Consider the following 57671-nt stretch of genomic DNA (forward strand, 5'->3'; position numbering starts at 1 on the left):
GCCGAAATTGTCCAACGGATTTCGTCGCTCTTACGGTTTTCAATTTACGAAGTGGGTACGAAAAAGATTCCCCTTTCCAAAGAAATCCAATACCTCGAAGATTACATTTCGCTACAAAAAGCACGTTTCGATCATCATGTTGAAATTAGCTTTAATGTAGAAGGAGGCCCATTAGACGGCCAATATATAGAACCATTTTTAGTGGTTCCTTTTGTAGAGAACAGTTTCAAACACTGCATGCATTCCGACCCCGGCGAAAGCTGGATCACGATGTATATCTCCATTCAACCCGGCTGGCTCACTGCTCAAATTGAAAACAGTGTACCACCGAAAGTTACCAACAACCACGATACACATCATGGTATTGGCCTAGAGAATGTACGTAAGCGGTTAGACTTACTCTATGAAGATAAACACACCTTGAAGATTACACAAACAGCAGAAAGCTTTTTTGTTTATTTAAAAGTAAAATTAGCAGCACATGATGAACAATAGCATTAACTGTATCATCATTGAAGATGAGAAACCGGCAGCCGATATATTAGAACACTACGTATCTAAAATCGAATTACTTCACTTGGTAGGTACGTTCAATAGCGGCACCCAAGCTATGCGTTGTTTAAACACGCACCATATCGATTTAATTTTCACCGATATTAACATGCCCGGTATCTCAGGTATCGATTTCATTAAAAGCATTACCCCCACCCCCAACGTCATTTTTACCACGGCCCATTCAGAATATGCCGTAGAAGGCTTTGAACTCAACGCTGTTGATTACTTATTAAAACCTATCACTTTCGAACGCTTCTTAAAAGCCGTTAACCGTTTCATCAAACTCGACAAACATACCATCGAAACCCTTAAACCTGCTCCTGCTGCAAGTACAGCTGCTCCTTTCGTATTCATTAAATGTGAAAAGAAGATGGTCAAAATCTTCTTAGATGATATTCTATATTTCGAATCACAAAAGAATTATCTTCTGATATATACCACTTCTGGTCAACATAAAACGTATCATTCTATTAGTGAAATGGAGGAGAAGTTACCTGCTAGTAAGTTTTTACGTGTTCATCGTTCTTTTATCGTTGCGATTAGTAAGATAGAACAGTTTAGTACTTCTGATGTTACTTTGCCTGGTGCTACGATTCCTATAGGTAGGCATTATGCTGCTGCGACTTTGCAAATGTTGAAGCAGTATCAGCAAGGATGATATTGTGTTTTACTGCCGTAGGCGGGGAAAGTAATTTTTTATTGCCAGTGGCTTGGGAGTGACCTTATACTGCCGTAGGCGGGGTAAGTAATTTTTTATTAAATGTTGTTGGGGCTTCATCTTTCTTCTATTGCTGTAGTATTTTCATTTCTTCTTTTGATCGATATGTGGCTTTGCCGCTCCAGGGCCGCGGCAGTGGGCCCCGTAATGTATTTCGGAATATGGTTCTGCGGGCTGGCCTTGCATCTATTAAGGGTGGGTGGGTCGTGTTAAGGTGGGTGCGTTGATTAGGTTCCCGGTTGTCGTATTTTCCGCATAACCAAGTTTCCTCAACACATTACTGATAGGGGAAAATGCGGGCTGTTTGTCTGGATTATTGCGGAATTGGTTCGGTTTTTTTTTGTGATTGAGTTTGTGTGGTGACTTGTTTGTTGGGAAAATCCAATTTTCCAACATAACAGGCCCCTCAAAGACCCAATGCCCTTCACTACAGTACTCCAAAAGCCCTATCACAGCCCCGATCCAACGGCCACGCAGTACATTGGCCGTTGGTCCTCCTTTCTTTGGTTACTTTCTTTGGAGAAGCAAAGAAAGTAACAAACAGGATGTATTATAATAGTAAATGAAGGCAATTAGTATGTAATTACAGCCATAGGAAAACGGGGTATTGGGAGAATATTTTTTCTACTGCCTACGGCAATAGTTAAATAATTACTTTACCAAAAGGTGTAAAACACAAACTCATGAGTTTAAAATGTTGTCGGCCAAAGGGAATACCGATAATTGTTAGGCACAATAGGAAACCGAAAAACAAGTGATTGATAGCCATGCAAATACCGCCGGTTAATGCCCATACGATATTGAGTATTGTTGATATGCAGCCGGTGGAGTATTCGGCGTCTCGTATTTGGGAACCGAAAGGCCATAGGGTGAAGAAGCCAATTTTAAACATTTGTAAGCCGAAGGGGATGCCGATGATAGTGAGACACATCATAAAGCCACCTACCATGTAGCCAATAAAAGAGAAAAAGCCGCCGAAAACGAGCCAAATTATATTACCTAAGAAATTCATGTTGTTGTTAATTGGAATCAAAGTAATATTTTTCTGCATGTTGTGTATGCCTTTCATCATTCTATTGGTTTGTATGGGTTATAAGCCTTTGCCAGGGCGCGTTGTATTTTACATTTTGGAGGCCACTCTTGCCAGGTTCATGGCCAGTTATACAAAATTTCACCCCGGTTATACTTCCGCTGGCTGCTAAAATAGAGGACTGTTTATCTTTGTGCTAGCAATCTGTTTATTAACCGTGATATGCTGCATAATCGTACATGTGATTACAGTGAGCATACCAAGAAAGCACTATCAAACCACTGTTGTGCCCCGATTACAACGCTGCATTTCCTTTAATGCAGACGTTTTACCTACTTTGCGCTTAACTTCTTGTGGTATCAATGATTGATACATAAGGTAGTTAAGCGCTTTCTTTTTGTTCCTTTTTTGGTCTAGGAAGGGCTTCTTAGAATTAAAATTTCATTACTTCATTTAGTTTCATACCTTTACGCTGTATTTAAATGTAAATATGTCAACCGCCATTCCTATGCCCAGCCAAAGGATCGTTGAATTTATACGGTCGATCGGCATTGAAGTCATCCTCAGCCCACTAGAAGCTGCGCCCGGTGTTTTGATTCAAAACGGGGCCATGTACATTGATTTTCAACGTGAACCTATTCCCCGCGAAATACTTGAGAAAGCTGCACAAATAGCCGTTGTACCAAAGGCAGAACGCAATACCTTGTCTACGCAAAGCTTGTTGCGAAGGGAATGGTATGCTGCTGAAGAAATGATGGCATCTGCATGGCATTATGCTGCGAATATCCACCTGGGTATGCATTCTTCAGTACATAGTTCACCCGAGAAACAGCATGCTTTCGGGGTGTCTATGTTGCAAAATACAGGTATGACGTACGATTATTGCGTAGCGGCAGAAAAGGGTTCTTCGGCCTATCCATCTATGCTTAAATGGACGAGGGAATAGTTTTTCTTCTAGTGCAAGCACCTAAGGTTTTGCATTTCTTGGAAAAATTGTGTTTGTTGCAATACAATCATAAATCGTTTGTAGATGGTTCAGATTATTCGTACACAGTCGGACAATACCGATTTCTTAGGATTAGTAAAGCTGTTGGATGCAGAATTAGCAGCGCGTGATGGCGACGACCATGCATTTTTTGCTGCTTTGAATAAAGTAGATATGATTAAGCATGTGGTATTACTGTACGAAAACGAGGTGGCGGTAGGTTGTGGAGCCATGAAGCACTATGAGGAAGGGGTTATGGAGGTGAAACGTATGTATGTAGCGGAAAACAAACGCAGCCGTGGCTTGGCATCCCAAGTACTCCAAGCACTCGAGAATTGGGCTATAGAACTGGGCTACAAAAGATTCATCTTAGAAACAGGCATCAAACAACCCGAAGCGATCAGTCTATATACTAAAAATCGATACCAACGCATCCCGAACTTCGGCAAATACATTGGTATCGAAGAAAGTGTATGTTTCGAGAAACTACTCTGATGGCAACTTCGCCAACAGCGCAATATCTTTCCCATCTATTATTTTCTTTGTAAACCCTTGGCGCGTGATATTGATCATAGCTTGTCCCAATTCGCTTAATGTGACAAAACCTTTCGGGTACAAGGCTCTGCCAATAGGGAATATCCAATTCAACACTTTATACAAAGAGTGACTATAGCGCAAACCTGGCGTTGGCTTGATAAAGCCTGGTCTAAACGCATAGCATTGTTTGAATGGCAATTTGAATAAATCATTCTCCGTTTTACCTTTCACCCTAGCCCATGCACTCCGTCCTTTTTCGCTACTATCGGTACCCGCACCGCTTACGTAAATAAAGGTGCAATGTTTACTATGCGTTGCTACCGCTTTGGCAAATTGCATGGTTAACAAGTAGGTAAACTTGTAGTATAATTCTTGACTCATCCCTACAGATGAAACACCCAAGCAGAAATAACAGGCATCGTAGCCTGCCAATTGCGCTGCAATTGGCGATATATCGAAGAAATCGTCGTGTATTAATTCCTTTAACTTAGGATGTTGGTAACCGGTAGATCTACGGGTAACAACAAGTACTTCTGCGATAAACGGACTTTGAAGGCACTCGTGCAATACACCTTCCCCGACCATACCGGTAGCACCTGTAACAATTACCTTCATGGGTTGTTGATATTGTAAAGACATATGTACATTTGAATAGGTGAAATTAATACATCTTGACAAATTAAAAGCCATGGCAACTAATTACCTTGCGCGGCCTTTAGCAAATGGAGAGGCCATTCCATACCATCTTTTGCTATTAGCAGATCCATCTAAAGAGATGATCGACGCTTACTTAGACGACAATAACGTGTTTGTATACGAAGTAGGCGGCGAAGTAGTAGGCGTATACGTGCTATGGCAAGACGGTGCTTACATTGAAATCAAGAACATAGCCGTGCATGAAGCCATGCAAGCACGTGGTATTGGTAGCTTGTTAATTAATGACGCTATTGCAAGAGCACGCGATTTGGGGTTCCCACAAATACATATCGGCACCGGGAATTCCAGTTTGCGTCAACTTGGTTTATACCAGCGTTTGGGGTTTGATATGCAACTGATCAAAAAGCATTTCTTCACCACCCATTACCCCGGTACGATCATTGAAGATGGCATTCAATGCAAACATCTTATCCTCTTGTCGAAAGAATTGTAATTTTACACCATGAAGATTTTCCAAGCATCGCTTCGTTTACGAGCCCGCCCGCGGGGCTTTCACCTTATAACAGACGAAGTATTACAGGCCATTCCGCAACTACGTACGATAAATACCGGCATGTGCCAAGTGTTCATACAACATACCTCCGCGGGGCTAACTATCAACGAGAATTACGACCCTACAGTGCGAAAAGACTTTGAAACGTATTTCAATAAAGCCGTGCGAGAAAACGACCCCGATTATATGCATACAGATGAAGGTGCTGATGATATGCCAGCACATATTAAAGCGAGCCTTTTGGGTGCATCCGTAACCATACCTGTTACAGCTGGCCAGCTAGCTTTAGGTACATGGCAAGGCATTTACCTTTGTGAACATCGGAATTATGGAGGCGCAAGAAATGTGATGATAACAGTGTGGGGGGAATAATTATATAGTGGGTATACCTTTAGAAAATCACTTGTAACGATTCATATTAGATTCATAAAAAATGGATACTTACCAATCGTAGCTGAATAGTAAGTATCCGTATACATGTAACATCCCAACTTTACATGTACAGTAGTTCTTTCGTAAAGAATGTATACAAAGAAATCAATTCTATATTGAAATAGGAATCCCTACTTAGGGGTAGAGCCTCTTGCATATTATCGCTAATTTGAAGGAACACCTGTTTTGAGATGGTGAGTTAGACCTATTTGATTACAACAAACGATGTTCAGCAATATATCGCCAGAGTGGAGCTGCGTGTAAAGCTTGGGGCATCTCATTAGCCTGTAGGATGCTTACTACATCTGCTGGCTGTAATAGATGAACCGATAAATCTTCGGTGGCTTCTAGGGTAGGTGGAGCTACTAATTCTACATCTTCCGCAAGAAAGCAGTGTGTGAAGTTAGTATGCGTACCGGGATTGGCTGAAATTTGCATATAAGGAGTCCAACGACCATTGCCGTAGCCGGTTTCTTCCAGTAATTCCCTTTGTGCAGCGGCAAGAAACGTAGTATCGGTGGCATCTACTACGCCGGCACATAATTCGTAAGCCGTTTTAGCAATCCCATGCCTGTATTGTTTAACCATCACGAATTCTTTCTCTTTCGTAATAGCTATTACATTTACCCATTCTGGGTATTCGAGTATATAGTATTCTTCAATCTCGTTGCCATTGGGTAATTGTACGTGATCGACCCTAGCTGTAAACCAAGGGCGCTGGCTCACATAAGATGAGTTAAGCACTTTCCATACACTATTATCTTGCTTCAAGTCCATTTTTGAACGGTTTAAAATCCCTTGAAAAGTATAAAAAGTATAGGAGAAATTGGGATTATTTTCATCCTAAACCCGTCTTTTACATCTCTTTACCGCTAAAATACAGTTAGGCAAATACAACATTCCCAGCCTTTCGATTGTATAGTTATGCAATAGTTACGTTTCATTTCCCCTTCCAAAATCCTCACATATGAAGATTACAACTGCTCAAAAATTTATGGCCGAATTACTCGGCACCTTTGTGCTTGTACTCATCGGTTGCGGTAGCGCCGTATTAGCTGGCACACACGTTGGTTTTCTAGGTATCGCTTTCGCGTTTGGTATTTCTGTATTAACGATGTGCTATTCTATTGGTCACATCACCGGGTGCCACATTAACCCGGCTATTAGTATTTCCATGTGGGCCATGGGTAAACTATCGGCCAAGGATACGCTCGTGTACATTATTGGGCAAATTATTGGCGGCATTCTCGCCGCTGCGTTATTGTACTCCATTGCACAAGGTCGACCAGAGTATAGTTTGGCCGCTAATGGATTAGGACAGAACGGTGTAGAAGGTGGTTCTCCCGATAAATTCTCGCTTACCAGCGGGTTAATTTTCGAGGTAGTATTCACTTGTATTTTCTTATTCGTGATCCATTTATCTACGAGTAAGAATAATGGCAACGTTGGGTTCGCAGGTTTAGCCATTGGCTTGGCTTTAACCATGATCCATATCGTGGGCATACCGGTTACAGGTGTATCTGTTAACCCTGCCCGGAGTATTGGCCCTGCTTTATTTGTGGGCGGCGATGCTATATCACATTTATGGGTATTTATTGTTGGTCCTATCGTGGGCGGTTTAATCGGTGGTATATTGTGGAAGGTAGTAGACGGACAACCCGAACGTTACTAATCCCTTAGCATACAAAAAAGCCGTTCTCTATGGAATAGAGAGCGGCTTTCTATTTGGACGAATAACGCGGGGGGTGTAAACAATCAAAATTCCTTAATCATTCATCCTTCTTTTCACGTCATCCATTACAGTGCGGCGCGCTTTGGCAGCTTTCACTTGTTGGTTACCGAAACGGTAGCTAAATACTAACCGGAAGATGCGCGTTTCGGGATTTGTACGAACAAATGCATGCGCATTGTAAGAATCAGATGCATATTTTTGTTTCGCCGTGTTGAAAATATCAGACACATTGAAAGAGATGGTTCCTTTTTTATCTAAGATGGTTTTAGACACACCTAGGCTCATGATGAAATAATCTTTGAAATCGAACGCACCGAAACGTAAAGGGGATTGGTAATAAGCATTTACTTCAGATTTCCAATTCTTCGCAAAACTCCAGCTCACGCTTTCCATGACAGATAAAGACACGGTACTATTATTCAATCCACTTGCAGCATCGGCATTGTATTTCGCATAGATACCCCCTAAGGTGGTAGAAGTATATACTTTGTTCTTGAATAAAGATTTGCTGTAGGCTAAGTTCATGGTAACTTGGTTGGCAGATGGCATGTTTTCGTAAGTACTTACCATTACATCTCCATCTTTTGTGAATGTATTGGCCAATACATCGTAATAACGGTTCCAAGCAACACTCGCCATCCATTCGTTATTGTAAGTCCAGCCTAACTCGAAGTTATCGGAGAAAGTAGGACGGATGTTAGGATTACCTTTGTAGTAAGCATATTGACTTTGGTAGATGATAAACGGGTTGACGATACTGAATCCAAAGCGTTCAATTTTCCTACTATAGTTCGCGCTCCACTGTTGTTTTTCACTTTGGTTGTAATAAATACCAAGCGTTGGGAATAGGCTCAAATAATCGTTCTCATTCGTTTGTTGCAAGGTTACAGAATGGCCTTCGCTTTGTGTATATTCGGCACGTAAACCCAGTGAGAAGTCGAACTTTTTAATGCTTTGGTTCATGTTTACATAACCGGCGTAGATGTTTTCTTTATAAATGAAGCGGTTGTTGCGGATCAAATCTTCTTCCCAATTACCATTGATAAAGTTTTCCCAATGTGCGTCGTTATCGGTTTTGGTGAAAATACTTCTTACACCTGTTTCAAATTTTGCTTTCTTGATGTGGAATGTATAATCGGCACTGATAGAGCTAACACGGCTGCTACCGGGAGAATTGTTTGTCATTAAGTTGTTCATCTTCGCTTCTTTAGCAGTACCATCGAAGTAATCGGTACGGAAATGCTCAGACAGTGTTTTTTCGTTCTGGAAGTAATCGGCATTAATATTTAAATCGTTGCCGGCCTTGCCTACTTTGGTTTTGTAGTAGATATTGGCGTTAGGGGCGTTGGTAGTATAATGACCCTTGCTCAATAATACAGAACTAGAATCCTTGTTGGTATTCGCAAATTCCAACATCGAACGGTTTTCCATCTCGCGGTTACGATCGCTATACACACCACGCACCATAGCACCAATAGACGATTTCTTACTGAGCGTATAATCGAAACCAACTTTATAGGTAGCACTTTGGCTTTTATCATTCGCAAATTGACGATCGTCTACTTCGAAACCTTGTCCTAAATAGCGGTGTGTAAACGTACTGTTATCAATATCTGTATTCATATAATCCAAGCTACCGTAAACGTTTACCTTTTTAGAACGGTAATTTAAGCTAAGTCCGCCGTTATAACGAGGGTGGCGCCCCATACCTACACCCGCAGTTACAGTACCATTGGTGCCTAGGTTCTTATCTTTAGCCAATACTATGTTTACGATAGCAGCATCTTGCGCTTCGTACTTAGCGGAAGGGTTCGGGATTACTTCGATGCTTTCGATGGTATTGGCCGGCATAGAAGCTAAGTAGGCTTTCAGTTCTTCGCCGCTCATGCGGGTTGGACGATCGTTAATGTACACGGTAAGCGTTTTGCTCCTAAACTTCAGGCCACTACCATCCGTTACACCAGGTGCACGTAGCAAAGTTTCGTATACATTTTGGCCGGCTGTGATGGGGCTTTGGGCTACATTTACCACGATCTTGTCGTTTTTCATGACAATGAAGGGTTTGCTGCCGGTTACTTCTACACCTTTGAGCGTTTTGGTGACGGCTGCTATAGATATTGTTAGGTTAAAATCGTGTTGGATATTGATATTGTCTTGCAAATATGCTTTGTAACCAATATACTGTACGGCTACTTTGTACATACCGGTGGGCATATTGTTGAAAGTAAAAACGCCGTTTTCGTCGGCAGTCGTTTGAAAGTTTTGCGTATTTGTGGTGATTTGGATAGAAGCAAAGGGTAATACAGTATTTGATGTACTGTCGACTACCTTACCGGCGATTTTCACTTGTGCTTGTACAGCTATAGTAGTCATTAAGAAGAATAGGGAGATAAAGAACGTTTTCATAAAAGATGTTTGTTTGTTGTTTTGAATTCCGATTGTTTACGATAGCAAAACAACAACACGGCGAGCACCCGGAAAAGGTGCATTCCACGAAGTAGCGGCTTTGTTCTACGAAATAAAAATGACTTGATTTCGTCGAAGAAAAGCTGCATTTTGTCGAAGGAAAGCTGCTGAAAACACCTTGCAAGCGTAGTTTTATAGTATGAAGAAATGGTATCATCAATATTTCCGGGGCGTGAAGCCATTAATGACCTACGAGATACTCGTGTGGTTGGTATATGTATGCATTTACAAATGGGCCACCTTTGCCGAGGAAACACATGTACCCCGTTTACGCACCAACTTCCCCATGCCGGAGTTAATCCTCTATGCAATAGGCACCACCTTGTATATAATACCTTACTACCGTTGGATTGGCGCTAAGCTGTTGGAGAAACGGCGGTTTGTATGGTTATTCTTTGTGACCATCCTTTACTTTTGGTTTGTTCCGAAGTATTGCAGTTATGTTGTAGCGAGTGTATTTCAAGCCGTTAGTCATAACCCGCTTACCATTCCATTTTACAACTCGCAGGTACGCATGTTTGAACGCCTCATCTTTGCACCACAATTGCAACTACAGTTCCTATTAACTGATATGATGGCCTTTTTCTCGGTAATGTTTATGCGGTATGCCACCCAAAATGAACGCAAACGTAGTAATTTAGAGAAAGAACATTTGGCTTTGCAACTTGATACCCTCAAGGCGCAATTACACCCACACTTCTTATTCAATACCCTCAATAGTATTTATGGCATGAGTATTACGGGTGCGAAAGATACCCCTGCGTATATCTTAAAACTCTCCGATATGATGCGGTATATACTTTACGATTGCAGGCATCATGCGGTAGACTTAGAAAAAGACATTGCCTTCCTCGACAACTACATGCAAATGGAGCAAAAGCGTTACCCTGCTGCCCATATTGATTTTCAGATGCCGGCTACGCCTATCCCAGCCATTAGTATAGCACCATTAATGCTGATCCCGTTTATGGAGAATGTATTTAAGCACGGTGCGCACCGCGTGGTGGATGATGCATTTATACGGGGCGAGTTGGTGGTGAATGAAGAAGAACTGGTATTTGAACTAGAGAATTCCGTGATGCCGGTAACGCCGATGCAACGGGGGCCATATGGCGGTGTTGGGATTGAAAATGTAAAAAAACGCTTGGCACTCTATTATCCCAACCGCCACCGGTTACAGATAGAACAAACCGATACAATTTATTCAGTACATTTAACCATACAATTAAAAGCATGATCAAATGCCTTGTTGCCGACGATGAAGTAATTGCTCACCAAATATTAGAGCAATACATTTTGCAAACTGAAGGATTAACCCTCGTTGCCAAATGCAAGAATGCCATGGAAGCATTTGCCAAATTGGAACAACACCCTATCGACTTAGTTTTCCTTGATATAGAAATGCCTTTAGTGAACGGCATTACTTTCTTAAAAACCTTGCAAAACCCACCGAAGGTTATTTTTACCACGGCTTACGCCGAGTATGCTTTGCAAGGATACGAGCTGAATGTGGTGGATTATCTACTGAAACCCTTTTCTTTAGAACGCTTCACCGTAGCGGTTAATAAGGTAAAACAACAGTTACAAGCCACTGTGCCTACAACTTCTCCTACTCCTTCGACCGACGACCATTTGCTTGTTAAGGAAAAAGGAGGTTTTATCAAAATTCCCTATGCTGATATCCAATTTATCGAAGCTTCGAAAGATTATGTAAAGATTATGTTGCCGGGGAACAAGCACCACTTGGTGCATTTAACCATGAAGAAGTTAGAGGAAACCTTACCGGCAGCCATGTTTGTACGGACGCATAAATCTTACATCGTAGGCGTACCACATATTAAAATGGTGAAATTGCAAGAGCTCATTATGGCAAACCAAGCCATTATTCCAATTAGTCCTAACTACAAAGAGCAAGTACTTAAAGCCTTTTCTGCGAAATAAATACGTCGGAATAAGGGCGGGTAAATGGCGTATTTGGGGGCGTGTTTTCCTACACAAATCATGTAGCTTTATAGAAATATCTTGTATGATGAAAACAGCTACCTTCGAAACCCCGGAACAATATATAGCCCAGTTTCCAGCAGCGGATCAAGCTGTGCTGAAAAAAATACGTGCAGCCATTCGTAAAGCATTACCTACAGCGGAAGAAGTAATCAGTTACCAGATGCCTACTTTTAAAGTTCATGGCGCGGTAATTTATTATGCTTCCTGTAAAGCGCATTATGCTGTGTATATTCCCCCAACGTACGGGGTATACGAGGCCTTTAAAAAGGAGTTAAAGCCTTATAAATTAACGAAAAGTGCTGCCCAGTTCCCCAAATCGGAAGCCATTCCATACGAGCTTATTCAACAAATGGCGGAATATGCAGGCGCGCAAAATGAGCTGTTAGCGAAGAAGAAAACCGCGAAAGCCCGGTAATAGACATTACCAGGCAATTCTGCACTAAAACAATAATCCATGTTAAAAAGCTGAATTGGCTGGGAAATGCAGAATAGGTTAGCTTGCACCTGTAATAGGCACAATGGATGCACTGCCATGCTTGATAACGTTAAGTTTTGCAGGTTAATACAAGTTCTAACAACTATCGAGCACTTTGGTTGTGTAAGTCGATGGAAATCATACGGAATTAAAACCCGCGGAAGTAAGGTCTACTAATTAAAGGCGATCCGCCCCAAGGAATTGAAGTTAATACAAGGAATAGAGCAATACTAAGGCCAATGGCCATGATCCTAAACTTTTCGTGGTCGGTTGATTTGCGTTTGCTTTTTGTTACGGTGATATTGATGACTGCTACAGCGATGGTCATCATCGTAATATGTTCCATCCCGAAGAAGCGGAACTCCCGCATTTGTTCAGCTTTCACAAAATTGCCCCAGAAATATTTCACGATAGGACTTACAATATACAATACCACGCCAATAGTAAATTGCAAGTTGGCGAAGTTTACAGCTGCCTTCCGGGCACCATCATCTACCGGCAAAAAGGATTTGTGACCTTTCCAACCACGGTAAGCACGGAATAAAGCGAATAATAGGCTGAGTAAAACCAGCCACCTAACATAAGAATGAAAATACAATAAGAAAGCGTACATAGGAGAATGAACTACCTAATATGGTAGGTTGTAAAATTAATCATTATCCTTTCATATAATCGAAAGCACCAGTGCGAAGATTGATGTTATACTCCAAGTAAGCTTTTAAACAAGCTAAAAAATTAGCCCAACCTTCCGTATTACCCCTTAACCATTTAATACCCTCTTCATCATTCGGCATCGTTCCTTCTGTAATGCGTACAACGGTTGCTGCACCTTTATCTTGCAGTTGCATATCTACTTTCAATACATGATCTTTTGCTCCCTCCCATTCGAAAGCAATAGCACTGGGTGCAGATACGGATAATACAGTAATGTTGAATTGATCGGGAAATTCGGGGAATTGCCAAGTAACCGTTTTGCCGGTTTCCATACGGGCAGAACCTTTCGCGATGAAATAATTCGACATCTTTTGCGGGTCTACAATGGCTTCGAATACTTCCTGGATGGGTTTCGCAATTTGAATCGCTGCTTTAATCTCGAGGTGGTTCATAAGATGTATGGTTTTAGATATACAATTTAAACAAAGTTATGCGTACGACCAATTGATTTTTAATTCATTGACATATCAACCAACCTTCACAAAGCGACCTAAATTCCTTATATTGTGCAACAACAACTCCTCTCCTATGCGCTTTGAAACAAAACTCGACACATTTGGCAAGATCACTTCCGGCTGCATCGTATTACTAACCCTCGGTTTATTGTATACTGGCTTTGTTGATCCAGCAAAACCCGTGTATGTAGGTGGCGCTATATTATTAGTGGTGGTATTGATTAGCTTAGGATTAAGTCCTCGATCCTATTCCATAGAAGAAGGACAGTTAATTATTCACCGTTTAGTGGGGCAGAAAAGAATTCCCTTGGCATCGATTACTGCTGCGCGCCATTTGGATCGTAGTGAATTAGGTATTGTGATGCGTACGATGGGGATTGGTGGATTATTTGGATATATAGGGTCGTTTCATTCCAGCAAAATTGGTCATTACAGCAGTTGGACCACCAACCGTGATTCACTTGTGTTGATTGAAACTGCTGATAAAAAGTATATGATTAGTCCTACTGATTACGATGGTTTTCTGCGCGCTTTCCAACAAGCAAAATAAGCGTTATACTTGTTCTTTCGGTGGATTGGGTTCTGTGATAATTTGCCATTTATTTTGCATATCGAAATCGTGTGGTTTATTACGACGTCTTTCTTGTATGAGAAACCAGAAAATAATCGGTGGCATAATACAGCCCATACATCCAGCTGTGCGTGGTGGCAGAATGGGATAATAGATCGTTTGAATATCTTTAAAGGCAATGGTTTTGTATTGAAAGCTATCGATTTGCACATACAGCTGTTTGTACAGGTGTGTTTTCTTATCCATCAAAATAGCACCGGCATATCGCCAATTCTTCCCTCCTTGCAGGCTGTTATATTCTACCGTGTCGCCAATTATTAATGGCGCTTGCAAGGTAATACTATCGGTAGTTATGCTGTAAGTTAACCAACGGTTGACATCCTTTTCATTATAGCGTATGGTATCTTTCGAGGTTACAATACCTATATCGTCATTGGGTAATATGCGTACTTTCTTTCTACCTTTTGTAAGGTACATGGTTGTTTGTGCAGCAACAAATTGTACTTCACCCAATAACACGCAGCATATCATTCCAAACAGCAATAATTTCTTCATCGATAAGTACTTTATTTTTTGGCAACAGGAAGTGAATCTTCTACAACTATTTTCCATTGTTTATCACGAATAGGCATACGGCGATAATGCCAACGTTTACGATTGTAGGCAATTAAATATATCGTTACAGGTGGCACCCAGCAATATTGGCAATCCCGATTATCATGCGGCAATAGCACGTATTCGAAACTAGTGATATCTTTTAAGGCGAATGATTGATATGCAAAGCTATCTACTACGAGATATGTACGCCGGTAGGTGGCTCTTCTTTCACCAACCCATTCCCCGTTTACAAAACGGTATGGTGCCGGTAAACCATTACCATTCATTACAATCGTGTCGTGGTATTTAAGGGGACGCTGTAACGTAATACTATCATGCGATACACTGTGGATAAGTGGGCGAAGTGGATTGTCTTTTCCCATGTAATTCAATGTATCTTTGATGGTCGCTATGCCTATTTCATCTTGCAAATAGACGCGCACTTTTTTCTTTTTCTTCACTAGGTACAACGTTGGCTGTGCGGCTGCGATTGTTATTCCCCCCAAAAGGGTGATAAAGAAAGTGATAAAGAAAATGTATGTTTTCACGGTAAAGGAGTGTGTATATTCAAGATAGCAAAAGATATTGTTTTATCAAATATTCGTATGAAGTTTGATGGCAAATAAACTTATCATGCTTTAATTTAATTACATTCGCCCTCCAATATATTTAACGACCAACTCAACCGATGCATCGATTTTTCTTGAATCCCAGCTTTATTCAACGAGCTAGGAAGCGTTTATGGCAGCAATTATTTTTTTTCTATGGATTGATGCTCATTATTTTAGGTAGTTACTACTATGCTTACAAACCCACAATAAGCGAAGTTTTCCAATCTAAAAATCTCTTCTCCCTTATCCTTATCCCATTACTCATCGTTTTCCTTTGTAGCATGGCCCCTAGGCGTGCTGTTAAACGAATGCGAAGAATTAAAGCGTATGTTTTAACCATTAGTGACAATGAAATTATGCTTTCCCTAGGCAAAGAAGGCGAGATTACGATGCATTACTTCGAAGTATCGGAAATATACAAATTCCCTAATGGGGATATCCTGGTAAAAAACGCGAATAACTCTAAAGGCATCCATGTACCTTATTGTATAGAATTACCCAACGAAGTAGAAAGCTTATTAGCCAGCTTTAAACCACTGATTGTTGTTCCGCCGCCTACTAAATAAAAAAAGCATCCCAGGAGGATGCTTCAATTTTATGATTTGTAGGCTTGTACAGCTGCTATAAAACGATCGACTTGCTCGGCCGGCGTTGCCCACGAGGTAATGAGCCTAACAGCGGTATGGGATTCATCTATTTTCTTCCAACTAAAGAACCCAAATTCTTTCGACAACTCGGTGATAAGCGCATTGGGCAAAATAGGGAATATTTGGTTGGTAACAGATGGTGTGAGGAAACCATAACCCAATTCTCTGAACACCTTCGCCATGCGTTGTGCTAACCCGTTGGCATGCTTGGCCAAATCAAACATCAAATCATCTTTCAACAACGCTGCGAATTGCACACCTAAAAGCCTTCCTTTTGCCATTAAGGCTCCACGCTGCTTCATATGGTATTTAAAATCCTTTTTGAGGCTGTCATTGCTAATGATAATGGCTTCGCCCAGCAATGCCCCCACTTTCGTTCCACCGAGGTAGAAAACATCGGTTAAAGCGGCAATATCTGCCAGTTGCAGGTCGTTTCCTTCCGCCATTAATCCCATGGCCATACGTGCACCATCCATGAAAAGCAATAAGTTATTTGCTTTGCAATAGGCGGATAACTCGGCTACTTCGCTTTTTGTATAATGGGTACCTATTTCTGTTGTGTTGGAAATGTACACGATGCGGGGTTTCACGGTATGATATTCCGGGAATTTCTTCAACAAGTGTGCAAAATCTGCGGGGCGTAGTTTACCATCTGGCGTTTTCACGGTTTCAATCTTATGTCCTGTTGCTTCAATGGCACCGGCTTCGTGGTTGTTAATATGTCCTGTTTCTACGGCAATAATAGACTCGAAAGGTTTTAATGCCGACACTAAAACGAGTAAGTTAGCGAGTGTTCCGCCGGCTACCATATGCACATCTACGGGCGTAGCACCACATTTCTCGCGGATATACTGTACGGCTTGCAAGGTGAACTCGTCGTTACCATAACCAGGTTGTTGGGTGAGATTACTGTCAGCTAAAGCGGCTAGAATATTGGGGTGACATCCTTCGCTATAATCATTCGTAAAATTGTACATACCATCATTTTTTAGTGCTGCACAAAATTACAAAGCCGGTATGTAAAATGCTACAAATCTTTTGCCGCATCAAATACTACGCGGATGGGTCCCCGGATATGTTCGTTAAATAAGTATAGATCTTCCGAAGGAATCCAATATTCATCGTGTAATGCACCTCCTACGTTCTCTACCGTGTATTTCTGTAGGAAAATGGCATCTACATCAAACGCGGTAACGAAACCTTGACCGTATGCAGGCACATTCCACTCCAGCGTAATTTGCTTGGCATACTCGAAGTTAGCAACGGGGTAAAAAATAGGTTGATCCGGCAAACGTGGCGGAAACGCTGTGAAGTTGCTGGCAGCGATAAGGGCTAATTCGTGTTGGTTAACGGGGCGGAACAATGTTACTTTCTGTTGTTTCATCTTATTCAATTATTGTGTAAAGATAACACAAAAAGGGCTGTCTTATTTATTAACAAACTATGCAAACAATTATGTGGATCATGTAGTATAAAAAAAACCTTGCAAACAAGCGTTTACAAGGTTTGTATTTGAATTAGGAACTAGCATTACTAGTTGTCAACCTTACCGAATCTCTTCTCTTGAATTTTATCATAGGATGTAACGTATTGGGGATTCTCTGTTCCCATCATACGATCCCATACACGGAAGTAGAGGCCGTAATTGCCTTTGAACTTTGAGTGGTGAAGGTTGTGATAGGTAGAGGTATTTAAAATCTCGAACAAGAATGATTTTCTAAAGTTTTTAGGCATGATTTCATACCCTAAGTGGCCATATACATTAATCAATAGCGACGATAAACTAAACAGCATCACCGACAATGGGTGCATGGGCATCACGAATACCAGTACTAATACTACCCCGCCTTCTGCGAATGCTTCGAGTACATGGAAAGAGTAGGCTGTCCATGGCGAAGGATTGGTAGATTTATGATGAACGAGGTGTGTGAAGTTAAATAGTTTATCGTGGTGAAGGATGCGGTGCATCCAATAGAAGTACGTATCATGTACTACCAACGCTAAAGCTACACTGATGGGAATCCACCATAATGGGTATGCATCCAATTCCATGTAAATAAACGAGTACGGGCGTACAAAATCCGAGAATGCAAAGATCGCAACCGTAGCCAAGATCAAAGACGACATAGAAGAATGTAAGATCTCGCGTGCGAAATCCTTTTTCTTGGCTTGCTTCTCTTGAATTTTGTTCTTGAAAAGCTTTGCAGCCAATAGTTTGTAAAACACGAAAAATGCGATACCTGCGATGATGTAATAACGCAATAATGTTAATACCGCTTCGCTGAATACGTAGGTGAAGAATGTTTTCATAGCAATCATGTTTTTATGTAAAGCCCCGCGCCGTTTGAGATCACGGGGCTGTTAAAATGGCGAAAGGAAAATATTAGTACCCTTTGTTTTGACCGAGGGCTGGGTTGGCTTGCAAATCCTCCTTTGGAATAGGTAGCAACAAGCGGTAATCGACCCAAGGCTGTTTGTAGGTCAATTTCGATAATACACTACTCGCTAAACCACGACGTTTTAAATCGAACCAACGGTGGCCTTGCTCTCCCATAAATTCCACTTGGCGTTCATGCATAATTGCATTGAGCAAAGCTTCTTTTCCGCTGGCTGTTGTATTTTCTAACCCGGCTCTTTTGCGCACAACATTGAGATCGTTGGCAGCAGTAGCATCTCCCAGCTCTGCTTTTGCTTCGGCAGCGATAAGGTATAATTCGGCGGAACGGAAAATTACGAGCGTTTGTGGTTGAGGATAAAAGGTATTAGCTTCAACACCTCTATACTTTTTCAGAAATAAATCACCCACCCCGTTATATGGTGCATCATCTGGTACAGGGAAAGTATCGCACCAATTTACCCTACGTAGATCACCCACCTCAAAAGTATTTATAATGGTTGGGGTGAAAATATTTTTAGGTCGCACAAAACTAGTAAACCCTTCAAAAAAGGTTGGATCTTTATACAAAAAATCCAAAGTAGGATCATAATCAAAAGTATTACCTATAAGTTCCTGGTCCATTAAAACATTACCCGACGCTGTAAGGTAATTGAGTTTTAGACCAAAAATAGTTTCTTTGCTACCTGGCTCGAAGGTATTTTTCAAATCTGGATCTAATGGGAACAAATTGGTATTGATTAATTCTTCCGCCAATTCCTTCGCTTGTTGGAATTTCTTTTGGTACAAATACACCCTTGCTAACAAAGCTTTAGCAACATATTTATTAGCCCGAATACGTTCGCCACCAGAAACATTATAGTTAGCTGGTAGCTGGTTGATAGCCTCTTGTAAGTCGGACTCTATTTGTTGATATACTTTCCCTGGGGTAGAACGCTCTAAGTATTGTATTTCATTTATATTAGAAGTAGTAACAACTGGGATCGGACCGTAAAAGTTCGTCAAATAGAAATGCATCAAGGCCCGCACAAATTTACATTCACCGTTGATCTGTGCACGTGCACTATCCGTAAATAATGTAGAAGTAGAAGCAGCAGCCCCTTCAATTACCGAATTGGCTGTATAGATGATCTTATAGCCAGTATTCCAAATAGGTCCATCTGCTAAGATAGAATTCTGATGATATTGTGATGTGTAGTATGCATAAGCCTCCACATCAACTTGTGCATTCAAATTTTTCAATTCATCCGATAGTAAGCCACCTATATAAGTAGCTCCACCATTCATGATTGATAAACCATTATTCACCATCAACGAATAAACACCTGACAAAGCAGCATAAGCTTTTGTATTATCTGCAAATGCTCTTTCATTCCCGATACTATTGCTCGGTGGATCTATCTCTATCATCTTCTTACATCCTATGATAGGTAATATGCAAGCAAATATTATTAAAACGTTTTTATTAAGATTCATATGATTGCGATAATAAAAATTAAACATTACAAACCCACCGACAATGTAATAGTATATGTGCGTGTTGGCGGCATTGAGCTAACGGTTGCCATATAGTTTACCTCTGGATCAACACCCTGGTAATTCGTAATCAACAACAAATTATTAACGCCCAAACCAAGACTTGCAGTCCTCAATTTAGCTTTCTGTAAATATTTTGATGGCAACATGTAATTCATGCTTAATTGGTTAATTCTAAAGACATTCACTTTTTCATATTGCCCATCTGATAATCTAAACATTGAGCTTATTTCATCAAAATTAGTGGTTGCACGTGGCGCTGTAGCATTTTGACCAGGATGCGTCCAACGATTTCTATACATCTCGTAGGAAACATTGCCTATGCCTCCCATTTGTTGAGAAACAGCGCTATAGGCATTCATTCTCTTAAAATAAAACGAGATGTCCACGCTGATATTTTTATATGATAAGCCGGTATTACCACCTAAATTCAAACGTGGTGTAGGTGTAACCGCTACCACTCGATCATCATCTTTTGTGCCTGCCGGTACACTGTAATTGGTTTTAATAGACCCATCTTTATTAGCATCTAAATATGTGTATTTACCCGTTTGAGGATCGATACCTGTATATTTCAAGACATACACTTCATCAATAGGTTTTCCGATCACATAGCGAGAGTAATAAGGTGATTTCTCTAAACTAGGATAGCTTAACAATTCATTTCTATTATTAGAAGCAGTAAAAGATGTACGCCAATTCCATTTTTTACCTTGGATAATATGTGCACTTAAAGAGGCATTCACACCTGTATTTAATACAGAAGCTGGACTATTGGCTGTATAGCTTGTAAAACCGGTAAAGCTTCCTGTTGGAAAACTAATAAGCTGGTCGTCACTTATCTTGCGATACCATTCGCCATTGAAAGTAAGGCGATCGTTGAAAAAGCCTAGGTTAATACCCAAGTTTAGCATTTTAGAATTTGACCAATGGAATTTATCATTTGCTTGTAAAGAAATTAATAAGGGCATAATATCCCCTTCATAAGAAGCTAAGCCATTTTGCGTAGCCCATTGAATTAAGTATTGGTAATCACCTATACCTTGCTCACCTGTAATACCATAGCTACCATAGAACTTCAATAGCGACATTTCCTTTGGCAATATACCTTTTAACCATTCTTCTTCAGAAGCCACCCAACCTGCACCAATAGCTCCGAAATTGCCATATTGTTTACCTGGACCAAATTTGCTGCTACCATCTCTTCTACCACTCAGATTTAACATGTACTTCATCTCATAGATATACTCCGCACGGAAGAATGTACCTACATACTTATATTGTGATTTTGCTTCTGTTGCTTTAATCGTTGGCGCAAATGATAACGAACCAAGAAAATCATCCGTTAAATAATTCGAACCAGAAGTCAATAACATATTGGACGAAGTAGATTGATACGTACTACCTAATTGTGCGGTTAATAATCCATTCCCAACATTCTTAGAAAATCGTAGACCAGGCTCAACTGTCATGGTAGTATTCTTATTATCAGCTACCATTCTTTGCCCAGTTCGCTGGTTGGTGGAAGGGTCGAGGGAAGAAATAGGTACTATTTTCACCGTAGAACCTGTATTACGACTATAAGTGACGGCCACATTTCCTGTTAAGTAATCTGTAAATTGGTATTCTGCGTTAAAAGAACCGTTCACTGACATTGATTTCCTATCAATAGGTTGCTTCAGACTCATAAGCGACAGCCCCATTGCTTGCACTGCATTCAGCTCTGCAAAGTTGATTTCTCCATTTTCTTTAAACAAACTCGGCGCATTGGGTACAAAGTTGGTAAGGTCCATCAAATTCGCCTGGTTATCCTTTGTAAAATTCAAAGTAAGACTTCCCATTACGCGAAACTTCTTGTTCTTACTATTGGAATTCACACTCATATTAAAACCTCCCGACTGCTGATCACCAGACAATGATGTAATACTTTTCGTTTTCGTGTAATTCCCCGATAACGAATACGTATTTTGGTCCGTACCACCACTATAGTTTGCATTTACTTTTTGGTAAGATCCTTGACCTCCATACAAGTATTTTTGCCAATTGGTGTAACGCGTTGTATCCCATATCAACAAATCGCCTGCATAGCCAGGTGATCCTTTTTGTAGTGAGGGTGTTAATCCATCATTCGCAAATGCCTCTCTTCTCAGGTTTAAATAATCAGTCGTATTCAGTACATCATAAAACTTTGAAATAGTCGTAATACCTGCAGTATAACCTATTGTTAAATTATTCCGACCGGCTTTCGCACGTTTTGTATTGATAATGATAACACCATTCGCACCCCTACTTCCGTAAATCGCGGTGGCATCTGCATCTTTCAAAACACTAATAGACTCAATATCGCTCACATTCACACCGAATAGAGGACTCATACCATTCGTAAGGCCAGACTGGTCGAACCCACGAGAAACAGCATTTATTTGGCTAAAACTGTTTACTGTACTATTAGCTGGGGTTAATTCTAATACCGTAATTGGAATACCATCAATAATAATCAATGGATCTGCCGGCATGGATGAATTTAGTGATCCTCTACCGCGGATTTCTATCTTAATAGGATCGGAAGGGTTGGCGCTTACCTGTGAAATAGTCATGCCTGGTACTTTACCTTGCAATGCCAACAATGGGTTCATTACTGGAAACTGCTCAATTTCCTTGCCTTGTACCGTGGTAATACTACCTGTGCTATAACGCTGCGATGTTTTGCCATAACCACGTATTTGTACTTGATCGAGTTGGTTCTGGCTGGGTTCGAGCACCATAATAATAACCCCACCGGCTGCTCTTGTTTTTTTAGGTGTATACCCTATATATGAAAACACTACCTCTTCATCTAAAGCCACCCCCTTCATTTCAAACTGCCCCTTTTCATTCGTTAGCGCCATCCGCTTTGTTTTCGTCGACATCACAGATGCACCTGGTAATGGCTCATCTTTTTCTCCTACTACAATACCTTTAAGGATAATAGTGTCTTGCATATCTGCAATACCAGCCGATTTGGAAGTTGCCTTTTTCGTATTCACAGATACTACTTTATCGATTACTTCATATTGGTAAGGCAAGCCCTTAAATATCTTGGTTAAAGCCGATTGAACCGGCTCATTCTTTAAATCAACTGTTACCGGTGTATTCACTTCTTTTAAATCCTTCGCATACACGAAGTAGTAGCCTGTTTGTTTTTCAACTTCTTTACAAACTTTTACGAGCGATGTGTTTTGCACCGATAGGCTCACACGCTGCGCAAACGCGATCGTTTGCGCAAAGCATAAACCAATCAGTAGAGCACAAGGCTTACTAACAAAACGAAATATTTTTTCAAGACGCATTCTATAAGCTGTTTAGATTAGGTTTTAATTACAACGGTTTCACTGTGACCGTTTTTCCTACAATACTAAATTGAACCCATCCCGTGGATTCAAGGATTTTCAAAACATCGGATAATTTCATGCTGCGAGGAATGGTTCCTTCAAACTGTTGCGCAATGTCGCCATCAAACACAACATCAACATCATACACACGCGAAATCTCGCGCATTATTTCTTGGATAGAAGCATCGTGGTATATAAACAAACCGTTTTTCCAAGCAAGTACCGACTCTATATTGGCTACTTGTACTTGCATGGGTTGACGGTTATGTACCATCGCTTGTTGACCCGGCAATAGTATCTCCCGGTCGTTCTTATTTTGTACACTTACTTTACCATTCACAAGCGTGGCCGTACGAAGTGGCTCGTCGCTATATGCTTGGATATTGAATGCTGTACCCAACACGCGTACTTCCAAAGGTTCGCGTTTGGTATCTATTGTTCTAACTGTGAATGGTTGTTGCGCATTCTTTGCAACGTCGAAATAGGCTTCACCACTTAACTCTACAACTCTTTCCTTACCAATAAACGCTGTAGGATATTTCAAGGATGAAGCCGCATTCAACCAAACTTTTGTTCCATCGGGCAGTACTACATCAAACTTCCCGCCGCGTGGTGTTATTATTTTATGGTAGGTTACATCCGCCTCGCTTTGGGCAAGGGTATTCTCATAGGATATGGTTTCATCATCTTGTTTGAAAATATTGGCATCTTGGAACTGGTCGATTTTACCTTTCTTCGTGCTATTTAAATCAATCACGCTACCATCGGCGAGTTCCAACGTGGCTTTATTTCCGGCCGGTAACGCATCACCACCGTAACGCGCTACCGTAGAAACTCCTGGGGTTGTGTTTTGCTTATGATTGAAGAAGATAATCGACGTACTTACAACGAACGCCAGCAACGCAGCTGCTGCCGTCCATCGTAACCACAACCTGCGAACAGGCACGGTACGTGTTTCCAACATGCCAATACGTTTCCATACATCATCCAATGCGGCTGTTTCATCAAACTTGTGCATGGTTTGCAAACCGGCTTCCAATTGCGGCATGGTGCACGCATCGGTATAGAAATCGCGGCTAGCAGGTGGTTGCGTTTGCAACCAAGCTTCTAGTTCGGCTGTTTCTTCTTCGGTTATAACTCCTTGCACCCGGCGTAGTAGCAATTCCGCTATATAGGCCGATGTTTCGAATGAATCCCCGTTATGATTGGATGATGTAGGCATGGTTAGTTTTTGTTTAATGCATCAATTTTTGCTACCAACGATTCTAAGTGCGCTTTTGTAGATGCATCACCTGTACGTGGAATGGCGTTCTTGATTATAGAATAAATACGTTTGCTTTCACCGTAGGAAATGCTCGCTGCTTCAGTTTCAGCAATTTCTGGTTTAATATTTTTGATAGTCGTATACAAAGCACCGATATAAGCTTTCTGTAATGCACGTTGCTCTGATGCCACTTTCACACTGCCGCTATTCAAATCACCCCAAATCACAACACGCAATTTCTCCAAGTACTCGTCAACAGAAATAGCTTTGCTACCATAACGGCTATATAAATTCGCTACTACGTTCAATGAACCTGCATCCAAAGCCGAATTCAATACTTTTACTTGTAATGCACGTACATCGTCTTGTTCGCCAATAACCAATACTTGGTCTTGTACAGCCGGTGCTGCTAACCATGTAGGTGTAGTAAATACTTCCTTATTGATCCAATCCAATGAAGCTAATTGTGTTTCTTTCGAAACAGGGGTCATCACTGGGCGCGTGTCTTCGTTTGTACGTACATCGTATTGTACAGCACCTACATAACGGAATACATGGTTTACATAACGATTGTACTGACCAATTACTTGTTTATACATGCGACGGTATACTTCACGTTGACCATTTTCTTCCATCGTCCATTTAGGCAAGTTCTGTACAACAATTTTTAAATTATTGATACCGTAAGTACTTGCTTTCGCTGCATTATCACTCAAATCTTCTGTTTGACAACGAGGGTCGAATTTCGTCATCTCACCATCACCCCACCATAAGCGGTCGTTCTCGGCCAAACGTTTCGTCACCAATCTGCGCATGATTACCTTATCTTCTTCTTCGTCTTTTGCGAAAGTATTTTTATAACCGAACTCAATCGCCCATTCGTCGTAATCGTTAATACGTGGGAACAATAAAGCTTGCGGGATTTTATCACTAGGCTGCGCTACGTAGTTGAAACGTGCATAGTCCATAATACTAGCGGTATGACCATATTTCGTTAAGTAAGAAATGCTACGTAAGCTATCTACCGGTGTTTTGCTGCTGCTACCGAAGTTGTGCAACAAACCAAGGGTATGCCCAATTTCGTGGCTAGATACAAAACGAATCAATTGGCCCATCAACTCCTCATTAAACACGGCATAACGTGCTTCTGGATCGTTAGGACCCGCTTGCAATTGGTACCAGTCGTGTACTAACGTCATTACGTTGTGGTACCAACCGATATGTGATTGAATAATTTCACCACTGCGAGGATCGTGTACATTCGGACCGTAAGCATTCGGGATTTCGGAAGCGAAGTAGTTGATAAAGCTATAACGTACATCATCCATGTGCATAGATGTATCGTTTTCAGGCCATTCTTTGGCACTAATTGCATTTTTGAAACCTGCTTTTTCGAAAGCTTTCTGCCAATCGTTTACACCCGCGATCAAGTATTTGCGCCATTGTTTCGGCGTAGCTGGATCGATGTAGTATAAAATAGGATTCGCCGGTTCCACTAATTCGCCACGTTTGTATTTTTCTACGTCTTGTGGTTTAGGTTCTAATTTCCAACGTGTGATATAGGATTGTTTTTCTGCTGCTTGTTGTTTATCAGAGAATTTTACAAGATCATCATAGAAGAAACCAACACGTTGATCACGTACCCTACGTTGCATAGGTTTTTCAGGCAACAATACGAAAGAAGAACTGGTTTCAACAGTTAATGGCTTATTACCATTTACCTTAGCATTACCATTTTTAATGGTTCCAATTTCGATGTTATTAGGATATGTACGAATGTACGTAACATCGTTATCCTTCATCATTTTACCGTCAAACGATTTATTGGTAGGTGCCGTAGCATTGATGATACTCTGCGGGTCTTTTAAAAACTTAGTTGCATCTACTACATAGCTATTGGAATCTTTGCCATATGCTTTAATCGGGAAGGTGGCCAAAATGGGGTTACCATTCGATATTTGCACAGCGCGGAAAATGTCATTATCTGGGTTAGCAACGCTAATCACCATATTATAACGCATCACAATATTCTCACCTTTACCTTTCTCGAAGTAAATCATTTGATTATTTACTTCCTCACCGGCATAAGCTTCTAACCCACCACCAATAGAAAGAAGGCGATTCACAACAAGGATGTCGCGGTTCAGTAAGTTCTTACCGATTTCAAAATATACACTATCGAACTCTGGCGTGGTATGCACTGTAATTAAACCTTCTTTGGTTTGCATACTTTTTACCACCACATTGTTATATGGTTTTACACCGGCTTTGCTATAAGGTACAGCAGGTGCTGCCGGTGCTGCAGCTACAGTCGGCGCGGTTGTTTTCTTTGATTTCTTACCACTGAAAACAGCACATGATGCCATCATCGTTACCAGTGGAATATAAGCGTAACGTTTCATTACAGGTGAATGATTTTGGTAATAAATAGCAGGGGAAATTGACGTTGGACTGAAAATGGTTGACTATTGAAAGCAAGAGCGAGTCTTTGCTGCCTCTAAAGTCGGTCGCGATGAGAAGTGCATAGTTGGCATAATAGATATGGCTGTTTCGTCGAGGAATGCTGCTTCTTGCAACTTCTCTTCTAACGTTTTCTCCAATAAAGCACGCATCGCTTGGGCCCTATCGATGGAAGCATCGTCCCAAACAAGTACGAGCGGGATTTGGTTATCTCCGGCTTCGATCTTGAAGGTGGCCTGTTCACTATTCGTTCCCGCGGTTCGGAAATCTAGTACCATACCTGTATGCTCCTTTGCTACCGTGCGCAGGATAATACCTTGTACAGGACTGCATTTCTCGATGTAGTTGTACGCTAGGGAATCGTAAGAATTACCTGGTAATGAAATGAAAGCAAATGGTTGATTGGTTCCATTAGAAGGCAAATCTATAAAATGCACATCAAATGCAAAATCTCCAAGCAATCCTTCCGTTCCATTCATATCCTTATTACCAGGAATATGACTAGGTAGCTTGGCCCTTTTTGGCATTTCTCGTCCACCCGGCGATTCATCACGTTCATGCTCGCCACAGGAGGTTACGATAACCATCAGTACCAATGCCATGGCCATTTTCGTAAGTAGTCGACTCTTTATTTGTAGCATATGGATCGGTTATGAAATAATTGTTTATCGTATGTAGAACACGGTGAGGAAGTATTCGAACTAGTCATTTTAAAAAAATATTTTTTTTGCCACTCAACGGGAAACTATTTGCAGAATTCTCACATATTATTTACTATTGCCACTACTTACATCCAAACGTTTCCCGTAAACCAAGTCTATCCGCTATGTCAATTGATCTCTCAGAAGATCTTATTCCTGCGTTCCAGCAAGGGGAACCAAGTGCGTTTAATGCTTTCTTTGTAGAGCATTACAAGCCCCTGTGTTTCTTTGCTACCCAATTACTCGCCAATACCGGCGAGGCGGAAGACATTGTAAAAGACGCCTTCGTGAAACTCTGGCACAAGAAAGCCGACTTCGACCATCCTAAAAGCATTAAAAGTTTCCTTTATACCACTACCCGTAACGCTTGCCTGAACTACTTACGACATTTAAAAGTGCACGACCATTTCCAAGCGGAAATGCAATATCTCGACGAAAACAAGCGCGACGAATTGGTACTACAACAAATGATTCGTACAGAATTGATGGCCTCGATTTATAAAGCAATAGAAGCACTCCCGGAAAAACGGCAGCAAGTATTTAAGATGGTGTATATGGAAGGATTGAAATTGGACGAAATCGCCGAGAAATTGGGTATTTCAGTATTCACTGTAAAAGAACATAAAGCGAAAGCCTTGGCACAATTGCGTTTGCAATTCACCGATACCCAGTTAGCCCTCTTCTTTATCTTCGGTGCCAGCCTACTAGGTCTTAAGAAATAATGCCCCGGCATTTACCGGCAAAACTGTAATTTACAGCCCATTGAACGACAGATGGAAAATCAATTACCGGTTAACAAACAACAGCTCGATTTAAAATTAATCTTCATTAGTGTTATTGCCTGCTTTGTATATATCATTGGAGCTAGCTACGCATTGGAATATTTCAACATCAATACGGGAGGAAGTGCACCGCCACCCGAAAAGCTACAATTCATTTTATACTTCGTATTATTAAACCCTTTATTGGGTACACTTATCGTACAACGATTCGTATACAGTATTTTACTATTTGCCTACGGGCAAAGCGCTTATTTCAAGCACATTTACATTATCATTTCGGCTGTATTATATGCATTACTGAGTAGTGGGAACACCGTTGCCATTGCGTTATTATACTTACCCGGGATTGTACTCAGTTTCTCTTATTACAAAGCCAAAATGGAAAACCGCCCGGCCTTTTGGACTACCTTTTCTATTCAAGCCCTACTTAACTTAGCCATTGGCTTTTTCGACTATTACATGGCTGCTTAATGTTTGCCATGTAAAGTCAACTCATCATGTACAACATGGAAAACATCCGTTGCAAACTGTGGTAATTGGTCTTTTATACTGTTCAATAATTGAATAGTATCAAATGCCGGGGCCTTATTATCAACTACTACCAAAACAGTGCTGGTGGTATCTTTATCTATATGAAAGTAACAAACATTCACTCTTTTAATAGGTGCTTGGTAGTTACCCGTTAAAGGTTTATACAAACCCTCTTGCAAACGATCTTCACCTTGTTCGTTGGTTAACCATGGCCCATTGGGTACGCCATCAATAAAGCTAACCGCCAATTTAATACCCCCATTCGCTAAGTTCGAAACGGCCATTCCTGTAAAAGGTCGGCCATGGTTCAACTTGTTATAATATAGCTGTTTACGTACCTCGATTTGTTCGAAGTTTGTAGTTTGTTCGTTGCAGCCTAAACATAGTATAGTGGCGACTATTGGCAATATAATTCGATACATGTAGGGGATGATTTGGTTGATCTTATGAAAATAAATATATAAAAACTCCGAATTCTTTTTACCTTTGCCTTGCAAAACAAAATTTTTCCTACCGCTATGTGAGATATAATTTCTTTCCAAAAATGATGTAAACAAACCCATCCCAAGGGTTATTATTTATTTTTCTAAAGGAAGAAGTTATGCTTACGCTCCAAAGCGTTACGTACGCGCATCCCAATAAGGATGTTCTTTTCAGCGATCTTACAATCACGATCAACAAACAAGATAAAATTGCACTTGTCGGCAATAATGGCGCCGGTAAATCTACTTTGCTCAATATTATGGCCGGTAACTTACACCCGCTTAGCGGAACGGTAACAGCGAGCAGTACCCCTTACTATGTGCCGCAAATCTTTGGCCAGTATAACCACCTTAGTATCGCCGAGGCATTAAAAGTGGATAAGAAACTTAGTGCATTACATGCCATCATGGAAGGTGATGTTTCCCCGGGTTTATATGATGATTTGAATGATGATTGGGGGATTGAAGAAAGATGCCAAGCCGCTTTGATGCATTGGGATTTGGCCGGTATCGACCTTCAACAACCTTTACAACAACTAAGTGGTGGCCAGAAAACGAAGGTTTTCTTAGCAGGCATTGATATTCACCAACCGGAGATCGTACTGATGGACGAGCCTAGTAACCATTTGGATGCTAGTAGCCGGGCTATCTTGTACGATTATATCCAATTTGCAAAACAAACATTGGTAGTGGTTAGTCACGACCGGGTATTGCTACAGCTACTTAACACCGTTTGCGAACTTAGCAAAAATGGCATTACCACGTACGGGGGCAACTATACCTTCTACCAATCACAGAAAGCCATCGCTGCAGAAGCCTTGGAAAACGATGTGCGTAGTGCAGAAAAAGCTTTCCGCAAAGCCAAAGAAACTGAGCGCGAAGCCATGGAACGCCAAGCGAAATTGGATGCCCGGGGTAAAAAGAAGCAAGAGAAGGCCGGTTTACCAACTATTTCCATGAATACCTTCCGGAATAGTGCCGAAAAAAGCACGGCCCGTATGAAAGGTGTGCATGCTGACAAAATCGACAATATCAGGCAAGATTTACAGGATTTACGTAAAGAATTACCGGCACTCGATACCATGAAAATGGGCTTCGACCAGTCGCAATTACATAAAGGCAAGATTTTATTCCATGCCACGAACATCAACTTTACCTACAATGCAGGGAAGGTGTGGAAGCAGGATTTGAGTTTCATCTTGAAAAGTGGGCAAAGGGTTGCGATAAAGGGCAACAACGGCTCCGGCAAAACGACCCTCATTAAGGTACTTTTAGGCCAATTGGCTCCTACAAGCGGGCAATTAACCCGTGCCGCGTTCTCGGCCATTTACATTGATCAAGACTATGCCTTAATCAATAATTCGCTCACTGTTTACCAACAAGCCCAACAATTCAATCCCGGCGCGCTACAAGAACATGAAATCAAAACGAAACTAACGCGCTTCTTATTCTTACAGCCCGATTGGGATAAACCTTGCAGTGCATTAAGTGGTGGTGAAAAGATGCGCCTCGTACTTTGTTGCCTAACAATCAACAACAAAGCCTTGGATATGATTATCCTCGATGAACCAACGAATAACTTGGATATCCAAAACATTGAGATCCTGACAGCTGCGATCAATGAATACGAGGGTACGCTCATTGTGGTATCCCACGATCAGCAGTTTCTAGCCGATGTAGGGATCGAAGAGGAGATATTGTTGTAGTAAACACGGCTTGGGCATGGTTCCAATGGCTGTTTGGGGTTTATATAGCTATATTGCATATCATAAACTATTCGTCAACAGGTACTTATTTGCCTATTGGGTACCTGTAGCTTACCTTATACCTCCCTATAGCAATAAAGCAAGTGCCAAGTGATCGACAAGTAATTTCCATGTGATTTCTCTATCGTTCCATGTAACTTCCATGTAATTTCCATGTAATTCCATGTGATTACATCGTGTTTACATGCTTTTAGATATATAATAGCAGCTTTGTAGGAGCTTATTCATATAGAATACCCTTGTAGGATAATATAAGGGTAGCTGAGCGGCTGTTTGTTCGCATAAAGCGCTTGGGAGAAGATTATATTTTAGATAGTAGATACTATAAATGAATAAGTTACATTGAAGCAGCTTCACAACCTCAATGTAACTTATTGAATATGATGAATTTACTCACTAACGGCTTGCATATGCATCTTTAGCTCCCACGCAGCGATAACTTCCTTTACTATTACCGATTGTTCACCTTATTCATTTGGTCTAAATAATCCTTCATGGGCATAAGGCCAACTTTTGCACGGCGGGCATCGAGCAACTCGGGATTTTCGACGGTATAAGGTTCCATAATGATTTTAGAGGTACCATCTGCTTGTTTTTCTTGGCGGTACTTCATTTGGGTGCCATATACTTGTGGGCGATTGGTGTTCTTACGAACGCGGTCGGTTAGATAGGCAAGATCTTTCCCGCTGGCTTCTTTCTTTGCGACAGCTTTTTCCAGTTCTACGAGGTAGGCTTCTTGGAAGGCTACATCGCGGTCGCCATGTTGTACCATTACCCACATATAGTGGGTGGCATCGGTACCTATATCTTTGTTCCATAGGTAGCCATAGCGGGGGAAGAAGTAGTATTTAAAGTAGCTAACTGATGAGTCGAACGTTTCTAATTGGCGTTTTGTGACCTCTTCTTGTGTGAATTCCGGGTAAGCATTATCGTACTGGGCTTTAAATGCTGTAATACGTTGGTAATATTGATCGAGCTCGTACATTTCGAAGATACGCCATACGAGATCGGGATACTTGATGTTGTTCTTAGTAACATATGTATTGTAGTTCTGTGTGAACTTTAGATCGAGACGCACTAGCACTTCGTATGGTAGCGATTTGTAGTTGCTGATTTGTACGGTTTTAAAGAACCCCGTATCCATCATTTGGCTGATCTTTGCACTGGCCAAAGCATATTCCTTGGCATCAATTAAGCTCATAATTTGATTACACCTAGCTTCTTCGCTGGGTGATATTGTTAGGATGGAATCGTAATAACGAACACTTGTTTTGTAATCCTTCGCAAAATGGGCAGCGTCGCCTTTTTGTTGCCAAGTTTGCACTTGGGGATTGTTATCATAGAAAAGTAGACGTTGTGCTTGCGAGGATACTGATAATAGTACGCTCATTATAGTGAGTCCTAGTAGTTTGTAAAGCATCTATAGTTGGTTTTTTCTTTTTTGATTGTCAACATGATCACTTACTTCTTCAGCTTATTTCGCTGTCTTTTTAAGGACTACATATTGTTGACGATAGCAAATAAACGCATAGGCGTAGAAACGATATATGCCATCAAATATAATCTACACCCGCCGTATTTTCTACATACGATCGTGCTATAGATAAGTTAACAAACTAAAAATAAGGGAAGGGAAAGCATGACAAGAAGGATTTGGCAGGAATTTCAAGGTATAGCTTACAACCCTCTATGGCAGAGGGTTGTAATTTGTATTTTTTATTTCTCCAACATCGGCGTGTATTTATGACTGTTTTCAATAATAATCCATAATTCAACCACCAATACACCTAAAGCCATTGCGTAGCCGCCTTGTACATTTACAAAGGCTGTAAGTACTATACCAACAACAATGGGGAATAATACCACGGCACCCAAAGCCCTTGATTTAGGGAAAATAACCAGTAAGCCACCCAATACTTCACCAAAACCTACTAAAGGCATTAACCATTTCATGGCCATCATGCCACCCATTGCCTCCATTAAACCAGGTGGTAAGTCTGTAGGTGTTGGCATGTAATTGAAAAATTTGTTTAAACCGGCATTAATAAATAATAAGCCGAACAAAAGACTAACAATGAACAGAATCGTTTTTTTCATGTGGAAAGTTTTGTGTGATATGGTTTTCATTCCCCGCTATATTCAATACTATTTAAATGTACTGATTATAAATGGGAAAATGCACCCTTAGGAATACGAACATTCTTAACATCTCCTTTCACTTCATTTCCAGTAAATTGCGTGCAATCATTGGTGTTTATTATGCGCAAACAACTATTTACTGTGGGCCTCCTCTTATGCATGTTCGGTAAAGCAACCGCTCAATCTTCTAACATACTTGATACGGTGTACACGCTACGAGATGGGCAAGCCACTGCCACCATGCCCGTACGTGTTATTAAAGGAATCGAACCCGGACCCACTTTTGCCATTGTAGCCGGTATTCATGGTTACGAATACCCACCCATTATGGCTACCCAACAAATCATGCAAAGCATCGATCCGGCGAAACTCCATGGCATATTAATCTTCGTTCCCCTCGCCAATACGGCGGCCTTCTACGGTAGAACACCGTTTCTCAATCCCATCGATCAAAAGAATCTTAACAACGCCTTTCCAGGTAAAAAGAAAGGCACTATTACTGAGCAAATCGCTTATACCCTCAGAACAGAAGTGATGGATATTTCAGATTACTTCCTCGATATCCACGCAGGTGATGCTAACGAAAACCTGCTGCCTTTTGCCTGCTTCTACAATAATACATTGTTCCCGGCGCAAACAAAAGCGGCCGAAGAATTATGTCGTATTGCCGGGTTCGAGTACGTGGTTTCTTACCCTTATACCTTACAACCTACCGACCCCGCTAAGTACGCCTTTAAACAAGCGAGCCAGCAAGGTATTGTTGCCCTTAGCTTGGAAGCCGGCGAATTGGGGAATGTACAAGCTTCAAACGTACAACTACTACAACAGGCGGTAATGAACATGTTGCAGCATGTAAACATGTATCCAAGTAGCCAATCTCTCGCTAGCCCTACGATAAAAATGTTACGGAACCAATCGTATGTACGCGTACCTGTACAAGGTATTTTCACCAGTAGTATCCAAGCAGGCGACGCCGTACAGCAAGGCCAAACACTCGGCCACATACACGATGTATTTGGCAAACTACTGGCTACCATTACAGCGCCGAATAGTGGGATTGTACTGTACAAAATTGGCACTCCCCCGGTGAATGAAGGCGAAACACTTTTTTGTATTGGTACCGAAGAATAATTCCTCATCTAGCAACCGTTTTATAACCCGGTAGACCATTTTTACGTATATAATCTTTGCTATTTCGGTATAGCTATACTGAACTTCAGTAACGGAAAATGACGTTTTGGATAAAAAACTGCCGCATTCGGACCCATATTGGCGATATTTGCACAACCAAAACAACTGTTAGTAAAGATTATTAGTTAAACCTATTCATAAGGAGCTTTCCATGCAAAAAAACAGGGAAACATTTCTGAATAATACGGGGAAACGTGTTGTATTCACTGTTTCCGCGTGTTTTCTCCTTTACCTGGTATCGTTCATTCTCGATCCATTCTCTAAATTTTGGCCGGCATATTTCGACCGTCCTCGTTTAGAAATTATGGGTGAATGGATGGTATCATTAGTACTATGCTATTCCATCTCGGAGTCGAGCATTTTCATCAGTAATAAATTGAATAAGTACATCCCTTGGATGGAACACCCCGCCCGTAGGCTGGCTGTAGAGTCGCTGTTATGCTTAGTATCAACGCTCTTTATCCATTTCATGATCGGCTTATTTTTTACTACCGTATTAGGGGAAGAAGGCGGCCTATTCGGCAGCAACCTCGATGAACGCAAATGGATTATCCAATGGATTGTGATCAGCTTCTTAATTGCTTTAATGATTGCCGCCATTAACTCGGGTAACTACCTAATCAACAACTGGAAAAACGAAGCCCTACGCGCCAACCAATTGAACCAAGTAGTAATGGAGATTGAACTGCAAGCGCTAAAGCTTCAAATCGATCCACATTTCGTATTCAATAACCTCAGCGTATTATCGGAATTGATCTTACGCGATCAACAACTCGGGTACGATTATGCCGAGAACTTCTCGAAGATCTACCGTTACATGCTTATTAATGCGAAGAAGGATTTGATTTACTTGGAAGATGAATTGAAGTTTTTACAATCGTATATATTCTTGATTAAACAACGGGTAGGTGATGGTGTAGAGTTTGCAATAGAGGTAGATAAAGAAGCCAAGCATTTCTTTATGCCGCCGCTTACGTTGCAATTACTCGTAGAGAACGCGTTGAAGCATAATAAAACAACGAAGTCGAACCCACTGCGTATTAAAATTTACAACAATGATAAGGAAGAATTAATTGTTGAAAATGCTTTATTGCCCATTGAGAAGCCTATTCAATCGTCGGGCATCGGGATTAAAAACATTACGAAACGATTTGTACTGTTGGCTGCAAAGCAACCCGTTATTGTAAAGGATGAATCAACATTTAAAGTCATCATACCGTTAATTAGATATGATCAATAAGGTATTAATTTTAGAAGACGAGAAACCCAATGCCGACAGGCTCCAGCGCTTGATCAAAGTCATCAAACCACAGGTAGAAATTGTAGGTGTTCTCGAAAGCATTGCCGATTGTGTTACATGGATGAATACCCATCCCCAACCCGACGTAATAATGATGGACGTTCGCTTGGCAGATGGATTGAGTTTTGAAATATTCGATAAAGTGATCATTCATTGCCCCATTGTGTTCACCACTGCGTATGACGAATACGCCGTTAAAGCTTTTAAATACAATAGCGTCGACTATTTATTGAAACCCGTAGTGCAAGAAGAACTGGCCCAAGCGTTCGATAAATTAGATCATCTTTCCCCCGGCGCTACACCGCCATCCCTTGAAGGCTTACTCAATTATCTTCAACCCAAAGAATACCGTACCCGTTTCCTCCTTCCCTACCGCGACGGTTACAAATCAGTATTGGTCAATGAAGTGGCTTACTTCTTCTCGGAACTGAAAATCTCGCGGGCGAAGTTGGTCAACGGTGAAACGGAAATCATTCCCCAATCGCTCGAAGAACTCGAGCAACAGCTAAATCCCAAGCAATTCTTTCGCGCCAACCGTCAATTCATTATCCATATAGACGCTATTAAACAGATCCACAATTCGTTTAACGGCAAATTAAAGGTGGAGATCAAAAACAGCCCTACAACAGAAATTATTGTCAGCCGCGAAAAAGCGCAGCTACTGAAAGCTTGGATGGATTATTAAGTATATCCATCTTCCATAAAAATAAGCGTGCTACGCACGAACCTTTAATGTGTGTTATTTATACAACCGGCTTGGCTTCTGCTGAGCCGGTTTTTTACTACCCACCAACTTATCTTGCGGGCAGGATTGATAGGTTTTGTTCATATTTCCAAACAGCAAATTGTTAAAATTTTCGGTTGAACCTACCAACATTCCAGGTGCCAAAACTGCCGATTCGGGAACTTTCACTTCTATATAAACCCGGGATTTTCATTGCTTTGCCGCAACTTTAATCAATATAAAATGGCAACACGATTTTTCGAACTGGGTAAAGTGAGCAATGTAGCATTGATACTATCAATTGCATTGTTAATATCATCTTGCGGAGGCAACCACCAAGAGCAACAACAATGGGGTGCCCCGGTAGATGTTGACTTCCTCGAAATTCAACCGACAACAGCTCAAATTGAAAAGAAATACCCCGGTGCTATTGAAGGTACCGTGAACGTAGATATTAAGGCACAAGTAACGGGTTACTTGGAAGAGATCTTCATAAAAGAAGGCGACTACGTTCAAAAAGGACAAAACCTCTTTAAAATCAAAGGCGACGTATTCAACGAACAAGTGAACAACAGCCAGGCAGCTTTAAAAGCGGCGATGGCAGCAGAAGAAACATCCCGCATCGAGCTGGAGAAAATTAAACCACTTGTTGCCGGCAAAGTAGTATCGGAAATGCAGCTGCAAACAGCCGAAGCCAACTACGCTTCAGCCAAAGCAGCAGTAGCACAAGCGAAAGCAGCATTAGGATCATCACAAATCAATGCGGCCTTTAGCTTAATCAAAGCACCTGTAAATGGTTACATCGGTCGAATTCCGAACCGTATTGGAAACTTGGTTACACCAGCCGACGCCACACCGCTTACTACCCTTTCTGAGATCAACAACGTATTCGTATACTTCTCTTTAAGTGAAGCAGATTACATCGCTTTCATGAAAGACAGGGCTACCGATACAGCCATGAGTACGGTAGAAATGATTATGGCAGACGGTACTGTGTACGATCAGAAAGGTACATTGGAAATGGCGAGTGGTAACATCAACGCTACTACAGGCAGCATTCCTTTAAAAGCCGTTTTCCCGAACCCCAACAAGCTATTACGCGCAGGTGGTTCCGCGAAAATCATCTTACGCAAAACAATGCCGGGAAGCTTAACTGTACCAATGACCAGCGTAAAGGATATTCAAGATAAATACTTCGTATTTGCATTGGGCGATAGCAACAAAGTGAAAATGAAGCCAATTGAAATTGCCGGTAAATCGGGTGATCTCTACATCTTGAAATCTGGCTTGCAAGCAAAAGAGAAAATAGCCTTAAACCGCATCGACGTATTGAACGAAGGATCACCTGTGGTGCCATCTGCTCCTAATGCAGCACCTGCACAGGCATCTGCAACAAAATAACCGTTCCATTCAGTCTCAAATAAAGAAACGAAACAATGCTAAGAAAGATAATTGACAGGCCCGTACTGGCAACGGTGATTTCTATTATCATCGTGATCCTGGGTGTAATTGGCCTTTTAAGGCTTCCCATCACTCGGTTCCCAGATATTTCGCCGCCAACTGTAATGGTTAGCGGTAGCTTCCCGGGTGGTAATAGCCAAGCGGTATTACGTTCCGTAGTAACGCCTTTGGAAGAACAGATTAACGGGGTAGAAAACATGCAATACATCAAATCGACCGCCAGTAACGACGGTTCGTTTTCGATCCAAATTGTATTCAAACAAGGCGTAGATCCCGATCAAGCTGCGGTAAACGTGCAAAACCGTGTGCAACAGGCTACCCCTATTTTGCCGCAGGAAGTAATCCAAATGGGTTTAACCACTTCCAAGCAGCAGAATAGTATGATTTTGATCTTCAACGTATTTACCGATGACAACAAGAAATACGATGAACTATTCATACAGAACTATGTAAACATCAACCTCATCCCCTCTATCAAACGTGTACCGGGCGTAGGCCAGGCACAGGTTTTCGGGATGAAAGATTACTCGATGCGTATTTGGCTAAATCCACAAAAAATGGCCAGCTACGGGTTGGTACCGGATGATGTAACAGCCGCCATTGCTAAGCAAAGTGTGGAGGCAGCACCTGGTACACTTGGGCAAGAATCCAGCGCCGCATTAGAATACGTAATCCGCTATAAGGGTAAGAAAAACTTACCGGAAGAATACGAGTCGATTGTAGTGAAAAGAAACGGTACCAACCTCGTGCGCTTGAAAGATATTGCACGCATTGAATTCGGTTCTATCAGCTATAGCGGCGACAATAAAGTAAATGGCAAGAATGCCGTTACCGTAGCCATCTTACAAACCTCTGGTTCGAATGCGAACGAGATCGAGATTGGTGTGAACAATGAATTAGCGAAAGCTTCGAAATCATTCCCTCCGGGTTTGCAGTACGGCAAGGTAATGAGTACGAAAGAGCGTTTGGATGAAGCAACAGGACAAGTTAAATCTACTTTAATAGAGGCCTTCGTGCTCGTATTTATCGTGGTGTTCTTGTTCTTGCAAGATTTCCGTTCTACGATTATCCCGGCCATTGCTGTTCCGGTGGCCATTATTGGTACGTTCTTCTTCTTGTTGATATTTGGTTTCACCATTAATATCTTAACGCTCTTTGCCCTTGTACTGGCGATTGGTATCGTTGTAGATGATGCGATCGTTGTAGTAGAAGCTGTGCATAGTAAAATGGAAGGCACGAACTTATCGGGTCGTCAAGCTACACACCATGCCATGAGCGAGATTACGGGTGCCGTAATTTCCATTACATTGGTTATGTCGGCCGTGTTTATACCCATTGGCTTCATGCAAGGATCTTCGGGTTTATTCTACCGCCAGTTCGCTTATACCTTGGCAATTGCCATCATGATCTCCGCGGTAAACGCCTTAACATTAACACCGGCGCTTTGTGCCTTGTTATTGAAAAACAACCATGCTGGAGATCATCAACAGGGCGATCATCATCACGCACCGAAGAAACCAACAACATTTAGTCAACGCTTCTTCGCGGGTTTCAACGTAGGCTTCAACAACCTCACGAATAAATACGTAAAAGGCGTACGCTTCTTAGCCGGTAGAAAATGGTTAAGTGCAGGCATTGTTGCCGGTATTACAGGTTTAGCGGCGTACTTAATGATGAGTACCCCGAAAAGCTTTGTTCCCATGGAAGATGATGGCTTTATCGTATACAGTTTAACCATGCCGCCGGGTACTGCTTTGCCTAAAACAACAGAAGTAGTAAAGAAAATTGGCGATAGCATTGGTAAAATGGAAGCCGTAGAAAGCAATACCGCTATTACGGGCTTCAACATCTTGAGTAATTCGGCTGGTACGAGCTATGGTTTAGGCTTCGTGAAATTGAAACCTAAGAAAGAGAGAGGCGCCGTTAAAAATATCGAAGACATTCACGGGATGATTTCCGGTGCATTGGCAGGCATTAAAGAAGGCTCTACCATTGCTATTAGGATGCCACCGGTAGATGGTTACGGTGTGGCGAGTGGTGCAGAGATTGTATTGCAAGATAAAATGGGTAAAGATGCAGCTTCATTAAAAGCCATGGCCGATAAAGTTATTGGCCAGATTATGCAACAACCCGGCGTACAATTCGCCTACACAACCTTCCGGGCCGATTACCCACAATTGGAATTAGAAGTAGATGAAGATAAAGCCAACGTATTGGGCGTAGATGTTAACAGCATGCTCAGTACCATTCAAACTTACTTTGCCGGTAACCAATCGGCTAACTTCACCCGCTTCGGTAAGTTCTACCGTGTGAACGTGAAAGCAGACGGCGTATTCAGAATGGATGAAGAAGCGTTCAACGAAATCTTCACCCGTAACGACAAAGGAGAAATGGTACCGGTGAAATCGTTGGTAACATTGAAGAAAGTATATGGTCCTGAATCGGTAAACCGTTACAACTTGTACAATGCCGTGACTATTAACGTAATGGCCTTGCCGGGTGTAAGTAATGGTGCCATCATGGATGGTTTAGAAAAGAACGTGTTAAGCACCTTACCGAGCGACTATAGTTACGAATGGACGGGGTTGAGTTTGGAAGAGAAATCGTCGGGTAATCAAACCATGGTGGTGTTAATGTTGAGCATCTTGTTCGTATACTTCTTGTTAGCAGCGCAGTACGAAAGTTACTTGTTACCATTGGCGGTATTATTATCGATCCCAACAGGTATCGTAGGAGCCTTTTTAGGTATTAAAGCAATTGGTTTAGATAACAACATTTACGTGCAGGTTGGTTTGGTGATGTTGATTGGTTTGCTTGCGAAGAATGCCATCTTGATCGTGGAATTCGCGGTACAGAGAAGGCAAAGTGGTATGTCGATTTTAGCTTCGGCATTAGAAGGTGCGAAAGCGAGGTTACGTCCTATTATCATGACATCCCTCGCGTTTATCGTGGGTATGGTGCCGTTGATGTTAGCACAAGGCGGCCAAGCATCGGGTAATAGATCGATTAGTACGGGCGCGGCCATGGGTATGTTAAGTGGTGTAGTGCTGGGTGTGTTCGTGATACCGATCTTATACATCTTCTTCCAATTCTTACAAGAAAAAGTGGGTAGGAAAAAAACGCACCTCCCTTTATAAACTGAAAACATGAAATTCTTGCATAAACATATCATACTGGCAGCGTGTGGTTTGGCTTTCACAGCAAGTTCTTGCGTAGTAGGTAAAAAATACCAACGCGAGGAACTGCATGTGCCAAACGAATACAGGGAAACAGCTGCCTTAACTGGCGATACGGTATTATTACCTTACCGCCAGTTCTTCCAAGATCCAGCCCTCGTGGCCCTCATTGAAAAAGCATTGTCGAAAAACAATGATGTAGCGGTGGCGATGATGAGCATGGAGCAGTTGGAATTAAGTTATAAACAAGCGAAAAAAGGCTTACTACCTACGGTAGATTTCTCGGCCGGTGCGAATAGAAACTGGTTATCGAAGAACTCGTTAAACGGTTCTTTGAGTGAACAGTTTTTACAATCGAGCTACATGGACGATTACAGTGCTACGATTAAGCTTTCTTGGGAAGCCGATATCTGGGGCAAAGTAGCCATGCAGAAAGAGGATGCGAAAGCGAATTACTTCGCACAGAAAGAGAACCTTTCGGCCTTGAAAACGCGCATTATTGTGCAAGTAGCGCAGGCTTACTACAACCTGCTGGCACTCGACGAGCAACTGAAAGTAGCAGAGCGCAATGTACTCTTGGGCGATAGCACCTTGTCGATGATTCGCTTGCAATATAATTCGGCACAAGTGAATTCACTGGCGGTGGAACAAGCAGAAGCACAAAAGAAAACGGCGGAATTATTGATTCCATTGGCACAGCAGAATATTGCCATCCAAGAGAATGCCTTGAGCATTTTATGTGGTAGCTATCCTGCTGCTGTGGAAAGAGCGAATAGTATAGTAACCGCTGTTCCATCGGAAGTATTCCCTAGCGGGGTACCTACGGTGTTATTAAGTAGAAGGCCCGATGTGAAAGCAGCAGAATACGCTGTAGTATCGGCCAATGCGAAAACAGGATTAGCGAAAGCGAATATGTATCCTACTATTTCATTGTCGCCTTCTATTGGTGCGAATTCCTTTAAACTGAATAGTTGGTTCGATTTACCGGGATCATTGGTAAAGAACGTGGGTGTGAACTTAGCACAACCCGTATTTCAAAAACGCCAATTAAGAACGGCGTATGAAATTGCGCAAATCGAACAACAAAAAGCCGCTGTTCAATTCAAACAATCGGTAATGGTAGCCGTGGGCGAAGTTTCCGATGCCTTAGCGAAATCTAAACATGCAGATGAACGCTTAGTACTGGTAGAGAAAAAAACAGCTTCCCTCCAAAAAGCCACCAACGACGCTATGTTACTATACAGAAGCGGCATGGCCACCTATTTGGAAGTAATTACCGCTCAAAACAATGCCTTACAAAACCAGCTCGAAGCTATTTCCATTAAAGTGGATAAGCTAAACGCTGTAACCGAATTGTACCGCGCATTGGGGGGTGGTGTTGAAGAATAAGGACTTAGTCATCACAGTTATACTTCACAATGAAATAAAAGCTGAACCTTCGCGTTCAGCTTTTTGTATTTCCGCCCCTTCTCCCTCAATCCCCCTATCGATAAAATTTATTTTGTACTAACCAGTACACTTTATACCTTTGGGTCGTCAATAAAACCATTACCATGGCAGGACGCCCTAAAATATACGACGAAGCACTGATCATCGACAAAGCCACGAACGTGTTTTGGGAGAAGTGTTACGACTCGGCCTCGGCCGACGAGTTGTTGGATGCCATGGGTATTGGTAAGGGCAGTTTCTACTTGGCATTTAAAGGTGGAAAGCAAGAACTGTACGAGAAAACGTTGCAAAGATTTTCTGATACTTTTTATGACAAGCTCGCCAGCAAAGTGAACAACGCGGAGAACGGGATCGACGTGATTAAACAATTTTTTTACGCGATGGCGAAAGCTGGGAACGAGGAGAAAAACCGTGGTTGTTATTTAGGCAATGCCTTGGTGCAGTTATCGGAGAAAGATCGCAACATACGATCGTTAGCGGCGAACTTATTAAGCCGGCTACAGGATTTGTTTACGCAGGCGGTGAAGCGGGCACAAGCGAATGGCCAGTTAAAAACCAAGGAAGATCCTGCATTATTGGGTTTACATCTTTCCAACTTATGGAACGGTATCCACGTAACAAGGCGAATGAATAATAGTCCTGCGGCGTTAAAACAACTGGTTGATTTTAACCTGCAATTGATACAATAAAATTTTTTACCTCATTTTGTACTAAATAGTACATTATATATAAACCAATTTACAATGAACACCAACAACAAAACAATCCTTATCACCGGCGGCGGCTCTGGTATTGGATTTGAAATAGCGAAATTATTCAGCGCACAAGGGAATAAAGTAATTATTGCAGGCAGAAGCGAGCAACGCTTACAAGCTGCTGTAACGGCCCTACCTGGTGGCTCGTACATCGTAGCTGATATTACGAACCACGCAGATGTAGACAAACTGGTAGCAGACATTAAAACCCATCATAGCGATCTCAGCATTTTAATCAACAATGCCGGTGCTGCCTTTAAGTACGACTTGAATGCTTCCACTGACGCGTACGGCATGGCATTAGCAGAATTCCAAGCGAACCTGCTGGCACCGATTCATTTAACAGAACAATTATTGCCTTTATTAAAGCAACAACCCGAAGCAGCGATTGTAAATGTTTCTTCGATTGTAGCCTTTGCTCCATCGAAAAACTTACCTACATATGCCGCCTCAAAATCGGCCTTACATTCTTACACGCAAGCGTTACGTTTAGCATTGGCAGACACGAATGTGAAAGTATTTGAACTAATGCCGCCACTTGTAAATACAGACTTCTCGGAAATGATTGGCGGCAAAGAACATGGCATGCCGGCTATCGACGTAGCGAAGGGCTTATTAGAAGGATTGAAAAATGATACGGAAGAAATGCATATTGGTCAAACCGCGGAGTTCAGGAAATTCTTCTTTGCCTCCCCGGAAGAAGCCGTGATTGCGTTTAATAAAGGCCGCTAATTTGTAGTAGTTGATTATTTGGATTGCATCCCCAAGTGTGTTTTTATAGCATGCTTGGGGTTTATTTTGTTGAACGGCTTCGAGATTACCTAGTTTCCCTTCCTCCTATTTGTTCCTTTCTAAGCCTCTCCCCCAAAAGGAACAATAGAGAGTAGACAAACAGTTTCTACAACGGTTAGATGTAACTTCAAAAGCCAAGGTATTCTTTACATTTTACTGCACAAAAGTCAAATTACACTGCAGAAAATCCCAAAAATAAGCGAAGTGTATTTTGCTATTATATTCAATACCAATCCATTACATGGCCAAAACTAGCTAAACCCGCCATGGCAAAGGGTGAGGATAGGCAAAAGATAGGCTTTAGATAGGCTCGAGATAGGCTTTTACTGGTTTTTGATAGGGTAAGGATAGGCTAGGGATAGGGGGAGGATAGGCAAAGGATAGGGTAAGCATAGTTTGAGGATAGGGTGCTATATAAAAACGAGCTTGAGAATACATGTCGAATACATGCATTCACATAGAAATCACATGGAATTACTTTGACATCACACGGAAATTACTTGAAACGAAGCTATTGGGGTGTAAGAATAACACTAAACAACTATGGGGAACTTATGGTAGATTGGTTTTCGAACTGGGGGAAGGTCAACTCTATTCGAGAGTTGACCTGTGACTATATGGTTAAGCGTGTTCTAAACACCTGTATTGAATTGCTTACATCTTGATTCCTACCCTAAAAGGTTTCTGTTCAACGGCATAGGTGAACGCAGCTTGGGCATCATCTAAAGGGAACTCCTTTTCGACCATGTTGCCAAATGGGTAGCGTTGCCAATTACGCTCCATGAAATCCAAGGCAGCTTGCAGGTCCTCGAAATTGTAGTTATGCAAGCCGCGGATAGTTAACAAGTTGCGGATCATGCGCTCTGGATTTACGGCTATATCTCTTGTATTAAAGACGGCTCCTACCCAAATTGCAATACCACCAATCGTTAAGGCATTTAATCCGAATTCTATGGCAGCAGGGTTACCACTCATGTCGATTACTAAGTCTAACCGCTGATTGGGTAACAAGGCTTGTAGTGTTCGAGCATTTACCTCGGCATTGGCTTGCATATGGACGGTATCGTGCACGCCGAATTGACGGGCCACCTGTAAGCGGGCCGCTGAAATATCGGCAGCGCCTATCCAAGCAGCCCCCCTGTCGGCACACATGGCAGCACATGTAATGCCTAAATGCCCCATACCAGTAATAAGCACATTCTTTCCGGCTAAGTTACCGGCTAAACGTAGTGCTCCTGCCACAGTAGCAATGGAACAATTAACGGTTGACGCAATATTAAGCGGCAAGGTAACCGGCAGCTTTAAAATGCCTGTATGCGGCCTTAAAATGCAATACTCTGCCATGCCTCCATGGAACACATCATTTTGTTGTGCAAGGGCATGGCCATATTTAAACAGGTTTTCTCCTTTTTGGGGAATACCTGCTTGGGCATAATGTGAAGTAGGATCACTGGCAAAGATCGACCAAGTAATACGATCGCCTATAATTAAGGGTTCACCATTAAGGTCGAAGCCAGTATGGGTAGGTGATATGTCGAGGATTTCTCCTACTATTTCATGCCCCAATACGGTAGGACAAGCTTCTTTTCTTGTACCACAAAAAGTATGTAGATCGCTACCACAGATGGTTGTATAGATGTTTTTGACGAGGATTTCCCCCGGGTTTAACTTTCGTATAGGGAAACTTTTTATAACAAATTCCTTTCCCGGGCCTTCAAAAAGCGCTAATCGCCCGTCACTATTCGCTCCATTATGATGAAACATGCTGTAATCTATTTTCCTACAAAGCTAATATATTTCACTACAGGAAAACAATTTTCCAATCAATAAACATTATTAATTCGATGTAAACAGGTAGAAAACGAGCAAAGTAGCAGCGTGGTTCGTATTATTTTGCGGTAAATGCGGGATGTTACCATCGAAGAAAAGGGCATCCCCGGCTGTCATTTGGAATGATTTATCTTCCAGTTCGTATTTGATATCCCCGGCGAGAATATAAATGAATTCGAAAGCAGCGGTGGCTACTTGGGGTCTAGACGAATTGGGTTCCAGCGTAAGTAACGACACTTGGATAGCGCCACCATCGTAGTTAAATTCCAGGATTGATTGGTAATGGAAACCCACGGCACCCTCTTCCTTCTCGTATTTCGTAAAGTTCTGTTTAGGGATAAAAATGTACCCAGGGAATTCGTCGCCCTGTGCCAACTGCCCGAAGAACATATCGGCCCGAACACCCAATTTATTAATAATCGTAAATAAGGTAGGAATCGTTGGAATAAGCCGTCCATTTTCGATTTTCGACAGCATCGCCGACTTTACTCCTGTTAATTCCGAGAGCTCCATCAACTTCAAATCCTTTTCCTTTCTATACTTCCTAATTAACCCACCTATCTTATAATACTCCAAGTTATGTTGCTCCATTCGTTCGTTTTCCATGTTAAATAAAAGTTACCTCTAGTTGCATATGTTATTTTTACCCACAGGAAATATAATTTCGCAAAAGGAAATTAAATAACAAATATCCAACAAATTGAATTGCTGGAAATTTTCTCGAAAATTATGAAGAATTTACAAACAAACCAGTGGAAAATGCTTTTGCTTACGATGTTTTGCTACCTGTTCTTTTATACAGGCAGGCACAACTTCGGTTGGGCAGCGAAACAATTGGCCGAAAGCCTACATGTTTCGTACGAAAAAATTGGCTGGATTAGTTTCGCTATGCTGGTAGGTTACGCGGTAGGACAATTAGTACACGGAAACTTTGCCGATAGGTTTAGTCCTCGCCATTTGATTACAACCGGCGGCTTATTATCTGTGGTGGCCAATATATGTATCAGTTTTAGTTCTTCTTTTCCAGTCATTCTCGTGTTATGGACATTGAATGGTTATTTCCAATCGATGGCATGGGCTGCCGGTAGTAAAATTATTGCTAACTGGTGGCAAGGGAGTAACCGTGGATTGGCATTTGGTATGTATACGATGGCGGCAGGTGCATCGTCGATTATTACGTACTTGTTTTCCATTATTTTAATGAACGATGGCTGGCAAAACATCTTCCGTATTCCCGTGATATTCTTAGCGATTGCCTGTATTATCTTTTTCATTTTTGTACGGAATAAACCGTCGGATGTAGGATTGGAGGATAATAACCGCGAGGGGAATGGTACTACAAAACCATCGTGGCAGGAAGCGTATAAGACGGTATTTACGAACCGGAAGTTTTTAGTGGTGTGTTTATCACTTGGCTTCCAGAGTATGGCGCGGTATGGGTTGATCTTTTGGATTCCCTTGTATTTTCAAAGTCGTGCTACCGACGAAGCGGCTACGCATGTTTGGATTTCCTTGTTATTACCCATTGGCATGTCGATCGGGGCCATTTCTTTTGGGTTTATATCCGATAAATTATTCAACGCCGATCGTATTAAATCGATTTTATTGGGCATGACGATGTGCTCGATCGTTTCTTTAAGCATTTTCTTCTCTCCTACTAACCATCCCATTATTATATCACTATTAGTATTTGCTGCCGGTTTCTTTTCATACGGACCGCAAGCGAACTTCTGGCCATTAGCACCCGAATTACTGGGGCAGCAATACGTGGGAACAGGCACGGGTATTATGAACATGTGTGCTTACACATTTGCAGCGATCGGCGAACCGTTAATGGGGAAACTGATTGATATAACGGGTAACAAGGCGATCATATTCGCTTTGGTATCATTGATTGCCTTATTAAGTGCTGTTACCATTATGTGTATGCACTTGGTGAAAATCAACACACAAAACAAATCCTTACAAACATCCATTTAAAAATATAAAATCTCTATACAATGATCAAAATGGTGGTTTTTGACATGGCCGGTACTACATTAAATGAAGATAACGTAGTATATAAAACAGTGCAATCCTCAATTAACCAAGCAGGCTTTAATGTATCGCTCGATGCTGTACTAGCAGCAGGTGCAGGCAAAGAAAAGTTACAAGCGATTAAAAGTGTTTTAGCAGACATGGATGTACATGACGACAACATTGCGCAAAACATTTTTTCGCATTTCAATGAGAGCTTACACCAAGCTTACCAAACCCTGCATGTTACAGAGCAAAACAATGCTAGCCATGTATTCAACGTATTGAAAGAAAAGGGTATTACAGTGGTATTGAATACTGGTTACAGCCGTGCTATTGCTACTATGTTACTCGCTAAATTAGGCTGGGTACAAGGTACGCATTACGACTTACTCATTACCGCCAGCGATGTGGCACAGAATAGACCACATCCAGACATGATATTTTCTGCCATGCAACAAGCGGGTATTGAGAATGGTGCGGCCGTCATAAAAGTGGGTGATTCGACCATTGATGTTGAGGAAGGAAGAAACGCGGGATGTGACATCTCTATTGGCATCACAACTGGCGCTCATACCAAAGAACAATTAGCCAATGCGCAGCCGTCTTATATTATCGACGATTTATCAGAAATTTTAACCATTATCCAATCGCATCCTTACCAGGTAGCCTAACACATCTTGCGTTCGTTCACCCCTATTCACTTTTTGAATGATGTATAGCAAACAATAATTGTTGCTAGCATCTACTAGGCTGTTTCGATTCGAACAACACTCAACATTCTTTCAAACTTATTTACAATGAAAGCATTTTCATTCGTAGCGCTATTGCTATGCATGGGCAGCCACCTTTTTGCCCAACAGGTTGTAAATGGTCGCGTTATTGATCAGCATGGGCCATTACAAGGTGCGACCATTCGTATCAAATCGGCTAACATTACATCCTTTACAGATGAAACGGGGCAATTTGTATTGCGTGTACAACCCGGTTCGCACACCCTTAGTATTTCCTTCGTAGGGCACAAAACATTAGATACTACTATTCTTGTTACAAATGGCCAACAAGTTCAACTGCCAGCTATTAAGTTGGCCTCCAACATGGAACTAAACCAAGTGAAAATCACGGGCATTTACAATTCCGGTGAAAGAAAGGCTATAAGCATGCGCAGAAATGCTACAGCTATTATGGATGTAGCCAGTGCAGATGCCATAGGTAAGTTACCAGATATGAATGCAGCGGAAGCAGTACAACGCATTCCGGGTGTTAGTATCGATCGCGATCAAGGTGAAGGTAGATATGTAACGGTTCGTGGAACACCGTCGCAATGGAGTTCCACCACCATTAACGGTGACAGGATGCCGGCCGCCAAAACATCGGGCGACTTACTAGGTAACCGTACGGTGCCAATGGATTTATTGCCCTCGGAGTTTATACAGTACGTGCAGGTAATTAAGGCGATTACACCCGATTATGAGGGCGATGCCATTGGTGGTACGATCAACTTCATACCAAGAACATCACCCGACAAACGTACCTTGAAATTAACAGCAGCACTGCCTTATTCGCCGCGCCCAGAAGACAAGGTGGGTATTAATGGAACGGTGCTATACGGCGATCGGTTATTAAAGAATAAACTTGGGTTTTTAGTGTTGGGGAATATTAACCGTCGTACTTACGGAACGGATGATTACGAGGTGGTGTATGGTAACAAGTTGCATAACGTAACCACATTAGATGTGCGTAATTACCAAGGTACGCGTACAAACAAAGGTTTTAATGCGGCTGTGGATTATCAAATTTCACCCGCTACCAAAGTATATGCACGTGGCTATTACACGGAGTTACTTGATAATGAACGTAACCGTAAAACGATGCACTATTTCGATAAAGCTACCAACAATGCTGTATTGCGCTGGAACGTAGTAGATTATTGGTTCAAGAACTATGGTGGCGATGCAGGTTTTCAATCGCGTATCAATAACAAGTTAACCTTGAATGGGCACGTTGGCTATTATAAATCATGGGCAGGTTATAAAGGCCCGAATTCAGTGGATAAAAACCGTCGTGGGTACTATTACGGTAACTGGGTACAAACCGTTAAGTATGGTAACATGGCTAGTGTAGAAGGTAAAAGTTATAAGTTCTTGAATGGTGATGGGCCAGCAGGATATGTAGGTGATCAACCCGACAACATCCAACCACACTTCGATCCATCTACACCTTACATCCCGGATAATTACGCGTTGGATAGATTCGTGATTTCGATTAGGAATATTTCCGAAGCTGATAAAGTAGGTGCATTAGATGCAACATATACCGTTTCCTCGAAATTAAAATTCAAAGTAGGTGGCAAGTACCGTCGTAAAACAAGTACCTACGATTACAGGTATATTACATGGATTTATAAAACAACAGCCGCGAAAGCATACATAACACAATGGGAAAGAGAAGATTTTCCAGCGAAGAACTGGTTCCCCGAGTTGAACAATGCTTATGACAATTTGAAGTTTCGTTATCCAACGATGCAATCATTTATCAACCCAACGAGCATTCCAGGTGTAGCACAAAATCTTACGTATACCATGAACGATGCAACGAACTCGTCGTACGCTACGGGTAACTACAATGCGCATGAAAATGTGTTGGCAGGTTACGGCATGACGGAATGGAACTTTGCCCCGAATTTAACCTTTGTGGGTGGGCTTCGTTATGAATATACGGATGTGCAATCTGACAGTTACCAGTTTAATGATATCACGAAAGTAGTAACCCCTATCAGCAGCAAAAACAATTTCCCGGCGATATTACCGATGGGGCATTTGATTTACAAGCCTAATAACAAGTTGGATTTACGGGCAGCAGCTACCCGTACGTTTGCAAGGGCTTCGTTTAACGAGATTAGTCCTAGCACCCGTGTAAACCCGAATACTTTAGCTGTAACAATCGGCAACCCGGGATTGAAACCGACCTTTTCATGGAACTATGATGTAATTGGTAGTTACTATTTGAATAGTAACAGCTATGTATCGGCGGGTTTATTCTACAAGCATATTAAAGACGTGATTTACGTGAATTCGTACCAAGAAACGCGTACGGTAGATGGTGTTACAAGTACCTACAATGTTTCGCAGCCTTTGAATTCGGATAAATCAAAATTATATGGTATCGAGATGACGTATAATCAGAAGTTCACGCAATTACCTGGGTTCTTAAGTGGATTGGGATTGAACTTGAATTATACTTATACCAAATCTGAAACTACATTGAAAGACCGACCAGGTGAGAAGATTGGATTGATGAACCAATCGCCGAACATCTTCAACGCGGCATTGTTCTATGAGAAATACAACTTCTCTTTACGGGTAGCAGCGAATTACCGCCAAGCTTTTCTAGTAGAAGTGCGCGATAATAAAGGGGCAGATCGCTACCAAGATCAAGATTTCAGGGTAGACTTGAACTTATCGTATACGCTTCCTAAAAACATCACTTTGTTCTTTGATGCGAGTAACTTAACGAATCAACCATTGCGTTATTACCACGGGGTAAAAAGCAGGCCAGAGCAAGTGGAATATTACTCGGCTCGTGGCAGAGTGGGTATTAACTGGTCGCTATAAAATTAATTACAACTGCCGCTCGCTATCTTAGATCGTGAGCGGTTTTTACATCGTATGCATATGACTATTTCGAGAAGGGAATTTATTCAGTACGGGGTTTTGTTGGTACCGGCGCCACGCATGATTGCACATATTAAAAGTCAATACTTCCAACATGGTATTGCTTCTGGAGATCCATTGCAGGATAAAGTGATTATTTGGACGCGTATTACCGAAAAAGGAACAGCGAAGGAAAAGGTGTATTGGGAGATAGCTTTGGATGAGCAGTTCACGCGCATTCAATATGCCGGCAATACGAGCATTTCGCAACAATCGGATTATACCGTGAAGGTAGATGTAAATGGCTTATCGGCCGGTGAACAATACTTTTACCGCTTTAAATACCGTGGTCAATATTCGCCTATTGGGAAAACGAAGACTTTACCTAACTCCGTTGGAATTAACGGTATGCAGGTAGCTGTTGTAAGTTGTAATAATTGGGAAGACGGCTATTTCAATTCATTCCGCTTTCTTTCTACCAAGCAGGATGTAGACGTGGTACTTCATTTAGGCGATTACATTTATGAATACGGCACAGGCGAATATGGTAACCCGGTAGTAGATCGTAAAAACTTCCCTGGGCATGAAATAATTACACTAGGCGATTACCGCAAACGATATGCGCAATATAGAACAGATATTGATTTACAAGCCCTACATGCATCGAAGCCTTTTATAATGATTTGGGATGATCATGAGATTGCCAATGATGCCTATGCAGATGGCGCCAAGAATCACCAATCCAATGAAGGTGATTACCAAGTGCGCAAACAAGCTGCGATACAGGCTTACTTGGAGTGGTTGCCAGTGCGTGCTAGAAACGCACAAGAAATGCGTAGATCATTCACAGTGGGTAATGATTTCCAATTGTTGCTAACAGAGCAACGGGCTACAGCACGTACTTGCCAGTTGAGAGAAACGGATAAAGCCTTTTTCGATAGTAATCGAAGCCTAGTGGGTGGTTCGCAATTGGAATGGTTATGCGATGAATTAAAAGCCAGCAAGGCTACATGGAAATTCATAGGCAACCAAGTGATGTTTACAGGCTACAAAGTAAAACAAGGCTTTAAATCGCCCAAGGTGAATGATTGGTGGTTGGGGTATCCTGTGGAGCAAAAGAAACTAGTGGATTTTCTATCCAACGAGCAAGTACAAAACGTGGTATTCTTAACGGGAGATCATCACGAGTCGTTTGTATTGGCCATGCATAAGGAAGATGCATATTATACTTATAAGCGTACTGCAACAGAGAAACCGCTGGCTTGGGAATTCCTTACACCTAGTATTACTTCTCGTAATGGCGACCGTTTAAGCGCAGAAGAGATTGTTACGTTTGAAGAAATGCTGCATGATAAATCGGTGAACCCGCATTTAGTGTATGGGGATATTAAGCGCCATGGGTATTTGTTGTTGGATATATATGCGGATAGGTTATTGGCGCAGTATTGTTATGTAGACAATATTTTAACGCGGGATGCTAGCGAAACTGTGCTGAAGGCATTTGAATTGGGTGTGGGAGATTTTGTGGTGCGGGAGGTGTAGAAACATATTAATTACATTGAATTCATTATCCATCAATCGCCAATTTACACCCGTTTGAGGATAATTTCTATTACAATTGCAACAACAAAGGCATCCCACTTACGCGAGATGCCTTGTTGCTTTTTATAATAGTTGGTTGTTGAATTATTTCTTTACCATTTTTGCGGCTGCTTGTAATGCGGTATAGGCATTCACTACCCCACCACTTTTCGAAAACTGGGCAAAGGGCTTTTTACTCCATATTCCATTTTGCTTGTAATACACTTCCCCGGGGTATTTAACAACAGACTCCACAATGGCTTGCTTTACTTGAACAGCCGATAAAGTTGGATAATAAGAACGAATAAGCGCTGCTACGCCTGCTACTACGGGCGTTGCCATACTTGTTCCATCCATATTCTCGTATACTGAACCAGGCACCGTAGCGTAAATAGCAACACCGGGTGCAAATACATCCACGGTATGTTCGCCGTAATTAGAGAATACTGCTACTAAGCTATCGCCCCATTTTTGGGTGGATGCACCTACTTCAATCCATGCCGCGGCTTCTCCACCATTTGCATAGATATTTGTAGGAAAGTGTTCTACCTCATCAATGTTTTCCGATTCGTTACCGGCAGCATGTACAAGCAATACGTCTTTTTTCATGGCGTATTGTACGGCTTCATCTACGATTGATTTATTAGGGGAAAAGAATTTCCCAAAGCTCATATTAATAATAGAAGCGCCGTTATCTACTGCATACCGAATAGCATTGGCCACATCCTTATCACGTTCGTCACCTTCGGGTATGGCGCGTACCACCATGATCTTTACAAGATCTGCCACACCCTCGGTGCCGATAAGGTTATTACGATCTGCTGCTATGATGCCTGCTACATGGGTACCATGCTTGGCATTAGGTCCCATGGCATCTGCGCTACCGTAAAGCGTTTCTTTTGTATTGGCGTAATCATCTCCTACGACTTCGCGGGAATCATATTCCAAATTCAGCAAATAGGCTGTTTGTGCGTGGTAATGAGCCAATGCGGGGTCAATTTCCGCACGTAAATATGTTGTAATATCAGGCCATTGATCTAAGGCTTGTACTAGCATTGTACGTGCCTGTGATTCTGCCATGTTGTTTGGATCGAATGCGATGAGCGCTGCGCGGCTTGGGTTTTGATCTCCTACTTTTGTAAGCACCGTATCAAACATTTTGCGCATACCGCTAATGCCATTGTACTGTTGCAATGCTTTCTTCCTTTTAGCATTGAATGCTGCACGCAAGGTTTGGTATTGTGCTAAACCAGTTGTATCTACCGGGAGATTTTTAAGATTAGGAAATCGTTTTTGACCTTCGCGGATAAGGCGTGTAAGCTCTGTATTATCGTACAATACATTTCCCTTTTTCGAACCTAAGAAACTCCATCCATGTACATCATCGGCATAACCATTCTTATCATCATCGATGTTGTTTTGTTTCTCCCCTTTATTGCGCCATAATACCGATTTTAAATCAGCATGGGCGGTATCTACCCCGCTATCAATTACGGCTACAATTACCGGCTTACCTTTTTTGCCTTTTAGCAATTCGGCATATGCGCGGTTTGTGCTAATGCCAAATATTGAATCTTTCGATAAATCTTTATGTTGCCAGCCGCTTTGGGCATTGGCTATACCAGTTATTCCCAAGAATGCAGCAACGACACCGATCTTTCTCATAGCTTGTGTTTTTTAACGATCGCTTCCGCGGCTTCTTCCGTGAACTTATTTTCTAGCAACAGTTGTAGATGCTCTTCGTATAAACTAAATGGATTAGTAATCCACATAATTGTATTGTTCTGTACAATGAAGGTGCGTGGAATACCAACTGTACCGGAAGGTTTAATCCAATTCTTCTCAAAATCACTTTCTTCGCGTTTACCGGCATATGCAATGGGATAGCTGATAATGTCTTTGTTGTCAACCAAAAACTGCTTTACTTTTTCAATATCATCTTCCCAAACATCTTGACCAATAAACTCGATACGATCTTTATACTTCGTATACAATTGGTTCATATGCGGCATGGATTTGATACAAGGTTTACACCATGTAGCCCATAATTCGATGATATAAATTTTATTCTTATCGAACTGGGTAACAGGTGTACCACGCACCCACTCTACTTTTGGATAGGTGCTTACTTTTTCATGAACGTCTAAGTAAGTAACCTGTGCTTTCGAAGCGAAAGCACAAGTCAATAAGAAAACCAGTTGAATGAGTTTCTTCATCGTTTAATTTTTTAGTAATGCTTTGATTTGTTTTGCAGGTTCTTCCATGAAGTTGATGTTACGGGAAATAATTTTCCCATCGGCACCAATTAAATAAGCATGTGGCGTACCACCAATAGAAAGGTTATAAGCATTAATAACGGTACCGTTTGTTGCTTCAACTTGTAGCTTATCGGGGTCCATTACATTAATTATATTGTCGCCTTTCATGCCTGTTTCGTCTAATATTTGTTTCCAATCTGCTCTACCTTCCGTATCATAATACACAGAAAGGATTTTCATATTTTCATCTTTACAAGCACGGCTGATCTTATTCATCGCGAAGCTGAATGATTCAAACGGCACGAAATTGCGCATCCAGAATACTAACAATACATTCTGACCTTTTAACGATGCCAACGAAACATCTTTACCATCTACATCTTTTAATGTAAAGTTGGGGGCCATTTTCCCTGGTGATAACCTTTCTGCAGCAGCTAACCTTACTGCTAATTTCTTTCCTTCGATTGAATTGCGAATACGGGGAGAGAATTGAGCAAACTCGCTTTGAATAGGTGCCGGTTCAAACAAAAACCCAGGTACTTTTCTTAACCAAACACTAAATCCAACATAGCTATTAGGATGCGACATAGCGAAGGCCAATTGTACTTCCCTTCTTTTTGCACGCAATGCTTCCATTTCACGTCCAACTTTTTGGGCATTCTCTTTGTCTTCCTCTTCCATGTATACACGGAACATACTGTCGAGCACCCTACCTTTTTCTGCAACCGGGAGGTACGCCTCAGTTAATTGCATGAAATCTACTTGGGATTCCCCTCCTTTTACTTGGGTAGACACTAAGTTGCCTGTACCTTTTGTTTCTAAATGTGTACTTGGATCGATAAAAAATTCTTTATACTGGCCATTGATAGACTTATCCGTTGGAATAAATACAAGTGTACCAAAGGTGGGTTCTACTACCTTACCTTCGAAAGAAAAAGTACCGTTTATAACTGCACAAGAATCTCTAACATCTTTATTATCTACTGTATATCGCAAGCTGATCATACCTTGCTGATCTTGGCCCATTTGGCCTTTCATGGTGAACGTTTTCTGTGCAAAAACAGTGGGCATACCGGAAAGTATAAGCATGAGGGTTCCCACTGAAACATGGTGTAGTTTCATTTTATATTGATTTATATGTTACTAAAGTTTAGAGATTGTTTGGCATACCCGGGTTGGCGTCGGTAATATTACGCGGCAACATGAGGGTGAAGCGATTTGGTTTTAAAGTGTAAGTAACCGTAGTACCATTTGTATTGTACAATGTATGTGTATACGTTTTACCGGCAAATAGTGGATCTACCGACAATCTTCTCATATCGAACCAACGATATCCTTCCATTGCAAATTCACGAATACGTTCTTCGATTACGAAACGAATTAACGCGTTCTGATTATTAGCGATAGCAGAAGGTACTGGAGCATCGGCCAAAGGCATCCTATTTTTCCTTAATTCGAGCAAATCGGCTTGTGCACCAGCCAGGTCATTCAAGCGTGCTTTACATTCGGCGCGTAGCAGGTAGAGATCGGCTAATTGTACACCATAGCGAGCATATTGCATACCGTATTTACGAAGCCTTCCCCCGGCGTTATTGGCATTATCGGGGTTCCTATTGGTATAGAAGCGTAAACGGAAATCTGAAGCACCGTAGAGTGCTTGCGCTTCGGGTGTGAGTACTAATCCCGAAGGCGATAATGGCACATACGGCCCCGCATTATACACCTTCGACACCACCGCTTCGCGGATATCATTCATATTTTGCCCGGGTGATTGCGGCCCGTAGTTATAATCGATCGGCATAAAAGAACCGTTCGTGGCAAAGGTTTCGTTATAGTTGTAAAAAGAAGTTTGTCCATTAGCAGTAACATGCATGATGGCATCGTTCAACAAAGGCAATGCAGCATTGTAATCACCCATAAACACATACACCTTTCCTAATAAACCCTCTACTGCTGGGCGCGACATACGCGTAACGATGAGTGGTTTTGCTTGAATAGTACCTAAAGCATCCTTCAAATCTTCGATAATAAAGTCATACGTTTGTTGTAACGTACCTCTTTGAAAACCTGAACCTGTAATATCAGCAGCTGTAATTATGGGGAAACCAAGATCAGTTTTAGCCGTAGCAGCTGTATATGGTTTACAATAGTAATTTACCATATTGAAATAACTCCATGCCCTTGTTGCTTTCGCTTCAGCTTGGATCGATCTTTTTTGTGCTTCCGTTCCTCCTTGTGCTTGCAATACTTCATTAATAATCTTGTTCCAATTATATAACTGTACATTGTGTACATACAGGGTGTAAGCCTGTTGATCGG

The 57671-nt window shown here is 41.6% G+C and carries 52 protein-coding genes (2 of these 52 only partly in view); 27 read left to right on the forward strand and 25 right to left on the reverse strand.

Going from position 1 to position 57671, the window contains the following annotated elements; all coding sequences use genetic code 11:
- Both LX64_RS07225 and LX64_RS07230 read left to right on the forward strand, forming a co-directional pair.
- Positions 1 to 495, forward strand: partial view of a sensor histidine kinase gene (locus LX64_RS07225; protein WP_111596930.1) — the final stretch only. The gene continues 567 nt to the left of window position 1, outside the view; the window shows 495 of its 1062 coding nt (coding positions 568–1062); its start codon lies off the left edge, out of view; it ends in the stop codon at positions 493 to 495.
- Entirely contained in the window at positions 482 to 1213 is a 732-nt protein-coding gene (locus LX64_RS07230) for a LytR/AlgR family response regulator transcription factor (protein ID WP_111596931.1), read from the forward strand. Before LX64_RS07225 ends, LX64_RS07230 begins: the two co-directional genes overlap by 14 nt.
- A gap of 703 nt (positions 1214 to 1916) precedes the next feature.
- Here LX64_RS07230 and LX64_RS07235 read toward each other — a convergent pair.
- Entirely contained in the window at positions 1917 to 2345 is a 429-nt protein-coding gene (locus LX64_RS07235) for a YccF domain-containing protein (RefSeq protein ID WP_245952579.1), read from the reverse strand.
- A gap of 448 nt (positions 2346 to 2793) precedes the next feature.
- On the opposite strand from LX64_RS07235, the gene LX64_RS07240 reads away from it, so the two are divergent.
- Positions 2794 to 3249 carry a hypothetical protein gene (locus LX64_RS07240; protein WP_111596932.1) on the forward strand — a complete coding sequence of 152 codons (456 nt, stop codon included), beginning with the start codon at positions 2794 to 2796 and terminating at the stop codon, positions 3247 to 3249.
- An 84-nt stretch (positions 3250 to 3333) separates the two neighbouring features.
- Complete coding sequence (locus LX64_RS07245) at positions 3334 to 3783, forward strand: GNAT family N-acetyltransferase (protein WP_111596933.1); 450 nt, start codon at positions 3334 to 3336, stop codon at positions 3781 to 3783.
- Here the strand turns inward: LX64_RS07245 and LX64_RS07250 are convergent.
- Positions 3775 to 4464: an NAD-dependent epimerase/dehydratase family protein gene (locus tag LX64_RS07250; protein WP_245952581.1), complete on the reverse strand. Its 690-nt coding sequence runs from the start codon at positions 4462 to 4464 to the stop codon at positions 3775 to 3777. The genes LX64_RS07245 and LX64_RS07250 overlap by 9 nt on opposite strands.
- A 49-nt stretch (positions 4465 to 4513) precedes the next feature.
- Here LX64_RS07250 and LX64_RS07255 point away from each other — a divergent pair, with 49 nt between their 5' ends.
- A complete protein-coding gene (locus LX64_RS07255) occupies positions 4514 to 4975 on the forward strand; it encodes a GNAT family N-acetyltransferase (protein WP_111597068.1) in 462 nt (153 codons plus the stop codon).
- Positions 4976 to 4984: 9 nt separating this feature from the next.
- Complete coding sequence (locus LX64_RS07260; protein ID WP_111596934.1) at positions 4985 to 5407, forward strand: secondary thiamine-phosphate synthase enzyme YjbQ; 423 nt, start codon at positions 4985 to 4987, stop codon at positions 5405 to 5407.
- 273 nt (positions 5408 to 5680) lie between these two features.
- On the opposite strand, the gene LX64_RS07265 is transcribed toward LX64_RS07260, so the two are convergent.
- Positions 5681 to 6244 (reverse strand): NUDIX hydrolase, encoded by a 564-nt coding sequence (locus LX64_RS07265; protein ID WP_111596935.1) that lies wholly within the window; start codon positions 6242 to 6244, stop codon positions 5681 to 5683.
- Between the two features lie 190 nt (positions 6245 to 6434).
- Here LX64_RS07265 and aqpZ point away from each other — a divergent pair, with 190 nt between their 5' ends.
- Positions 6435 to 7139 (forward strand): aquaporin Z, encoded by a 705-nt coding sequence (gene aqpZ / locus LX64_RS07270; RefSeq protein ID WP_211324759.1) that lies wholly within the window; start codon positions 6435 to 6437, stop codon positions 7137 to 7139.
- A 93-nt stretch (positions 7140 to 7232) separates the two neighbouring features.
- On the opposite strand, the gene LX64_RS07275 is transcribed toward aqpZ, so the two are convergent.
- Complete coding sequence (locus LX64_RS07275) at positions 7233 to 9605, reverse strand: outer membrane beta-barrel family protein (protein ID WP_111596936.1); 2373 nt, start codon at positions 9603 to 9605, stop codon at positions 7233 to 7235.
- 199 nt (positions 9606 to 9804) lie between these two features.
- Here LX64_RS07275 and LX64_RS07280 point away from each other — a divergent pair, with 199 nt between their 5' ends.
- The 3 genes from LX64_RS07280 to LX64_RS07290 all read left to right on the forward strand — a co-directional run bounded on the left by LX64_RS07280 (position 9805) and on the right by LX64_RS07290 (position 12084).
- Positions 9805 to 10902 carry a sensor histidine kinase gene (locus LX64_RS07280; protein WP_111596937.1) on the forward strand — a complete coding sequence of 366 codons (1098 nt, stop codon included), beginning with the start codon at positions 9805 to 9807 and terminating at the stop codon, positions 10900 to 10902.
- Positions 10899 to 11606 carry a LytR/AlgR family response regulator transcription factor gene (locus LX64_RS07285; protein WP_111596938.1) on the forward strand — a complete coding sequence of 236 codons (708 nt, stop codon included), beginning with the start codon at positions 10899 to 10901 and terminating at the stop codon, positions 11604 to 11606. Before LX64_RS07280 ends, LX64_RS07285 begins: the two co-directional genes overlap by 4 nt.
- A gap of 85 nt (positions 11607 to 11691) precedes the next feature.
- Positions 11692 to 12084 (forward strand): iron chaperone, encoded by a 393-nt coding sequence (locus tag LX64_RS07290; protein ID WP_111596939.1) that lies wholly within the window; start codon positions 11692 to 11694, stop codon positions 12082 to 12084.
- Between the two features lie 208 nt (positions 12085 to 12292).
- Here LX64_RS07290 and LX64_RS07295 read toward each other — a convergent pair whose 3' ends face one another.
- Complete coding sequence (locus tag LX64_RS07295) at positions 12293 to 12757, reverse strand: hypothetical protein (RefSeq protein WP_111596940.1); 465 nt, start codon at positions 12755 to 12757, stop codon at positions 12293 to 12295.
- Positions 12758 to 12800: 43 nt separating this feature from the next.
- Positions 12801 to 13250 (reverse strand): SRPBCC domain-containing protein, encoded by a 450-nt coding sequence (locus tag LX64_RS07300; protein ID WP_111596941.1) that lies wholly within the window; start codon positions 13248 to 13250, stop codon positions 12801 to 12803.
- Between the two features lie 136 nt (positions 13251 to 13386).
- Here LX64_RS07300 and LX64_RS07305 point away from each other — a divergent pair, with 136 nt between their 5' ends.
- Positions 13387 to 13863, forward strand: coding sequence for a PH domain-containing protein (locus LX64_RS07305; RefSeq protein ID WP_158538565.1), 477 nt, complete (start codon positions 13387 to 13389; stop codon positions 13861 to 13863).
- A 3-nt stretch (positions 13864 to 13866) separates the two neighbouring features.
- Here LX64_RS07305 and LX64_RS07310 read toward each other — a convergent pair whose 3' ends face one another.
- Entirely contained in the window at positions 13867 to 14439 is a 573-nt protein-coding gene (locus tag LX64_RS07310; RefSeq protein WP_148707231.1) for a hypothetical protein, read from the reverse strand.
- Between the two features lie 11 nt (positions 14440 to 14450).
- Positions 14451 to 15029 (reverse strand): hypothetical protein, encoded by a 579-nt coding sequence (locus tag LX64_RS07315; protein ID WP_111596944.1) that lies wholly within the window; start codon positions 15027 to 15029, stop codon positions 14451 to 14453.
- Positions 15030 to 15400: 371 nt separating this feature from the next.
- On the opposite strand from LX64_RS07315, the gene LX64_RS25825 reads away from it, so the two are divergent.
- Positions 15401 to 15658, forward strand: coding sequence for a hypothetical protein (locus tag LX64_RS25825; RefSeq protein WP_148707232.1), 258 nt, complete (start codon positions 15401 to 15403; stop codon positions 15656 to 15658).
- Between the two features lie 29 nt (positions 15659 to 15687).
- On the opposite strand, the gene LX64_RS07325 is transcribed toward LX64_RS25825, so the two are convergent.
- The 8 genes from LX64_RS07325 to LX64_RS07360 all read right to left on the reverse strand — a co-directional run bounded on the left by LX64_RS07325 (position 15688) and on the right by LX64_RS07360 (position 27406).
- A complete protein-coding gene (locus LX64_RS07325) occupies positions 15688 to 16716 on the reverse strand; it encodes a threonine aldolase family protein (protein ID WP_111596946.1) in 1029 nt (342 codons plus the stop codon).
- A gap of 50 nt (positions 16717 to 16766) precedes the next feature.
- Positions 16767 to 17123, reverse strand: coding sequence for a hypothetical protein (locus LX64_RS07330; RefSeq protein WP_111596947.1), 357 nt, complete (start codon positions 17121 to 17123; stop codon positions 16767 to 16769).
- A 149-nt stretch (positions 17124 to 17272) separates the two neighbouring features.
- The gene (locus LX64_RS07335) at positions 17273 to 18049 is read right to left on the reverse strand and encodes a sterol desaturase family protein (protein WP_211324760.1); all 777 of its coding nucleotides are present in this window, start codon (positions 18047 to 18049) and stop codon (positions 17273 to 17275) included.
- A 73-nt stretch (positions 18050 to 18122) separates the two neighbouring features.
- The gene (locus LX64_RS07340; RefSeq protein WP_158538566.1) at positions 18123 to 19544 is read right to left on the reverse strand and encodes a RagB/SusD family nutrient uptake outer membrane protein; all 1422 of its coding nucleotides are present in this window, start codon (positions 19542 to 19544) and stop codon (positions 18123 to 18125) included.
- A gap of 92 nt (positions 19545 to 19636) precedes the next feature.
- On the reverse strand, positions 19637 to 22999 hold the full coding sequence (locus LX64_RS07345) for a SusC/RagA family TonB-linked outer membrane protein (RefSeq protein ID WP_111596949.1): 3363 nt from the start codon (positions 22997 to 22999) through the stop codon (positions 19637 to 19639).
- A 28-nt stretch (positions 23000 to 23027) separates the two neighbouring features.
- Positions 23028 to 24263 (reverse strand): FecR family protein, encoded by a 1236-nt coding sequence (locus LX64_RS07350; RefSeq protein ID WP_111596950.1) that lies wholly within the window; start codon positions 24261 to 24263, stop codon positions 23028 to 23030.
- A gap of 2 nt (positions 24264 to 24265) precedes the next feature.
- The gene (locus tag LX64_RS07355) at positions 24266 to 26707 is read right to left on the reverse strand and encodes a zinc-dependent metalloprotease (protein WP_111596951.1); all 2442 of its coding nucleotides are present in this window, start codon (positions 26705 to 26707) and stop codon (positions 24266 to 24268) included.
- Positions 26708 to 26770: 63 nt separating this feature from the next.
- The gene (locus LX64_RS07360; RefSeq protein WP_148707233.1) at positions 26771 to 27406 is read right to left on the reverse strand and encodes a hypothetical protein; all 636 of its coding nucleotides are present in this window, start codon (positions 27404 to 27406) and stop codon (positions 26771 to 26773) included.
- Between the two features lie 185 nt (positions 27407 to 27591).
- Between LX64_RS07360 and LX64_RS07365 the strand changes: the two genes are divergently transcribed.
- Together LX64_RS07365 and LX64_RS07370 are read left to right on the forward strand one after the other, a co-directional pair.
- A complete protein-coding gene (locus tag LX64_RS07365; RefSeq protein ID WP_111596953.1) occupies positions 27592 to 28188 on the forward strand; it encodes an RNA polymerase sigma-70 factor in 597 nt (198 codons plus the stop codon).
- A 51-nt stretch (positions 28189 to 28239) separates the two neighbouring features.
- Positions 28240 to 28719 (forward strand): hypothetical protein, encoded by a 480-nt coding sequence (locus LX64_RS07370; RefSeq protein ID WP_111596954.1) that lies wholly within the window; start codon positions 28240 to 28242, stop codon positions 28717 to 28719.
- On the opposite strand, the gene LX64_RS07375 is transcribed toward LX64_RS07370, so the two are convergent.
- On the reverse strand, positions 28716 to 29201 hold the full coding sequence (locus LX64_RS07375; protein ID WP_148707234.1) for a hypothetical protein: 486 nt from the start codon (positions 29199 to 29201) through the stop codon (positions 28716 to 28718). The two genes, LX64_RS07370 and LX64_RS07375, sit on opposite strands and share 4 nt — an antisense overlap.
- A gap of 179 nt (positions 29202 to 29380) precedes the next feature.
- Between LX64_RS07375 and LX64_RS07380 the strand changes: the two genes are divergently transcribed.
- Positions 29381 to 30967, forward strand: a complete 1587-nt coding sequence (locus LX64_RS07380) for an ABC-F family ATP-binding cassette domain-containing protein (protein ID WP_111596956.1) — start codon at positions 29381 to 29383, stop codon at positions 30965 to 30967.
- Between the two features lie 511 nt (positions 30968 to 31478).
- Here the strand turns inward: LX64_RS07380 and LX64_RS07385 are convergent.
- Positions 31479 to 32447, reverse strand: a complete 969-nt coding sequence (locus LX64_RS07385; RefSeq protein ID WP_148707235.1) for a DUF6624 domain-containing protein — start codon at positions 32445 to 32447, stop codon at positions 31479 to 31481.
- Positions 32448 to 32743: 296 nt separating this feature from the next.
- Positions 32744 to 33124 carry a DoxX family membrane protein gene (locus LX64_RS07390; protein WP_111597071.1) on the reverse strand — a complete coding sequence of 127 codons (381 nt, stop codon included), beginning with the start codon at positions 33122 to 33124 and terminating at the stop codon, positions 32744 to 32746.
- A gap of 162 nt (positions 33125 to 33286) precedes the next feature.
- Between LX64_RS07390 and LX64_RS07395 the strand changes: the two genes are divergently transcribed.
- From LX64_RS07395 to LX64_RS07430, 8 genes are all read left to right on the forward strand, one after another.
- Complete coding sequence (locus LX64_RS07395) at positions 33287 to 34297, forward strand: succinylglutamate desuccinylase/aspartoacylase family protein (protein WP_111596958.1); 1011 nt, start codon at positions 33287 to 33289, stop codon at positions 34295 to 34297.
- Positions 34298 to 34508: 211 nt separating this feature from the next.
- Positions 34509 to 35597 (forward strand): sensor histidine kinase, encoded by a 1089-nt coding sequence (locus LX64_RS07400; protein ID WP_111596959.1) that lies wholly within the window; start codon positions 34509 to 34511, stop codon positions 35595 to 35597.
- Positions 35587 to 36342, forward strand: coding sequence for a LytR/AlgR family response regulator transcription factor (locus LX64_RS07405; protein ID WP_111596960.1), 756 nt, complete (start codon positions 35587 to 35589; stop codon positions 36340 to 36342). The genes LX64_RS07400 and LX64_RS07405 overlap by 11 nt, the downstream gene beginning before the upstream one ends.
- Before the next feature lie 282 nt (positions 36343 to 36624).
- Positions 36625 to 37782 carry an efflux RND transporter periplasmic adaptor subunit gene (locus LX64_RS07410; protein WP_111596961.1) on the forward strand — a complete coding sequence of 386 codons (1158 nt, stop codon included), beginning with the start codon at positions 36625 to 36627 and terminating at the stop codon, positions 37780 to 37782.
- Between the two features lie 35 nt (positions 37783 to 37817).
- Positions 37818 to 40979 carry an efflux RND transporter permease subunit gene (locus tag LX64_RS07415; protein WP_111596962.1) on the forward strand — a complete coding sequence of 1054 codons (3162 nt, stop codon included), beginning with the start codon at positions 37818 to 37820 and terminating at the stop codon, positions 40977 to 40979.
- 9 nt (positions 40980 to 40988) lie between these two features.
- A complete protein-coding gene (locus LX64_RS07420; protein WP_111596963.1) occupies positions 40989 to 42407 on the forward strand; it encodes an efflux transporter outer membrane subunit in 1419 nt (472 codons plus the stop codon).
- Between the two features lie 164 nt (positions 42408 to 42571).
- Complete coding sequence (locus tag LX64_RS07425) at positions 42572 to 43156, forward strand: TetR/AcrR family transcriptional regulator (protein ID WP_111596964.1); 585 nt, start codon at positions 42572 to 42574, stop codon at positions 43154 to 43156.
- A 54-nt stretch (positions 43157 to 43210) separates the two neighbouring features.
- Complete coding sequence (locus tag LX64_RS07430; protein WP_111596965.1) at positions 43211 to 43954, forward strand: SDR family oxidoreductase; 744 nt, start codon at positions 43211 to 43213, stop codon at positions 43952 to 43954.
- A 714-nt stretch (positions 43955 to 44668) separates the two neighbouring features.
- Here LX64_RS07430 and LX64_RS07435 read toward each other — a convergent pair.
- Positions 44669 to 45778: a zinc-binding dehydrogenase gene (locus LX64_RS07435; protein ID WP_111596966.1), complete on the reverse strand. Its 1110-nt coding sequence runs from the start codon at positions 45776 to 45778 to the stop codon at positions 44669 to 44671.
- Between the two features lie 72 nt (positions 45779 to 45850).
- Positions 45851 to 46450 (reverse strand): helix-turn-helix domain-containing protein, encoded by a 600-nt coding sequence (locus LX64_RS07440; protein WP_111596967.1) that lies wholly within the window; start codon positions 46448 to 46450, stop codon positions 45851 to 45853.
- A 123-nt stretch (positions 46451 to 46573) separates the two neighbouring features.
- On the opposite strand from LX64_RS07440, the gene LX64_RS07445 reads away from it, so the two are divergent.
- From LX64_RS07445 to LX64_RS07460, 4 genes are all read left to right on the forward strand, one after another.
- Complete coding sequence (locus LX64_RS07445) at positions 46574 to 47824, forward strand: MFS transporter (RefSeq protein WP_211324761.1); 1251 nt, start codon at positions 46574 to 46576, stop codon at positions 47822 to 47824.
- Positions 47825 to 47844: 20 nt separating this feature from the next.
- Positions 47845 to 48534, forward strand: coding sequence for a phosphonatase-like hydrolase (locus LX64_RS07450; RefSeq protein ID WP_245952583.1), 690 nt, complete (start codon positions 47845 to 47847; stop codon positions 48532 to 48534).
- A 126-nt stretch (positions 48535 to 48660) separates the two neighbouring features.
- A complete protein-coding gene (locus tag LX64_RS07455; protein ID WP_111596968.1) occupies positions 48661 to 51474 on the forward strand; it encodes a TonB-dependent receptor in 2814 nt (937 codons plus the stop codon).
- Between the two features lie 60 nt (positions 51475 to 51534).
- On the forward strand, positions 51535 to 53055 hold the full coding sequence (locus tag LX64_RS07460) for an alkaline phosphatase D family protein (RefSeq protein ID WP_158538567.1): 1521 nt from the start codon (positions 51535 to 51537) through the stop codon (positions 53053 to 53055).
- A gap of 144 nt (positions 53056 to 53199) precedes the next feature.
- On the opposite strand, the gene LX64_RS07465 is transcribed toward LX64_RS07460, so the two are convergent.
- The 4 genes in view from LX64_RS07465 to LX64_RS07480 are tightly spaced (at most 28 nt apart) and all read right to left on the reverse strand, a layout consistent with a single transcriptional unit that may run on beyond the window.
- Positions 53200 to 54759, reverse strand: a complete 1560-nt coding sequence (locus tag LX64_RS07465; protein WP_111596970.1) for a S8 family peptidase — start codon at positions 54757 to 54759, stop codon at positions 53200 to 53202.
- The gene (locus LX64_RS07470) at positions 54756 to 55310 is read right to left on the reverse strand and encodes a TlpA disulfide reductase family protein (protein ID WP_111596971.1); all 555 of its coding nucleotides are present in this window, start codon (positions 55308 to 55310) and stop codon (positions 54756 to 54758) included. The genes LX64_RS07465 and LX64_RS07470 overlap by 4 nt, the downstream gene beginning before the upstream one ends.
- Positions 55311 to 55313: 3 nt before the next feature.
- Positions 55314 to 56474 carry a TlpA disulfide reductase family protein gene (locus LX64_RS07475; RefSeq protein WP_111596972.1) on the reverse strand — a complete coding sequence of 387 codons (1161 nt, stop codon included), beginning with the start codon at positions 56472 to 56474 and terminating at the stop codon, positions 55314 to 55316.
- Between the two features lie 28 nt (positions 56475 to 56502).
- Positions 56503 to 57671, reverse strand: the 3' portion of a protein-coding gene (locus tag LX64_RS07480; RefSeq protein ID WP_111596973.1) for a RagB/SusD family nutrient uptake outer membrane protein. Its footprint extends 280 nt past the window's final position; only the last 1169 of its 1449 coding nucleotides appear in the window; its start codon lies off the right edge, out of view; the stop codon is at positions 56503 to 56505.

It is taken from the genome of Chitinophaga skermanii (genome assembly GCF_003259335.1).
GTDB classification, from domain to species: domain Bacteria; phylum Bacteroidota; class Bacteroidia; order Chitinophagales; family Chitinophagaceae; genus Chitinophaga; species Chitinophaga skermanii.

Bases quoted from the DNA above. Each gene is read 5' to 3' on its own strand.
- LX64_RS07230 (WP_111596931.1), top strand. From the start codon at position 482: ATGATGAACAATAGCATTAACTGTATCATCATTGAAGATGAGAAACCG.
- LX64_RS07235 (WP_245952579.1), bottom strand. From the start codon at position 2,345: ATGATGAAAGGCATACACAACATGCAGAAAAATATTACTTTGATTCCA.
- LX64_RS07240 (WP_111596932.1), top strand. From the start codon at position 2,794: ATGTCAACCGCCATTCCTATGCCCAGCCAAAGGATCGTTGAATTTATA.
- LX64_RS07245 (WP_111596933.1), top strand. From the start codon at position 3,334: ATGGTTCAGATTATTCGTACACAGTCGGACAATACCGATTTCTTAGGA.
- LX64_RS07250 (WP_245952581.1), bottom strand. From the start codon at position 4,464: ATGTCTTTACAATATCAACAACCCATGAAGGTAATTGTTACAGGTGCT.
- LX64_RS07255 (WP_111597068.1), top strand. From the start codon at position 4,514: ATGGCAACTAATTACCTTGCGCGGCCTTTAGCAAATGGAGAGGCCATT.
- LX64_RS07260 (WP_111596934.1), top strand. From the start codon at position 4,985: ATGAAGATTTTCCAAGCATCGCTTCGTTTACGAGCCCGCCCGCGGGGC.
- LX64_RS07265 (WP_111596935.1), bottom strand. From the start codon at position 6,244: ATGGACTTGAAGCAAGATAATAGTGTATGGAAAGTGCTTAACTCATCT.
- aqpZ (WP_211324759.1), top strand. From the start codon at position 6,435: ATGAAGATTACAACTGCTCAAAAATTTATGGCCGAATTACTCGGCACC.
- LX64_RS07275 (WP_111596936.1), bottom strand. From the start codon at position 9,605: ATGAAAACGTTCTTTATCTCCCTATTCTTCTTAATGACTACTATAGCT.
- LX64_RS07280 (WP_111596937.1), top strand. From the start codon at position 9,805: ATGAAGAAATGGTATCATCAATATTTCCGGGGCGTGAAGCCATTAATG.
- LX64_RS07285 (WP_111596938.1), top strand. From the start codon at position 10,899: ATGATCAAATGCCTTGTTGCCGACGATGAAGTAATTGCTCACCAAATA.
- LX64_RS07290 (WP_111596939.1), top strand. From the start codon at position 11,692: ATGATGAAAACAGCTACCTTCGAAACCCCGGAACAATATATAGCCCAG.
- LX64_RS07295 (WP_111596940.1), bottom strand. From the start codon at position 12,757: ATGTACGCTTTCTTATTGTATTTTCATTCTTATGTTAGGTGGCTGGTT.
- LX64_RS07300 (WP_111596941.1), bottom strand. From the start codon at position 13,250: ATGAACCACCTCGAGATTAAAGCAGCGATTCAAATTGCGAAACCCATC.
- LX64_RS07305 (WP_158538565.1), top strand. From the start codon at position 13,387: ATGCGCTTTGAAACAAAACTCGACACATTTGGCAAGATCACTTCCGGC.
- LX64_RS07310 (WP_148707231.1), bottom strand. From the start codon at position 14,439: ATGAAGAAATTATTGCTGTTTGGAATGATATGCTGCGTGTTATTGGGT.
- LX64_RS25825 (WP_148707232.1), top strand. From the start codon at position 15,401: ATGCGAAGAATTAAAGCGTATGTTTTAACCATTAGTGACAATGAAATT.
- LX64_RS07325 (WP_111596946.1), bottom strand. From the start codon at position 16,716: ATGTACAATTTTACGAATGATTATAGCGAAGGATGTCACCCCAATATT.
- LX64_RS07330 (WP_111596947.1), bottom strand. From the start codon at position 17,123: ATGAAACAACAGAAAGTAACATTGTTCCGCCCCGTTAACCAACACGAA.
- LX64_RS07335 (WP_211324760.1), bottom strand. From the start codon at position 18,049: ATGAAAACATTCTTCACCTACGTATTCAGCGAAGCGGTATTAACATTA.
- LX64_RS07340 (WP_158538566.1), bottom strand. From the start codon at position 19,544: ATGATAGAGATAGATCCACCGAGCAATAGTATCGGGAATGAAAGAGCA.
- LX64_RS07345 (WP_111596949.1), bottom strand. From the start codon at position 22,999: ATGCGTCTTGAAAAAATATTTCGTTTTGTTAGTAAGCCTTGTGCTCTA.
- LX64_RS07350 (WP_111596950.1), bottom strand. From the start codon at position 24,263: ATGCCTACATCATCCAATCATAACGGGGATTCATTCGAAACATCGGCC.
- LX64_RS07355 (WP_111596951.1), bottom strand. From the start codon at position 26,707: ATGAAACGTTACGCTTATATTCCACTGGTAACGATGATGGCATCATGT.
- LX64_RS07360 (WP_148707233.1), bottom strand. From the start codon at position 27,406: ATGCTACAAATAAAGAGTCGACTACTTACGAAAATGGCCATGGCATTG.
- LX64_RS07365 (WP_111596953.1), top strand. From the start codon at position 27,592: ATGTCAATTGATCTCTCAGAAGATCTTATTCCTGCGTTCCAGCAAGGG.
- LX64_RS07370 (WP_111596954.1), top strand. From the start codon at position 28,240: ATGGAAAATCAATTACCGGTTAACAAACAACAGCTCGATTTAAAATTA.
- LX64_RS07375 (WP_148707234.1), bottom strand. From the start codon at position 29,201: ATGTATCGAATTATATTGCCAATAGTCGCCACTATACTATGTTTAGGC.
- LX64_RS07380 (WP_111596956.1), top strand. From the start codon at position 29,381: ATGCTTACGCTCCAAAGCGTTACGTACGCGCATCCCAATAAGGATGTT.
- LX64_RS07385 (WP_148707235.1), bottom strand. From the start codon at position 32,447: ATGCTTTACAAACTACTAGGACTCACTATAATGAGCGTACTATTATCA.
- LX64_RS07390 (WP_111597071.1), bottom strand. From the start codon at position 33,124: ATGAAAAAAACGATTCTGTTCATTGTTAGTCTTTTGTTCGGCTTATTA.
- LX64_RS07395 (WP_111596958.1), top strand. From the start codon at position 33,287: ATGCGCAAACAACTATTTACTGTGGGCCTCCTCTTATGCATGTTCGGT.
- LX64_RS07400 (WP_111596959.1), top strand. From the start codon at position 34,509: ATGCAAAAAAACAGGGAAACATTTCTGAATAATACGGGGAAACGTGTT.
- LX64_RS07405 (WP_111596960.1), top strand. From the start codon at position 35,587: ATGATCAATAAGGTATTAATTTTAGAAGACGAGAAACCCAATGCCGAC.
- LX64_RS07410 (WP_111596961.1), top strand. From the start codon at position 36,625: ATGGCAACACGATTTTTCGAACTGGGTAAAGTGAGCAATGTAGCATTG.
- LX64_RS07415 (WP_111596962.1), top strand. From the start codon at position 37,818: ATGCTAAGAAAGATAATTGACAGGCCCGTACTGGCAACGGTGATTTCT.
- LX64_RS07420 (WP_111596963.1), top strand. From the start codon at position 40,989: ATGAAATTCTTGCATAAACATATCATACTGGCAGCGTGTGGTTTGGCT.
- LX64_RS07425 (WP_111596964.1), top strand. From the start codon at position 42,572: ATGGCAGGACGCCCTAAAATATACGACGAAGCACTGATCATCGACAAA.
- LX64_RS07430 (WP_111596965.1), top strand. From the start codon at position 43,211: ATGAACACCAACAACAAAACAATCCTTATCACCGGCGGCGGCTCTGGT.
- LX64_RS07435 (WP_111596966.1), bottom strand. From the start codon at position 45,778: ATGTTTCATCATAATGGAGCGAATAGTGACGGGCGATTAGCGCTTTTT.
- LX64_RS07440 (WP_111596967.1), bottom strand. From the start codon at position 46,450: ATGGAAAACGAACGAATGGAGCAACATAACTTGGAGTATTATAAGATA.
- LX64_RS07445 (WP_211324761.1), top strand. From the start codon at position 46,574: ATGAAGAATTTACAAACAAACCAGTGGAAAATGCTTTTGCTTACGATG.
- LX64_RS07450 (WP_245952583.1), top strand. From the start codon at position 47,845: ATGATCAAAATGGTGGTTTTTGACATGGCCGGTACTACATTAAATGAA.
- LX64_RS07455 (WP_111596968.1), top strand. From the start codon at position 48,661: ATGAAAGCATTTTCATTCGTAGCGCTATTGCTATGCATGGGCAGCCAC.
- LX64_RS07460 (WP_158538567.1), top strand. From the start codon at position 51,535: ATGACTATTTCGAGAAGGGAATTTATTCAGTACGGGGTTTTGTTGGTA.
- LX64_RS07465 (WP_111596970.1), bottom strand. From the start codon at position 54,759: ATGAGAAAGATCGGTGTCGTTGCTGCATTCTTGGGAATAACTGGTATA.
- LX64_RS07470 (WP_111596971.1), bottom strand. From the start codon at position 55,310: ATGAAGAAACTCATTCAACTGGTTTTCTTATTGACTTGTGCTTTCGCT.
- LX64_RS07475 (WP_111596972.1), bottom strand. From the start codon at position 56,474: ATGAAACTACACCATGTTTCAGTGGGAACCCTCATGCTTATACTTTCC.